Source organism: Streptomyces sp. McG3, from assembly GCF_018619185.1.
In the GTDB taxonomy this organism is placed as follows: Bacteria; Actinomycetota; Actinomycetes; order Streptomycetales; family Streptomycetaceae; genus Streptomyces.
On sequence record NZ_JAAXYC010000032.1, the window covers coordinates 1 to 43006 of the forward strand.

The following is a 43006-nucleotide window of genomic DNA, read 5'->3' on the forward strand; positions in this document are numbered from 1 at the left end:
AGATGGGTATAAGAGACAGGGGACAGGCGGGGCGCCGGCCTCGTGGGAGGAGCGGATGGACGCCACCCACGCGGCCGGGCTCGCGCTGCTGCTGGACGGTCTGGAGGCGGCGGCCGGAGCCCGGCCGGGCGGGGTCAGCCCGCGGTGCCGGGCCGCCTCCTCCCGCACCCGGGTCTCCTGGGCGGGGCGCGGACCGGGCGGCGGGGTCGCCGAGAGCAGCACGGCTCAGCCCTCCGTCCGGAAGCGGGACCTCGAACCGTCCGCCAGCTCCACGGTCAGCTCCGTGCCGTCCAGCCGCACCTCGCTCACCGCGGGGCCCGCCGACGCCGCCTGGTAGACCGAGGCGAAGACGACGTGCGCTCCATCGGCCGTGAAGTCGACCCGGGTACGGGTGCGCTGCGGGTCGTCCGCCGGACCGGGACCCGGCAGGGTGAGGGGGCGCACCGGCACTCCGGCGCTCTGGGTGTGCCAGCCGTGCAGCGTCTCGTCCCCGTACCAGTTGGTGCGCACCGGGCCCGCCGCCTGCACCTGCACGTCCAGTGCGGTGCCGGGCCGCAGTTGGGCGGTGACGCGGGGGTCCTCCCGGCCGGTGACCTCCACCGTCAGGAGGTCCACCAGATAGCACGGGCCGACGGCCACCCGGCGGACCGCCCGGACACCCTCGTACGCCTCCGTCACCTCGGCGGTCACCGAGACGGCGTCCGCCGCCGTCAGCGCACCGGCGCACTCGGCCTGCTCGGCGCCGTCCACCCGGAACGCGGGGTGGGCCGCCGTCGAGGTGTACAGGTCGCGGAACTCCGGGTGGGCGTACGGCACCTGGCCCGGGTCCGGCTGCCACGCGGTGGTGTCGCCGTACAGATACAGGGAGAGCTTGTCCCGGTGGCCGTGCGATCCGCCGTGCGGGCCGAAGTCCACCAGGGCGTGGATGCCCGCCGCCCGCAGCACCGCGTACCCGGTCGAGGGAAACACGGTGACCGGGGCGGCAGCGGCCCGACGGGGGAGCGGCGGCCCGGCGAACCAGCCGCCCAGCTCACGGTCGAGGGCGTCGTCCGCGTCGCCGAGCTCCGCACGGACCCGGTCCGCCACCGCGTCCAGCGCGTCCGACGGCACCGACTGCGAGGCCAGCGCGATCAGCTCCAGCCACTCGAGGCCGAGGACGTCGCGCCGGTAGGGGCCGTCGTGCAGGGCGGGCAGCACACCGCCCGGCGTCGCGACGGCCGCCAGCACGTCCGTCATTCCCGCCAGCACGCCCACCACGTCGGTCGGCAGGGCGGACGGGGCGGTGGAGCGCAGCGCCAGCAGCGCCGCCCGCAGCACGAAGCCGTGGTAGTAGGTACTGCCCTCCCACTCCCAGCCGTCGTCCGCGACGGCCACGCGCAGATGCGCGTACAGCCCGTGCTCGCCCTCCAGCCAGCACCCGGCGCCCTCCCAGGGCGTGGACCGGACGGCTGCCGCCGCCCGGCTCGCCGCGACGCCGGCCGCGTTCAGCCACGCCGTGTAGTTGGACGCCAGGTGCCCCTGCGCGGTCAGCACGTCCCGGGCCTCCAGCGCCGCTTCCTCCAGCGCCTCCAGCAGCGGCAGCACCGCCGCCAGGTCCCCGGTCTCCTTCTCCGCGAGGGTGATCACCGCGTGCCCGACGTTCACCGCCCAGATGGCGTCCGTCAGCGCCTGGTGGAAGAGCCGGCCGCGCAGCATCCAGGCCTGCGCCTCGCTGTGCCGGTCGGCGGCCAGCTCGGCGTACAGGCCCGCGTACTCGCCCAGCCGCTCCACCGCCTCCGCCCGCTCGCCCCGGTGCGCCAGCACCCGCAGATGACGGGCCCAGGCCTGGTGCGACAGGACCAGCCACGCGCCCCGCACCGCGTCGGTGTCCACCCGGCAGCCGTGCGCACACCGCGCACCGCCCTCGGGGAACACCCCGGCGAGGAGATCGCCGTGCTCCAGCTCCACCCCGTGCGCCGGGCAGACGTGACCGTGCCACCAGCCGCCGCGCTCCCGCGCGATCCGCCTCAACGCGGCCATACGCCACCGTCGATGTCCGTCGTGGTCGCCGTCAGGAAGCCCGAAGCGGGCGAGGCCAGATGGACCACGGCGGACGCCACGTCCTCGGGGGTGCCCGCCCGGCCGACCGGGATGCCCGCTTCCATGGCCTCCTGCGCCGCGGGCGCGGTGAAGGTGTCGTGGAACGCGGTGCCCTTGATGAAGCCCGGCGCGACCGCGTTGACCGTGATGCCGGTCCCGGCCAGCTCCTTGGCCAGGCCCTTGGTGAAGCCGCGGATCCCGGCCTTCGCGGCCGCGTACGCCACCGAGCCGGGGCCACCGCCGTTGTGCGCGGCGAGCGAGGACATGGTGATGACGCGTCCGGCCGGGGACCGCGTCAGATGCGGCAGCGCCGCCCGCACCGTGCGGAACGTCGAGGACAGGTTGGTGGAGATCACCCGGTCGAAGTGTTCGTCGCTCATCTCGGCGATGGTCGAGCGGCCGACGAGGTGACCGGCGTTGCAGACCAGGATGTCGAGTCCGCCGAGAAAGCCGGCCGCCTCCTCGACCAGCCGGTCCACGTCCGCGGTGACGGTCGCGTCGGCGGCGAACGCCTTGGAGCGCCTGCCCAGCGCCTCGATCGCCGAGACCGTGTCGGCCGCCCGGTCGGCGGAGGAGTGGTAATGCACGGCGACGTCGGCGCCGGCCTCGGCCAGCGCGAGCGCGATGGCGCGGCCGATGCCGTGCCCCGCCCCCGTCACCAGCGCGCGGGAGCCCTGCAGATCAGCAGACATGGGTGAAGCCCTTTCGGTTTCCGGCCGCCGGGGGCCGGATTCGGTGCCCGGCCACGCGGGGCCGGGGGCCGGTCACTTGAGACCGGCGGTGGCGAAGCCCTGCACGAAGTAGCGCTGGCCGATGAGGAAGAGAAGGACCATGGGAAGGGTGGCGAGCGTGGTGCCGGCCATCAGGAAGTGCCACTGGGTGCCGTTCTCCGTCTTGAAGACGGAGAGCCCGACCTGGATGACCCGCAGACTGTCCGTCCGGGTCACCAGCAACGGCCACAGGAAGTTGTTCCAGGACGACTCGAAGGTCAGCAGCGCCACGGTGGTGAGGGCCGGCTTGACCTGCGGCGTCATGATCCGGGCGTAGATGCGGAACTCGCCGAGGCCGTCGAGGCGGGCCGCCTCCTCCAGCTCCACCGGCAGATCCAGGTAGAACTGGCGGAAGAGGAAGACCGCGAACGGCGTCACCGCACCCGGGATGATCAGGGCCCACCAGGTGTCGAGCCAGCCGCTCCCGCCCTGACCGAGGATGTCGTTCCCGCCGGCCAGCGGCATGAAGCGGACGATCAGGAACTCCGGCAGCACCTTCGTGTACGTCGGGATCATCAGCGCCGCGATGAACAGGTAGAAGATCACGTCGCTGCCGCGGAACCTGATCCGCGCCAGCGCGTACCCGGCCATGGAGGCGACCAGGACGTTCAGCACGGTGTGACTGATCGCGATGATGAAGCTGTTGCGGGCGTACGTGGCGAACGGGGCCGCCCGGAACGCGTCGACGTAGTTGCTGAACTGCCAGCTGCTGGGCAGGAGTCCGGCGTCCTGGGAGGCGATCTCCACCGGCGACTTGAGTGAGGTGATCACCATCCAGACGAACGGCACCACCATCAGCAGGGAGATCACCGACAGCGTGATGTAGAGCGCGATCCGGCCCGGGGACACCGGCCGCCGGGCGCCGCGCCCCCGCGGCTTCGCGGTGCTCACGTCCACCGGCTTCCGCGTATCAACTGTGGCCACGGGTGCCTCCCATGATCCGCCGGTTGACCAGGGTGAAGCCCATCAGCAGCACGAACAGCACCAGGGACTGGGCGCAGGCGTATCCGACGCGGAACTCCCGGAAGGCGGACTTGTAGATCTCGTAGGTCATCATCGTCGTGCTGTTGGCGGGGCCGCCGTCGGTGAGGATGTAGATCTGGTCGAAGGACTGGAACGCGCTGATCATCGACGTGATGAGCACGAAGAAGGTGGCGGGCTTCAGCAGCGGCAGCGTGATGGAGAAGAACTGCCGGACCTTCGACGCGCCGTCCACCGACGCCGCCTCGTACAGCTCCCTGGGGAGGGACTGGAGCGCGGCGAGATAGATGAGCATCTTCATGCCGATGCCCTGCCAGATGCCGACCAGGATCACCGAGGGCATCGCCCACGTCGTCGAGGAGAGCCAGGCCGGGCCGTCGATGCCGAGGAACGACAGCAGCGCGTTGAGCAGGCCGTTGCCCGGGTTGTAGATCCACAGCCAGACCAGGGCGATGGCGACCGTGGCCGTGACCTGCGGCAGGAAGACCGCGGTGCGGAAGACGCCACGGGCCTTGAGGCCGGTGTGCAGGGCCATGGCCAGCAGCAGGCCCAGCAGCATGCCGAACGGCACGGTGAAGAAGGTGTAGACGACGGTGTTGACGATGGACTTGCGGAAGACCGCGTCGTCCAGCATGTCCCGGAAGTTGTCAAGCCCCACGAACTGCGGCGCGGTCAGCACGTCGTACTTCGTGAACGCCAGGACCACCGCGGCCAGTACCGGCAGGCCGATCCACAGCGAGGCGTGCAGCAGCGCGGGCGCCACCATGAGCATGCCCGCCCGGCGCCGTCGGCGTCCGGGGCCCGTGGGGGTCCGGCGGGTGCGCCGGGTCGGCGCCGATTCAGGAGGTGCGGGCGGCCGCACGGGCCGCGCCTTCAATACGGATGTCGCTCCCACAGTGACGGGTCCTCACATCCGGCCGATGGCGGCCTCGGCGAGCCGGCCGAGCTCCGCGATGGCGTCCTTCGCCGACTGGTCGCCCACGATCGCGGGCTCCAGCGTCGGCACGATCTTCTCGCGGATCTCCATCCAGGCGGCGGTGCCGCCCTCGGACGCCGCGTGCTCAAGGTTCTTCAGGGAGAGGTCGACGAACTGGTTCTCCTTGACGTAGGCGGTGTCGCTGAGATCCCGCAGCCCGGGCACCGAACCGCGCTGCTGCGCCGCGCCGAGGATCGATTCGGGGGTGGCCAGCCACTCCACGAGCGCACGGGCCGCGGCCGGGTGCCGGGAGCTCGCCGACTGGCTGACGAGCGTGCCGCCCTGGAGCATCGCGGGCCTGCGGTTGGCCAGGACGAACGAGCCGAGCTTGTCCTGCTCGATCAGCTCCGGGCTCTGCTCCTTGACCTGGACCCACAGAGCGCTGGTCGTCATCATCATCGAGCCCTGGCCGGTCTGCACGTTCGACGGTGCTCCGACGTCGGTCTTGCGCGCGTAGTCGGCCGAACCGTCGGCCACCAGGTCCTTGAAGAACTGGAGGGCCTCCACCCCGCGGGCGTCGGTGAACAGCGGCTTCCTGCCGTCCGCGCTGAACAACTGGCCGCCGTTGGCGAAGAGGAAGGTCTCCCAGCACTGGCGCAGATTGATGGAGAAGGGGTCGAACCCGACCCGCCCCTTCGTCGTCAACTGCTTCGCGACAGCGCGCAGTTCGGACCAGTTGGCGGGCGTCTTGCGGATGCCCGCCTCGGCGAAGTGGTCCTTGCGGTAGACCACGATGCGGGTGTCGAGCACCACGGGCAGGGCGTACAGCTTGCCGTCGTGGCGCGAGGGCTCCAGCACCCGCTTCTCGTAGTCGTGGGTCTTCGCCAGCTTCTCGGGCAGCTCCGCGATCGCCCCCTTGGCGGCGAACGGCGGGATCCAACCGACCCCCATCATCAGCACGTCGGGCAGCAGGCCGCCCGCGAGTCCGGTGGTGATCTTCTCGTTGAGCTGGTCGTACGTGGTGTAGTCCACGTTCACCTTGACGTCCGGATACTTCTTCCGGAACCCGCCGAGGATGTCGCCCTCCAGGAGGGTCTTGCCCTTCGCGCCCTCGTAGATCGGGGTGAGGAGGGTGATCTCGCCCTCGGCGGGTCCGTCGGCGGAGCCGGCCGCGGAGGTGCCGGTGCCGGTGCCGCAGCCCGTGAGCGCGGCGGCGGTGCCCGCACCGATGGCGGCGAGCAGCGACCGTCTGTTGAGTTCCATGAGGCACCCCTTTTGAGGCGGAGTTTGTGGATCGATCCAGTGAGGTAGTCCCGGCCATGGCTGGGAAGTGCTGGTAAATCGATGCACTGAGACTAGGAATGCCGCCGGAGTGGCGTCAACAGCTGATGCACAACAATTTTTCGAGCAAGTTAACGGGTGTATCGGTAGAGAGACTTCAGTAAATCGATACACTAGGGTCGTCAGGGAGTTTCGAACCGGAGGTGGCATGAGCGGGGTAACGATCCATCAGGTCGCGGCGGCTGCGGGTGTTTCCGCGAGTACGGTCTCCAACGTCCTCAACGGGCGCACCGACCGTATGCAGGCGGCCACCCTGGCCCGTGTCGAGCAGACCATCGAGCGGCTGAGCTACCGGCCCAACCGTGCGGCGCGGATGCTGCGCACGGGCCGGATCAAGGTGATCGGTCTGATCGTGCCCTCCGTGGCGAACCCGTTCTGGGGGTCGCTCGCGCGGGAGCTGGAGGCCATCGCGCTCGCCGAGGGGTACCACGTGCTGCTCTGCAACAGCGAGCGCGATCCCGCACGGGAGCTCAAGTACGGCGAGGAGCTGTTGGCTGACGGGGTCAGCGGAGTGGTGCTCTGCTCCTCGCTGCCCTCTCTCGAACACGTCGAGCCGCTGCTCAGCCGGGGTCTGAAGATGGTCGCCTTCGACCGCACGGCCCAGGCGGGCGACCCGCCGTCGCTGGCGAGCATCAGCGTGGACAACGCCATGGGGGCGGAGCTGGCCACCCGCCATCTCCTCGAACTCGGCCACCGAAGACTCGCCTTCGTCTCCGGTTCGGTCAACAGCGTCAACCGCCGCGAGCGGCTGCGGGGATTCCGTGCCGCGCTGGAGGAGGCCGGGCTCGACCCGGCCGACGCCACGGTCTGGCCCGGGGCGGACACCAGCGAGTTCGGTGACAAGGACGCGGCCGAACTGGGCCGCAACGCCGCCCGCGAACTGCTCTCCGGGCCCCGCCCGCCGACCGCGTTCGTCGCGATCAACGACATGTGCGCGATCGGGATCTGCCGGGGCGCCAAGGACGCCGGACGCACCGCCGGGCGCGATGTGTCGGTGGTCGGGTTCGACGACATCCTGCTCGCCGATCTCTTCGAACCGCCGCTCACCACCGTCCGCCAGCCGCTGCCGGAGATGGCTGCGGAGACCTTCCAGCAACTGCGCGCCCGGATCGAGTCGGCGCCCTCGGCCGGCCGCTCCCTGCTGATCCGGCCGCGGCTGGTGGTCCGTGAGTCGACCGCGCCGGTGCCCGCGCCCGCGTCCCTGCCCGCGCAGGCGGACGCAGTGACGTGAGGGGGCGACCGCCCCGGCGGTGCGAGGGGCGTCGGCCGCCGACGCCCCTCCCCGTTCGGGCGCGGGCTCAGTCCGCCGAGGGCACCCAGCCCGTCGCCTCGATCCGGACGGCGTCCCGGGGCCGCTCCGCGTCGAAGACCGTGCGGAGGCCGTCGCGGACCCGCAGCCCGTCCACGTACGCGCCGCGTCCCACGTACAGCCGGTCGGTCGCGTAGCGCCAGCGCAGGCGTACGTCCCGGCCGCGCCACTCCGTCAGGTCCGCCTCCAGCCGGTGCCAGACGCGCCCCGACCAGCCGGTCACCGAGCCCGCCGGGTGCGGCTGCGGGTCCGGGCGGTGGCCGGGGCCCGGCGCGAGGGTGGTGAACGGCACCGGCTGCCAGTCCTGCCCCGTCGACGCTTCCAGGAAGAGCCCGTCGGACGTCGGTTCGGTGTCCCACCACAGCGCGCACTCCAGGCGGGCCCGTGCGGAGTCCAGACGCAGGGCGGGCAGGGTGAGGGTGGCGGTGGACGCGCTCGCCATCCCGGAGAACCACGCCGTACGCCCCCGCTCGGGCCGGACCGGAACGGCCCGCGCCAGCTGGTTGGCGGCCGCCACCCGGGGCGCACTGCCCGAGCGCCAGCTCCGCACCGGGTGGACGGAGTTGCCCAGCACGATGAGGAAGGTGTCGGTCGACGGGTCGAGCACCAGGCTGGTCCCGGTGAATCCGGTGTGCCCCGCACTGCGAGGGGTCGCCATCGCGCCCATGTACCAGTGCTGGTAGAGCTCGAAGCCCAGGCCGTGCTCGTCGCCCGGGAACGCGGTGTTGAAGTCGGTGAACAGCAGGTCGACCGACTCCTCGGACAGGATGCGGGAGCGGCCGTACACCCCGCCGTTGAGGAGCGTCCGGGCGAGGATCGCGAGGTCCCAGGCGCAGGAGAACACCCCGGCGTGGCCCGCCACCCCGCCGAAGCCGAAGGCGTTCTCGTCGTGCACCTCGCCCCAGACCAGCCCGCGATCGAGACCGGACCAGGGCGGCCGGGCGTCCTCGGTCGCCGCGATCTTCGGCTTCCAGGAGGCGGGCGGGTTGTAGCGGGTGCGGTGCATCCCGAGCGGGGCGGTGATCTCGTCGCGGAGCAGGGCGTCCAGCGGGCGGCCGGTGATCCTCTCCAGGATCAGCTGCAGCGAGATCAGATTGAGGTCGGAGTAGAGGTAGGCGCTGCCCGGGGTGCTCGCCGGGACCTCCTCCCACAGCATCCGGAGCTTCCCCTCCCGGGTCGGCTCCTCGTAGAGCGGGATCCACGAACGGAAGCCCGAGGTGTGCGTCAGCAGATGACGGACCGTGATGTCCTGCTTGCCGCCGCCCGCGAAGTCCGGGAGGTAGGAGGCGACCGCCGCCTCCAGCTCCAGCGCCCCGCGCTCGATCTGCTGGACCGCCAGGAGCGAGGTGAACAGCTTGGAGATCGAGGCCAGGTCGAAGACGGTGTCCTCGGCCATCGCGATCTGCTGGTCCGCCGGGAACTCCACCCCGGTGTCGGTCTTCTCGTCGTACGCGGCATAGCGCACCGCCTTGCCGATCGGCCGGTGCAGCGCCACCGTCCCGCCCCGCCCGGCGAGCAGGACCGCGCCCGCGTACCAGGGGTGCGCGGGGGAGTCGTCGAGGTAGGCCTCGGCGTCCCGGACGAGCTGGTCCAGCGGCCCCTGGAACAGCCCGGCGCGCGCGGCGCTCCCGCGCCGCAGCGTGGGCCGGTGTGCCCCTGACTCCATGCCCGCTCCCGTGTCCGCCGCTCCGTCCGCGGTCCCCGCTTGCGGCCCGCCCCGGCCGGCCGCGCCCGCGAGCGGAATCGGCGTCAGCGCGAGGGCACCGCCCAGCGCCAGTATCCCGCCGCCCAGCCGCCGCCGGGCGATGCCACGTCCGGCGGCGCGGGAGCCGGTGGCCAGGCCCCCGGCCGGACGTGGGCCGGTCGTGGATCCGTGGCCCCCGGCCGGCTCCGGGCCTCCTCGCGCGTCCCGGCCGTCCGCCGCCCGTCCGTCGTCCCGCATGTCCCCGGTCATCCGCAACTCCTTCCCGCGCCCGGCGTCCGGTCACCGGGCCGTGCCCGCCGTGCCGGAGCCCGCGCGAAAGTAACTTCCGAAATATCGCCGAGCAGTGAAAGTTCCTGCCGCCGCAGAGATTACTGTCACCCTCGCGCTCCCGGGCGCGTCCCGGCCCCCAAAGAATCTGACGCTGCATCAGAAAAAGCCTTCCCTCGGCCGCCCCGCTGCGGCATCCTGCCGCCCATGGAGACGGAACTGAGCCGCCAACTGGGAATCGAGCACGCCATCTTCGGCTTCACGCCGTTCCCCGAGGTCGCAGCGGCCATCACCAGAGCCGGAGGCTTCGGTGTGCTCGGGGCGGTGCGCTACACCGCTCCCGAGGACCTCGCGCGCGACCTGGACCGCCTGCACGGCCTCGCCGACGGCAAGCCCTACGGCCTCGACGTCGTCATGCCGGCCAAGAAGGTCGAGGGTGTCACCGAGGCGGACGTCGAGGCGATGATCCCGGCCGGGCACCGCGGATTCGTGCAGGAGCTCCTGGCCCGCCACGGCGTGCCCGAACTGGCCGAGGGGGAGGTGTCCGGCTGGCGCATCACCGGCTGGATGGAGGAGGTCGCCCGGAACCAGCTCGACGTGGCCTTCGACTACCCGATCAAACTTCTCGCCAACGCCCTCGGCTCCCCGCCCGCCGACGTCATCGAACGGGCCCACGACCACGGGGTCCTCGTCGCCGCCCTGGCCGGGAGCGCCCGGCACGCCCGGCGGCACGCGGAGGCGGGCATCGACGTCGTCGTCGCCCAGGGGTACGAAGCCGGCGGCCACACCGGTGAGATCGGCTCCATGGTGCTGGTCCCCGAAGTCGTCGAGGCCGTCGCCCCGCTTCCCGTGCTCGCCGCCGGAGGCATCGGCAGCGGCGAACAGGCCGCCGCCGGGATCGCCCTCGGCGCGCAGGGCGTCTGGCTCGGCTCCCTCTGGCTCACCACCGAGGAGGCCGACCTGCACTCCCCGGCCCTGACCGCCAAGCTGCTCGCCGCGGGCTCCGGCGACACCGTCCGCTCCCGCGCCCTCACCGGGAAACCCGCGCGCCAGCTCCGTACCGAGTGGACCGACGCCTGGGACGACCCGGCGGGGCCCGGCACCCTGCCCATGCCGCTCCAGGGGCTGCTGGTCGCCGAGGCCGTCTCCCGGATCCAGAAGTACGAGGTCGGCGAGCTGCTCGGCACACCCGTCGGGCAGATCGTCGGCCGGATGACCGGCGAACGCAGCGTCCGGGCCGTCGTCGACGACCTGACCCGCGGCTTCGAACGGGCCGTCACCCGCATGAACCGCATCGCCGGAAGGAGTGCCACGTGAACCAGCCGCCCAACGGCTTCTGGGCCCAGGCCGCCGCCGACCCCGACCGCACTGTCCTGATCGCCCCCGGCGGCGAGGAGTGGAGCGCGGGCCGGCTCCACGCCGACGTCAACCGCATGGTCCACGGACTGCGCGCGGCCGGGCTGCGCGAGGGCGACGCCTTCGCCGTCGTGCTGCCCAACGGCGTCGAACTCCTCACCGCCCACCTCGCCGCCTCGCAGGCCGGCTTCTACCTCGTCCCGGTCAACCACCACCTCGTCGGCCCCGAGATCGCCTGGATCGTCGCCGACTCGGGGGCCCGTGTCCTGATCGCCCACGAACGCTTCGCGGCCACCGCGACGGCCGCCGCCGACGAGGCGGAACTGCCCGCGACCCACCGCTACGGCGTCGGCACGGTCCCCGGCTGCCGCCCCTACGCCGAACTCCTCGAAGGCCACCCGGCCACCCCGCCCGAGGGCCGCACCCTCGGCTGGGTCATGAACTACACCTCGGGCACCACGGGCCGCCCGCGCGGCATCCGGCGCCCCCTGCCCGGCAAACTCCCCGAGGAGACCTACCTCGGCGGGTTCCTGGGCATCTTCGGCATCCGCCCGTTCGACGACAACGTCCACCTGGTCTGCTCACCGCTGTACCACACCGCCGTGCTCCAGTTCGCGGGCGCGGCACTCCACATCGGCCACCCGCTGGTCCTGATGGACGGCTGGTCCCCGGAGGAGATGCTGCGCCTCATCGACGCCCACCGGTGCACCCACACCCACATGGTCCCCACCCAGTTCCACCGTCTGCTCGCGCTCCCCGACGAGGTGAGGGCCCACTACGACGTCTCCTCCATGCGGCACGCCATCCACGGGGCGGCCCCCTGCCCCGACCACGTCAAACGCGCCATGATCGACTGGTGGGGGAGCTGTGTCGAGGAGTACTACGCGGCCAGCGAGGGCGGGGGAGCGTTCGCCACCGCCGAGGACTGGCTGAAGAAGCCGGGCACCGTCGGCAAGGCCTGGCCGATCAGCGAGCTGGCCGTCTTCGACGACGACGGCAACCGGCTCCCGGCGGGCCAACTGGGCACCGTCTACATGAAGATGAGCACCGGCGGCTTCAGCTACCACAAGGACGAGACGAAGACCCGGACGAACCGCATCGGCGACTTCTTCACCGTCGGCGACCTCGGCGTGCTCGACGCGGACGGCTACCTCTTCCTCCGCGACCGCAAGATCGACATGATCATCGCTGGCGGGGTCAACATCTACCCCGCCGAGATCGAGTCGGCCCTGCTCACCCACCCCGCCGTCGCGGACGCCGCCGCCTTCGGCATCCCCCACGCCGACCGGGGCGAGGAGGTCAAGGCCGTCGTCGAACCGGCCGAGGGCCACGAGCCGTCGGACGCGCTCGCCGCCGCGATCCTCGCCCACTGCGAGGAGCGGCTCGCCGGGTACAAACGGCCCCGGAGCCTCGACTTCATCGCCGCCATGCCCCGCGACCCCAACGGCAAGCTCTACAAACGGCGGCTGCGCGAACCGTACTGGGAGGGCTTCGAACGCCCGCTGTAGCGGCGACCGCGTCCGGGAGGGGCGGACCGCGCCCCTCCCGGACCGGGCCGAGGGCTTTCCCGGACCGGCCCACAGCCCTCCCGGGCGTGACCCGCAGCCCTCCCGGCTCTCGCCTACCGCCGCTCGTGCACCCGCACCACCCGCAGAGCCGGCGAGCGTGCGATGTCCTTCTCGCAGAACCGGGACGTCACCCAGCGCTCACCCGCGTACAGCCGGGTCTGGTCGCTGTGGTGCGGTGACTTCACGTTCTCCGACTGGGAGTACGTCAGCAGCGTCCGGGCCACCGGGCAGCGGCTGTCGTCCCAGCCGACCGCCTGGATGTAGCTGGAGCCTGCCGACACCTCCGGGTAGCCGCCGGCCGCCGCGTTCCACACCGGCTCGGTCTTGTTCCAGATGCCCAGCGACTCCGTCCCGCCGCCGATCGGGAACCGCTTGCCGTTCCGCACGACGAACTGGTGCTCGCCCAGCGGCGCGTCCAGCGCGATGCCCGCCGCCCGCAGCTCCGCCACCGCGTCCGCCAGTGCCCGGCCCACGCCGGGTGCGGCCGTGTTCAGGCCGCGCGGGGTGCGCACCGGGTCGGCCGGGTCGAACGGCGTCCTCCACAGCTCGGCGGCGGGTACCGACGACGCCTTCCGCCAGAACCGGTCGAAGAGCAGCGCGCCCCTGCTGTCGCTGTCCACGGTCCGGTCCCAGCGCCGCACCACCCCGCAGGCCGCCGACACGTCGACCGGCGTCCCGTCGGTGCCCACGGCCGTGCCGCCCGGCAGGGCCGCACACCACTTCGCCGTCCCGGAGGCGGCCAGATCCCCGGCGGGCGCACGGTTGGCGAACTGCTGCCGCTGGAGGTCCCCGACCCGGAGCCTGCCCCGGTCCGCCATCGACGCGACGTCCTCGACCGCGCCGCGCGTCCGCAACGACCGGGGCGTCGCGATCGTGCCGAAGACCCGCTCGTACCCGGCCAGCGGCCGGTCCGCGTTCGTCAGCCACGCGCTGTCGTTGGAGTTCTCCACGTACGGCTGGTTCTTCAGTACAGGCATCCGGCCCGGGCCGAAGATCCCCGGCCGCACCGCGTCCGGGTCGCTTCCCAGCGCGCAGTCCGCCCTCGACCCGTCCAGCACCGCGAGGCCGGACGCGGGGTAGGTGGCCCGGCCCAGCGGGGTCGAGCAGCGCTCCGCCAGCTCGTCCGTGATCCTCGGCAGCACCTGCGACTGGGCGAAGAACGAGTGCCCCGCCCGGTCCGCGGCGATCGTGTTCACCCACGGCATGCCCTGCGACCGGTGCAGCGCACGCTCGACGTCACCCGTGGAGCGGGCCTTGCCGAAGCCCAGACCGGTGTCCGCCATCCGCAGATTCGTCGCGTTCGGGTCGTTCAGCGCGTACGCCGTGCTCGCCGTCCACGGCAACGGCAGCCCCGCGCCCATCGAGGTGACCACCGGCCCGTAGCGGGTCCACCACTGGGTGCGGGTCACGTCGGCCCCGCCCTTCACCGGGACGCTCACTGTCCGCTTCGTCATCCGCTCCCGCTCGCCGTCCACCAGATAGGCGGTCGGGTCGGCCGGATCGAGGGTGAGCTGATGCAGGTTCAGCGTGACGCCCGTGGCGACCGTATGGCTCCACGCCACATCGGCGTTGTGCCCGATCGAGATCGTCGTCGAGCCCAGCAAGGACGCACCCGACACGTTCAGCTCGCCGGGGATCGTCTGCTGCGCCTGCCAGAAGCGGCGCCCGCCCTGCCACGGGTAGTGCGGGTTGCCGAGCAGCAGCCCGCGCCCGTTCACCGTGGTGGAGCCGCCGAAGGCCACCGCGTTGGACCCCATGTCCGCGTTCTGCGTCGACAGCAGCCGCTCCGCCGCCGTCGCCGCCTCCTCGGGCGTGACCCCGGCCGCCGGGGGAGCGGCGGTCGGCGGCCGGGCGGCCGTGATGCCGTCGATCCCGCGCCCCTGGCCGCCGAGCACCGCCAGCGCGTAGCCGCGCGCCGCCACGTCCAGCGCCGTCACCGGGCGCACCCAGGACGCGCCCCGGCAGGCCGGGTCGGTGATCCGGTTCTGCGCGATCCACGCGTTGTACCCGGCGGCGAACCCGCGCATCGTCTCCTTGACGTCCCGGCTCGGACCGGCGGGCGCGGGCTCCTTGAGCAGCTTCTCCACCGTGCCGGAGTCCCGGACGCCCCGGAAGTACAGGTCGCTGGAGAGGTTCGTCGCCGCCGAGGAGAGGGAGTAGTCCGTGGCGGCGTCCGGGCCGAAGAACCTCGACCGCTCCCCGCGCACCGTGAGGAAGCCGTCCGCCAGCGTGCACACCTGGTCGGCGGCCTGCGCCCAGCCGGTGCCGAACCCCAGCCGCGCGTAGTCCTTCGCCACGATGTGCGGAATGCCGTACTCCGTGTACCGGATGACGGCGGAGAGACCGCCCCCGGACGGGTGCCGCGACCCGGGGGCCCCGGACGCGGCGGCCGGCGGCAGCGAGGCCGACACGGTGAACAGGGCGAGACCGGCGACCCCGAGCAGTCTCAGACGGTTGCGTAACGTCAAGGTGTTCCTCCCAGCGGTACGGGTGGCACGGCGGCCGGTCCGGACCGTCCGAACGGCCAAGCGCCACTCAGCCAGGGAGCCCCGGGAGCTGTCAACCGTCTGGTCGGTATCCAGCCTCTTGACCCCCGGGGGCCGGGCCGCACAGGATCACGCCATGACAGGTGTACGCAGCAGCACAGTCGACGGCGTCCTCACCCGCAGCGCCCGGCGCAGCCCCGACCGGACCGCCGTGCGGTACGCGGGCCGGGCCTGGACCTACCGCTCCCTGGACGCCGCCGTCTCCACGGCCGCCGCCGTCCTCACCGAGGAGCACGGACTCGCCCCCGGCGACCGGGTGGCCGCATACGCGCACAACTCCGACGCCTATCTGATCGGCTTCCTCGCCTGCGCACGGGCCGGGTTCGTCCACGTACCGGTCAACCAGAACCTCACCGGTGACGACCTGGCCTACCTCCTCGACCAGTCCGGCTCCTCCCTCGTCCTGACCGACCCGGACCTCGCCGCGCGGCTCCCCGCCGGACTCCCGGTGCGCGCGCTGCGCGACGACCCCGGCTCGCTGCTCGACGCCCTGGAGGCGGAACGGGCGTTCACCCCCCTGCTCCCGCCCGCCTCCGACGATCTGGTGCAGCTGCTGTACACCTCCGGGACCACCGCGCTGCCCAAGGGCGCGATGATGACGCACGGGGCCCTGGTCCACGAGTACGTCAGCGCGATCACCGCGCTCGGCCTCGCCGCGGACGACCGGCCCGTGCACTCCCTGCCGCTCTACCACTCCGCCCAGATGCATGTGTTCCTGCTGCCGTATCTGGCGGTCGGCGCGGAGAACACCATCCTGGACGCCCCGGACGCCGCCACGATCTTCGACCTCGTGGAAGCGGGGGAGGCCGACAGCCTGTTCGCTCCGCCCACGGTCTGGATCGGCCTCGCCAACCACCCGGAGTTCGCCGGCCGCGACCTCTCCGGTCTGCGCAAGGCGTTCTACGGGGCCTCGATCATGCCCGTGCCCGTCCTGGAGCGACTGCGCGCACGCCTCCCGCACCTGGCCTTCTTCAACTGCTTCGGTCAGAGCGAGATCGGCCCCCTGGCCACCGTGCTGGGCCCCGACGAGCACGAGGGCCGGATGGAGTCCTGCGGCCGGCCCGTCCTCTTCGTGGAGGCGCGGGTCGTCGACGAGAAGGGCGAGGACGTCCCCGACGGCACCGCCGGCGAGGTCGTCTACCGCTCGCCCCAACTGTGCTCCGGCTACTGGGACAAGCCCGAGGAGACGGCGGACGCCTTCCGCGACGGCTGGTTCCACTCGGGCGACCTCGCGGTCCGCGACGCCGAGGGCTTCCTCACCGTCGTCGACCGGGTCAAGGACGTCATCAACTCCGGCGGCGTCCTGGTCGCCTCCCGTCAGGTCGAGGACGCGCTCTACACCCACCCCGCCGTCGCCGAGACCGCCGTCATCGGCCTCCCCGACGACCGCTGGATCGAGGCCGTCACCGCCGTCGTCGTCCTGCGCGGCGAGGCGGACGAGAGCGAACTCGTCGCCCACGCACGCGAGAAGCTCCCCGCCTTCAAAGCGCCCAAGCGGGTCGTGTTCGTGGCGGCGCTCCCGCGCAACGCCAGCGGAAAGATCCTCAAGCGGCAACTGAGGGACGAGCTGGCCTGAGCCCGGTCGCCTGTTCGGTGCGCAGCGCCGTGGCGGTCCGGGTCCGGGCGGCCCGGCCGGCGGGAAGCAGCGCACCGAGGACGCCGATGAGCAGGCCGCCCCGTGCCAACGGGAGCAATTCGGCGGCCCTGTACACGGCGACGACGGAACCGGGAAGACGCGGCCCCACGCTGTCGCCCATCGCGGGAAGGACCCAGCCGTGCAGGCCCACGCCGAGAGGCACACCCAGGCCGGCTGAACAGCGCCGGCCCTTCGCCCCGCCCCGCCACTACAGCCGCCCCGCCTCCACGATCCGCCGCAGGAACCGCTGCGTGCGCTCCTGGCGCGGCGCGCCGAACACCTCCTCGGGCGTGCCGCGTTCCAGCACCACCCCGGCGTCCAGGAAGCACACCTGGTCGGCGACCTCGCGCGCGAACGCCATCTCGTGGGTGGCGATGACCATCGTCATGCCGTCCTCCTTCACCTCCCGTACGAGACCCAGCACCTCGCCCACCAGTTCCGGGTCCAGGGCGGCCGTGACCTCGTCCAGGAGGAGCAGCCGGGGGCGTACCGCCAGCGCCCGGACGATCGCGGCCCGCTGCTGCTGACCGCCGCTGAGCCGGTCCGGGTACTCGTCCGCCTTCGCCCCGAGCCCCAGCCGTTCCAGCAGCTCCCGGGCCTCCGCCTCGGCCCGGGGCCGGGTCAGCCCGTGGACGCGGCGAGGGGCCAGGGTGATGTTCTGCAGGACGGTCAGATGCGGGAAGAGGTTGTACGCCTGGAACACCACGCCGATCCGGCGGCGCACCGCGTCCGCGTCGGCCCGGGGATCGGTGATCTCCTCGCCCTCCAGCCAGATCGCCCCGTCGTCGATCTCCTCCAGGAGATTGGCGCAGCGCAGCAGGGTCGACTTCCCGGACCCCGAAGCGCCGATCAGGGCGGTCACCGTGTGTGGGGCGACCTCCAGATCGACGTCCCGCAGCACCGGCGACGCCCCGAACGACTTGCGGACCGCCTCCATCCGCAGTACCGGAGAGGCTGATTCCGGCGCCGGTGGCACGCTCATACGATCCCTCCCTGGGCCCGCCGCCGGTCCATCCGGGCCGTCACCCAGTCGGTGAGCCGGGTCATCGGGATGGTCAGCGCCACGAAGACCAGACCCGCGACGACGTACGGGGTGTAGTTGAAGTCCTTGCTCGCGATGATCTGCGCCGCGTACACGGCGTCCACCGCCCCGGCGATCGAGACGAGCCCGGTGTCCTTCTGGAGCGACACCAGGTCGTTCAGCAGCGGCGGCACCACCCGGCGCACCGCCTGCGGCAGCACCACGAAGCGCAGCGCCTGCCCGCCGCTCAGCCCCAGCGATCGCGCCGCCGCCCGCTGCGAGGGGTGCACGGACTCGATGCCGGCCCGGAAGACCTCGGCGACGTACGCCGAGTACGTCAGTACCAGCGCACCGCCGCCCAGCAGCACCGGATCGTTGGTCACCCCCTCCAGCCGCAGGGCGGGCACCCCGAACACCACCATCAGCAGGCAGATGATGAGCGGCAGCCCCCGGAAGAAGTCCGTGTACGCGGTGGCCAGGGCCCGCACCGGGAAGAACACCGGCCCGCGCAGGGTGCGCGCCACCGCCAGCAGCAGGCCGAACACCAGGACGGCCGCACCGCACACGGCCAGCAGCCGGAGGTTCAGCCACAGCCCCTCCATGACCTGCGGGAAGGCGACGCGCGCGTAATGGGCGCTGAAGAACGTCTCCTTGGTACGGGTCCAGCCGGGCGAGCCGGTGATCAGCAGGAACAACACCGCGCCCGTCACCAGGGTGCTGGCCGCGGCGATCGCGGTGGCCCGCCGGGTGCGGGCCCGCCGGTACCGCTCGCGGGCGATCCGGCGCTCGGAGGGGACGTAGCCGTCCTCGCGGACGGCCGGCGTCTTGTACAGGGTCACTTGAGCACCGGCGCGTCGACGGCCTCGGAAAGCCACTTCTTCTCCAGGGCGGCGAGCGTGCCGTCGTCCCGCAGGGCGTCCACCGCACCGCTGACACAGGAGGTGAGCGTGCTCTCCCGGTCCAGGACCAGACCGAACCGCTCGGAGTCACCGGCGGGCGCGGCGAACTGGCCCACCACCTCGGCCTCCGGCACCTCGGCCCCGGTGATGTAGAAGGCGGTCGGCAGGTCCACGACGATGGCGTCCACCTGTCCGGTCTTCAGCGCCGATTTGGCGAAGTCGTTGCGCTGGTAGACGGCGGGCTTCTCGCTCGGCTTCACCAGGTCGGTGATGAAGTCGAGGCTGGTGGTGCCCACCTGCGCGCCGAGCTTCACGTCCTTGAGGTCGGCCACCCGCGTCGCCTTCGCGGCCTTCGACGACTTCAGCGCGACGACGGCCTGGCGCACGTCGTAGTAGCCGGAGGAGAAGGCGACGGCCTTCTTCCGCTCCTCACTGATGGAGACCTGGTTGATGTCGAAGTCGAACTTCTTCGCGCCGGGCGCGAAGGCGCTGTTGAACGGTGTGTGCTGCCACACCACCGCGTCGCGGTCGTAACCGAGCTCCTTCGCCACGGCGTACGCCACCGCCGACTCGAAGCCCTTCCCGTTGGACGGCTCGTCGTCGGAGAACCAGGGGGCGTACGCGGGCTTGTCGGTGCCCACGGTCAGCTTGCCGGACACCTGGGTGGCGAGCTTGCCGGGAGCGCAGGACGCCGACGTGCCGGCGGCCCTGTCCGGTGCCTTCTCCTCCGCTTGCGGGGCACAGCCCGTGAGGGCGGCCGAGAGGGCGACGGCGGAGCAGAGGGCGGTGACCAGGGACCGGTTGGCGAGATGTATAGCGGGAGACTGACAGTGCCCGGCCCTCCCTGTCGAGACTTCCCGGCAGCTGTCCGCATCGTGGGAACGGGTGTTGCGATGGTGTGAACACGCCGGTCAACGGTGCCGTCTCAGCCCGTGCCGGGCTCCCGCAGATCCACGATCCGCCGGATCTTGCCCACCGAGCGTTCCAGCGACTCCGGATCCACGATCTCGACGCTCACCGACACCCCGACGCCGTCCTTCACCGCCGCCGCGATGGCCAGGGCGGCCTTCTCCCGGTCGGCCGCCGTGGCGTCCGCCCGCGCCTCCGCCCGGACGGTGAGCGCGTCGAGCCGCCCCTGCCGGGTCAGCCGCAGCTGGAAGTGCGGGGCGACGGCCGGCGTACGCAGCACGATCTCCTCGATCTGGGTGGGGAAGAGGTTCACCCCGCGCAGGATCACCATGTCGTCGCTGCGGCCGGTGACCTTCTCCATCCGGCGGAACGTCCGCGCCGTCCCCGGCAGCAGCCGCGTCAGATCCCGGGTGCGGTAACGGATCACCGGCATCGCCTCCTTGGTCAGCGAGGTGAAGACCAGCTCCCCCTCCTCGCCGTCGGGCAGCACCTCACCGGTGAACGGGTCCACGACCTCGGGATAGAAGTGGTCCTCCCAGATGTGCAGCCCGTCCTTCGTCTCCACGCACTCCTGCGCGACCCCCGGGCCCATCACCTCGGAGAGCCCGTATATGTCGACCGCGTCGATGGCGAACCGTTCCTCGATCTCCCGGCGCATCCCCTCGGTCCACGGCTCCGCGCCGAAGATCCCGACCTTGAGCGACGTGGAGCGCGGATCGACGCCCTGCCGCTCGAACTCGTCCAGCAGCGTCAGCATGTACGAGGGCGTGATCATGATGATCTCGGGCCGGAAGTCCTGGATCAGCCGGACCTGGCGTGCGGTCATGCCCCCGGACGCCGGGATCACCGTGCAACCGAGCCGTTCGGCCCCGTAGTGCGCCCCGAGCCCGCCGGTGAACAGCCCGTATCCGTAGGCCACATGAACCTTGTGGCCGGGCCGCCCGCCCGCCGCCCGGATCGAACGGGCCACCACGTCCGCCCAGGTGTCCAGGTCCCGTTCGGTGTACCCGACGACCGTCGGACGCCCCGTCGTGCCGCTGGAGGCGTGGATCCTGCGCACCTCGTGCTCCGGCACCGCGAACATCCCGAAGGGGTAGTTGTCCCGCAGATCCGCCTTCACGGTGAACGGGAAGCGGGCCAGATCGGCGAGTGACCGGCAGTCCTCGGGCCGCAGCCCCGCGCTGTCGAAGGCGTTCCGGTAGAAGGGGACGTTGTCGTACGCGTGGCGCAGCGTGGACCGGAGCCGCTCCAGTTGCAGGGCCTCCAGTTCGCCACGGCCGAGCCGTTCCGCCGCGTCCAGCATGGCCGTCATCCGGGCCCTTCCCTCCGAAACAGGCGGCCAACACGTGACGAACGGGCCGCAAGGGGGCGACCGATCATTCGGTCGATCTTCCTGGGAGCAGTAATTCAGGCGGCCGGGGGTGCTGGCAAGAGGTACGCGGGGTTCGCGGCCGATCAGCCCGCGGCGAAGTCCGGTGCGCCCGCTCACGGCTTCCTGTTTGGATGGGAGCATGCCGATCTTCTCCGCGCACGACACGACCCCGCTCGCCTGTCACCTGGTGGGGGAGGGGGAGCCGCTGATCTGCCTGCCCGGCGGGCCGATGCGGGCGAGCGCCTATCTCGGTGACCTCGGAGGGCTCGCCGCCCGGCGGCAGCTCGTGTCGCTGGACCTCCGCGGCACCGGCGACTCCGGTGTGCCCGAGGACCCCTCGACGTACCGCTGCGACCGCCTCGTGGACGATGTGGAGGCGCTGCGCGAACACCTGGGCCTCGACCGGATCGACGTACTGGCGCATTCCGCCGGGGCCGACCTGGCCCTGCTGTACGCGGCCCGCCACCCGGACCGGCTGCGCACCCTGACCCTCGTCACGCCCAGCACCCGGGCCGTGGGCATCGAGATCAGCGACCAGGACCTGCGCGAGGCCGCCGAGTTGCGGCGCGACGAGCCCTGGTACCCCGAGGCCAGGGCCGCCCAGGAGGCGCTGCTCGCCGGCGGACCGTTCGCCGAGCTGTGGCCCGCCGTCCGGCCCCTCACCTACGGCCGCTGGGACGCGGCTGCCCGCGCCCACGCCGAAGCCTCCGCCGGGCAGACCAACGCGGAGGCACGCGGCCACTACGCCGGAGAAGGGGGCCCCGACCCCGCCGCCACCGCCGGGGCCCTGCGCGCACTGGCCGTGCCGGTCCTCGTCCTCGCCGGGGAGTACGACGGCCATCCGAGCCCGGACCGGGCCACGGAGCTCGCCGCGCTCTTCCCGGGCGCCGAGTTCGTCGTCCAGCGGGGCGCCGGGCACTTCCCGTGGCTGGACGACCCGGGAGCCTTCGCCCGTACGGTGGAGGCCTTCCTCGACCCCGACATCCGTACGGTGCAGGCGGGCGGGGTCCGGCTGGCGTACCGGGTGTGGGGCGAGGAGCCGTCCCCGCCCGTCGTCCTGCTGCACGGCCGGGCGGGCTCCAGCGGGACCTGGACGCGGATCGCGGAGGACCTGGCCGCCGACCACCGCGTGTACGCCCCCGATTTCCGGGGCCACGGGCTGAGCGACTGGCCCGGCCGCTACTCCTTCGAGATGTTCCGCGACGACCTGCACGCCTTCCTGGAGGCCCGCAACCTGGCCGGCGCGACCGTCGTCGGGCACTCCATGGGCGGGGTGGCCGCCTACCTCCTGGCCCAGCGGGAACCGGGCCTGATCGGCCGGCTCGTCATCGAGGACGCGCCGCCCCTCCACCCGCTCGACCCGCCCCGGCCGCCCTCCGTCCGCCCGGAGGGCGCGCTCGACTTCGACTGGCCCGTCGTCCCCGACACCGACGCCCAGCTGGGCGACCCGGACCCGGCCGTCCGTAGGCGGTTCCCGGACATCACCGCGCCCACCCTCGTCATCGGCGGCGGCCCCACCAGCCACATCGACCAGGGGCATCTCGCACAACTGGTCCGGGCGATACCGGACGCCGAGCTGGTCACCATCGACGCCGGGCACCTGATCCACACGGAACGGCCGGAGGAGTTCCTCGCGGCGATCCGGTCGTTCGGGCTCGCCTGATCCGGCCGGATGCGGCCAAGTCCACCGGCGGCGGGAGTTGTTGCGCGGCTTCCGATGAATGATCCTGAGAAGCACGGCGGTAGGGGGACGAGGCCGCGCGGAACGAAAGAAGGGACGGCGCGTGCTCACCGAAGCGGAATTCCGGACCGATGCCCTTCAGCCGAGCGACCGGTTCGCCTGCTGGCAGCAGTACATGAACAACGTCATCGCGCCCATGGAGATCACCAGTTCCCACGCCGACGACTTCTGGGCCGACCACCGGCTCCTGCGCATAGAGGACACCCTCCTGTGGCCCGCCCGCCTGCACGCGTCCCGCTTCCGGCGCACGCCCCGGCTGATCCGGCAGTCGGACCCGGGACTGCTCCACATGACGCTGGTGCTGCCCGGCAGCGGGACCATGCACGTCGAACAGGGCGGGGTGCGCAGCGACGTCGCAGCGCACGACCTCTACTTCCTCGACACGTCCAGACCCAGCGGCGTCAGGACCGACGACGAGCCGATCGTGGGGGTGGGCGTGGACATCCCCCGGTCGCTGCTGCCCCTTCCGATGAACACGTCCCTGGACGAGGTGCTGGGCCGGTGCCTGTCCGGCCGTCACGGCTTCGGCGCGCTGCTCACCCAGTTCGTCACCCATCTGGTGGACCGGGCGGACGACTACGGTCCCGCCGACGTGGCCCGGCTGCACCGGGTCCTGCTCGACCTGGCGGCCGGACTGCTCGCCGGCGAGCTCGACCGGGAGACGGTCCTGTCGCCGGAGTCCCGCACCCGCAACCTCGTCCTGGCCATCCGCTCCTTCATCGGCAGCAATTTCCACGACCCCCGGCTCACCCCGGGGGCCGTCGCCGCCGCGCACTACATCTCCACCCGGCAGCTGCACCGGCTGTTCCACCGGGAGGGCACCACGGTGGCCGACCTCATCCGGAGCCGCCGCCTCGAACGGGCCCTCCTGGACCTCGCCGACCCCCGCCTCGTCGACACCCCGGTGCACACGATCGCCGCGCGTTGCGGCTTCGGCGCCCCCGCCCACTTCAGCCGGGTGTTCAGGGCCGCCCAGGGCATGTCCCCCCGTGACTACCGCGAGGCCAGGCTTCGGGAGCGAACAGACCCGGTGCGCTGAACGGCCGGGAGTACCGGGGCGAGTTCCTCCTCTCCTCTGCTCACCGCGGACGCGGTCCGACCACGTGACAGGTCAGGACGCGGCCGTCGCCGGTGCCCAGGAGGAGGCGGCCGGGGCCGGTGACGGTCAGGTCGGTGGGAATGACGGGGACCCCGCGAACGTGGACGTGTCCTCGGGCGCTGAGCGTGCCGGTCGTCGCGTCCAGGGCCAGCAGCTCACCGTTGCTCAGGGCCACGAGGACGGTGCGGGTGGAAGGGTCGCTGTTCCGGACCGAGCGGGCAAGGGCTTGAGGGGGCGGACACAGGAGCGGCAACCGGGCGCCGGAGGGGCCGGCCCCGGCCCGGCGCGGACCGGAGCTGTGGCGGACTGTGCCCTGAGTCCGGTCGGTGCGGACGGATGGAGTCCGTGAGAGGTGCGAAGACCTCGGCGGCCTCGGGCAGTGTGGGGTCGGGCGCACGGCGCACCCCCGTGGCGACGGGCGCCCGACACTCACCAGTCTGCGGATCACCACCCGCTCTGTCCTTGACGATCGGCGACCGGGCGTTGACCATCAGCGCCCGGGCCGCTTCCCGCGGAGGCCCCCTCGCAGTGCCCGCACCTCGCAGCGCCCGCCGTCCGCAGTCCCGAGCGATCCCGGCAGTGGCCCGTCAGGGCCGGTCGGCCCCCGCCGCCACCGCTTTCGCCCAGCGGTAGTCCGCCTTGCCGCTGGGCGAACGCTGGATCCGGTCGGCGAGCACCAGCGCGCGGGGGATCTTGTAGCCGGCGAGCCGGGTCCGGCAGTGCGCCTGTAGCTCGTCCAAGGTCAACGCGCTTGCTTCCTTCCGCAGTTGGACCACGGCGGCGACCCGGTTGCCCCAGCGTTCGTCGGGTACGCCCGCGACGAGCGCGTCGTACACGTCCGGATGGGACTTGAGCGCCTGCTCGACCTCCTCCGGATACACCTTCTCGCCCCCGGTGTTGATGCACTGGGAGCCCCGGCCGAGCACGGTGACGATGCCGTCCGCGTCCACGGTCGCCATGTCGCCCAGCAGCACCCACCGCTCCTCGCCCCTGCGGAAGAAGGTGGCGGCGGTCTTGGCCGGGTCGTTGTAGTAGCCGAGCGGGACATGCCCGCGCTGGGCGATGCGGCCCGGCTCGCCCGGGACCACCGGCTCGTAGGTCACCGGATCGACCACGGCCGTACGGGCGTTGACCTGCACCCGGAACCCCTTCTCCGGTCCCGAGTCGGCGGTGGCCGTGCCGTTGAAACCGGACTCGGAGGAGCCGAAGTTGTTCAGCAGCATCACGGTCGGCACGAGCGCCTGGAACTCCGCCCGCACCGAGTCCGACATGATCGCCCCGGAGCTGGACACGGAGAACAGCGACGAGCAGTCCGTCCCGCGCAACGACCCCTTCAGGCAGTCGATCAGCGGGCGCAGCATCGCGTCGCCGACCAGCGAGACACTGGTGACCCTCTCCTTCTCGATCGTCCGCAGCACCTCGGCGGGCACGAACTTGCGGTGCACGACGACGCGTTGTCCGAAGTTGAAGCCGATGAAAGCGGTCAGCGTCGAGGTCCCGTGCATCAGTGGCGGGGTGGGGAAGAAGGTGATCCCGTCACCGCCCGCGGCGACCCGCTCCGCCAGCTCCTGCGGCGCCTTCACCGGCTCGCCGGTCGGGGCGCCGCCGCCCAGGCCGGAGAAGAACAGGTCCTCCTGACGCCACATCACGCCCTTCGGCATCCCGGTCGTGCCGCCGGTGTAGATGATGAACTGGTCGTCGGCGGAGCGGGGTGCGAAGCCGCGCCCGGCCGCGCCCGACGCCTCCGCCTCGGCGAACGGCACGACCGGCACGGCCGGTGGCGCGGCGGGGTCGGGCCCCACCCGGATCAGGTGGCGCAGGCCCGGGGCCTGCGGGGCGGCCGCCGTGACCCGCTCGTCGAACTCGCCGTCGAAGACCAGCGCCGCCAGGTCAGCATCCCGGTAGAGGTAAACCAACTCCTCCTCGACATAACGGTAGTTGACGTTCACCGGAACGATCCGTGCCTTGAGGGCTCCCAGCACCGTCTGGAGGTATTCGACCCCGTTGTAGAGGTGCAGCCCCAGATGCTCGCCCGGCCTGACCCCCGCGTCGATCAGGTGGTGGGCGATCCGGTTGGCGGCGGCGTCCAGCTCCGCGTACGTGAGCCGCCGCTCCGCACCCGTACCGGGGTGGTCGACGTACAGGAGCGCCTCGCGGTCGGGCACCGCGTCGACGACCGATTCGAACAGGTCGGCAAGGTTGTACTCCACCGTTCCTCCTGACCCCGGGTGACTGGCGACTCGGCCGTCATTAGAGCGCCGGGCGGCACAACTGGGAAGGGGTGGCGTCGAAACAATCTGACGAGCTGTCAGAAATCTATTGAACTGCGTCCCCTCCTCCTGCAACCTGTTCCAGTCTGGAGAACAGGAGTCGGTCATGGGCGGTACGGAACACCTCACCGTGCGGCGCGAAGGCGCCACGCTGGTGCTCACCTTGAACAGACCACAGGCCAGGAACGCGCTCTCGTTGCCGATGCTCGTCGGCCTGTACGACGGCTGGCTCGCGGCCGACGCGGACGACACGGTCCGCTCCGTCGTCCTGACCGGAGCGGGCGGCGCGTTCTGCGCCGGGATGGACCTCAAGGCGCTCGCGGGCGGCGGAATGGAGGGGGAGGAGTACCGGGACCGGATGACGGCCGACCCGGACCTCCACTGGAAGGCGATGCTGCGCCACCACCGCCCGCGCAAACCGGTGATCGCCGCCGTGGAGGGCCCCTGTGTCGCGGGCGGCACCGAGATCCTCCAGGGCACCGACATCCGCGTCGCCGGAGCGGGAGCCACCTTCGGGCTCTTCGAGGTCCGCCGCGGCCTCTTCCCGATCGGCGGCTCCACGGTCCGGCTGCCCCGTCAGATCCCCCGCACCCACGCCCTCGAAATGCTCCTCACCGGCCGCGCGTACACCGCCGACGAGGCCGCCGCCATCGGGCTCATCGGCAGGGTCGTGCCCGACGGAACAGCCCTGGAGGAGGCCCTCGCCGTCGCCGAACGGGTCAACGCCTGCGGGCCGCTCGCCGTCGAGGCCGTCAAGGCCTCGGTCTACGAGGGCGCGGAGCTGACCGAGACCGAGGCGCTGGCCGCCGAACTCAAGCGCGGCTGGCCCGTGTTCGCCACCGAGGACGCCAAGGAAGGCGCACGCGCGTTCGCCGAGAAGCGCCCGCCCGTCTACCGACGTGCCTGAGCGCACGGCACTCGGCTTCCCGCCCCAGGCCCTCTCACCAAGGAGGCAGTAGCCATGTCCGACGTCCTCAGCGCCCCGCTGGTGGTCGAATTCCCCTTCACCCGCTCGCTCGGGCCCGTCCAGAGCGCCTTCCTCACCGGACTGCGCGAACGCACCGTCCTCGGTGTCCGCACGGAGGGCGGCACGGTGCTCGTGCCGCCCGTGGAGTACGACCCCGTCACCGCGAACGAGATCGGCGACCTCGTCGAGGTCGCCCCCACCGGCACCGTCACCACCTGGGCCTGGAACCCGGACCCACGCCGTGACCAGCCCCTCGGCACGCCCTTCGCCTGGGTGCTCGTCCGCCTCGACGGGGCCGGCACCGCGCTCCTGCACGCACTCGACGCGCCGGGCCCGGACGCCGTGCGCACCGGCATGCGCGTCCGCATCCGCTGGGCCGCGACGCGCACCGGAGCCATCACCGACATCGCCTGCTTCGAACCGTACGACGGCGAGCCCGGCAGCCCCGAACCCGCGCCGCACACAGGGGAGTTCACCGACCCCGTCACCGGCATCGTCACCCCGGCCCGCCTCGACTACGTCCACACACCGGGCCGCGCCCAGAGCGCCTACCTCACCGCCCTCGAAGGCCACCGCACCGTGGGCGAACGCTGCCCCGCCTGCCGCAAGGTCTACGTCCCGCCACGCGGAGCCTGCCCCACCTGTGGGGTCGCCACCGCCGAACAGGTCGAGGTGGGCCCGCGCGGCACGGTCACCACCTTCTGCATCGTCAACATCAAGGCCAAGAATCTCGACATCGAAGTCCCGTACGTCTACGCCCACATCGCCCTCGACGGCGCCGACCTGGCCCTGCACGGGCGCATCGCCGGAATCCCGTACGACCAGGTGCGCATGGGGCTGCGCGTCGAACCCGTCTGGGTGGAGGGCGCCCGCCACCCGGACCACTACCGGCCCACCGGGGAGCCCGACGCCGACTACGACACGTACAAGGAGCTGGTGTAGATGCGGGACGTGGCCATCGTCGCCTTCGCCCAGACCGCACACCGGCGGCGCACCGACGAACTCTCCGAGGTCGACCTGCTGATGCCCGTCCTCCACGAGGTGCTCGGCGCGACCGGCCTCAAGGCGAACGAGATCGGGTTCACCTGCTCCGGCTCCGCCGACTACCTCGCCGGGCGGGCCTTCTCCTTCACCATGGCGCTCGACGGCGTCGGCGCGCATCCGCCCATCTCCGAGTCCCACGTCGAGATGGACGGGGCCTGGGCCCTGTACGAGGCGTGGGTGAAGATCCAGACCGGCGAGGCGGACACCGCGCTCGTCTACTCCTACGGCAAGTCATCGCCCGGCCGGGTCCGCGACGTCCTCACCCGCCAGCTCGACCCCTACTACCTCGCCCCGCTCTGGCCCGACTCGGTCGCGCTCGCCGCCCTCCAGGCGCAGGCCCTCATCGACGCGGGCGCCACCGACGAAGGAGCCCTCGCCGAGGTCGCCGCCCGCAACCGCACCGCAGCCGCCGGCAACCCGAACGCCCAGCTCACCGGCGACGTCCCCGCGGGCGACTACCTGGTGCACCCGCTGCGCACCGGCGACTGCCCGCCCATCGGCGACGGGGCCGCCGCCGTGGTCCTCGCCGCCGGGGACACCGCCCGCGCCCTGTGCGCGCGGCCCGCCTGGATCCGGGGCATCGACCACCGCATCGAGGCGCACGGCCTCGGCGTCCGCGACCTGACCGACAGCCCCTCCGCGCGACTCGCCGCCCAGCACGCCGGAGCCTTCGAACGGCCCGTCGACACAGCCGAGTTGCACGCCCCTTTCACCTCGCAGGAGGTCGTCCTGCGCAAGGCCCTCGGGCTCGGCGACGACGTCCGCGTGAACCCCTCCGGCGGTGCGCTCGCCGCCAACCCCGTGATGGCCGCCGGGCTGATCCGGCTCGGCGAGGCCGCCGCCCGCATCCACCGGGGCGAGTCCGACCGGGCGCTCGCGCACGCCACCTCCGGCCCCTGCCTGCAACAGAACCTGGTCGCCGTCCTGGAAGGGGAGAGCGCTCATGCGTAAGGAGCCCGTCGCCGTCGTCGGCATCGGCCAGACCAAACACGTCGCCGCCCGGCACGACGTGTCCATCGCCGGACTGGTCCGCGAGGCCGCCGTCCGGGCGCTGGAGGACGCCGGACTGACCTGGAGCGACATCGACGCCGTCGTGATCGGCAAGGCCCCCGACTTCTTCGAGGGCGTCATGATGCCGGAGCTCTACCTCGCCGACGCCCTCGGTGCCGTGGGCAAGCCCATGCTCCGCGTCCACACGGCGGGCTCGGTCGGCGGCTCCACCGCGCTGGTCGCCGCCAACCTCGTCGCCGCCCGCGTACACCGCACCGTCCTCACCCTCGCCTTCGAGAAGCAGTCCGAGTCCAACGCCATGTGGGGCCTCTCCCTGCCCGTCCCCTTCCAGCAGCCACTGCTGGCCGGGGCGGGCGGCTTCTTCGCCCCGCACGTGCGCGCGTACATGCGGCGTACCGGAGCACCCGACGAGGTCGGATCGCTCGTCGCGTACAAGGACCGGCGCAACGCGCTGAAGAACCCCTACGCGCACCTCCACGACCACGACATCACCCTGGAGAAGGTCCGGGCGGCCCCCATGCTCTGGGATCCGATCCGCTACTCCGAGACCTGTCCCTCCTCCGACGGGGCCTGCGCCATGATCCTCACCGACCGCGACGGCGCGGCCCGCTCGCCCCACCCGCCCGCCTGGGTGCACGGCGGGGCCATGCGCAGCGAACCGACCCTGTTCGCGGGCAAGGACTTCGTCTCCCCGCAGGCCGGCAAGGACTGTGCCGCCGACGTCTACCGGCAGGCCCGCATCACCGACCCGCGCCGGGAGATCGACGCCGTCGAGATGTACGTACCGTTCTCCTGGTACGAGCCGATGTGGCTGGAGAACCTCGGCTTCGCCGAGGAGGGCGAGGGCTGGAAGCTCACCGAGGCGGGCGTCACCGAACTCGACGGCGACCTTCCGGTCAACCCTTCGGGCGGTGTCCTGTCCACCAATCCCATCGGCGCGTCCGGCATGATCCGCTTCGCCGAGGCGGCCCTCCAGGTGCGGGGGAGAGCCGGGGAGCACCAGATCGACGGGGCCACCAGGGCGCTCGGCCACGCCTATGGCGGAGGGGCCCAGTTCTTCGCCATGTGGCTCGTCGGAGCGGAGCCCCCGCCCGGCTGAGGGAGAGCGGTGGGCCCGGTCCCGCGCGGCCCGGGCCCGGCTCCGCAACGTGAGCCGGGACACGTAACATGGCAGCATGTCCTTCCTCCGCCGCCGTAGCGCCGCAACACCCGCGGGCCCGGACTTCGACGTCCTGGCCATGGACCCCGGGGACTGGCCCGGCAACCTCGGCGCCGGTCTGCTCCCCGCCCCCGACGGCAGCTGCCAGGGCGTCTTCCTCCGTTACGACCTGTACGGCGGCCGGGGCCCGGCGATGATCATCGGCAATCTCCCGGAAGGCTCGCCCGCCCGTGAGACCGAGGAGGGCCAGGTCCCCTTCGAGGTGGCCCAGCTGCTCCTCGCCCTGGAGAACGACGAGCCGATCGAGGTCGTCAGCTCCGAGGACGTCCCCGTCATGCAGGGCGACAACCTGCTGATCGTCCGCCGCGTCAAGCTCTCCGAGAGCCGTATCGCCTGCGTCCAGTTCGACCGCAGCGACGGTGTCCTCGTGACCATCGCCAGCTGGGACCGGCCGATCACCGACGATCTCTACACCCTGCTCAAGCCCCTGCCCGCAGAGTTGTTCCAGCAGGGCTGAAACGTCCCTGCGCAAGGCCGCCCGGATTGGTCCGGGCGGCCTTTTCCGTTGTCCGGGCGGGTATCCGGCCCTACCCCGCGCCCGGGTGACCGGCGGTCCGAGCGGTAGGGCTAAGGTAGAAAGCGAAACGACTGTTCAAGTTGTAGCGATCGTTCAAGTTGATGGATCGTTCACCGCGAAGGGTCGTCCCTACGCCTGCCTTCCGGAGGTCCGCGCATGACCAACCCCTATGGCGTCCTGTTCCGGACGCCCGGATCGAGGGCCTTCACCGCCGCCGGGTTCGTCGCCCGCATGCCCCTGTCCATGGCGGGCATCGGCATCATCGCGATGGTGTCCCAGATGCGCGGTGACTACGGTCTCGCCGGAGCCGTCTCCGCCACCTTCACCCTGTCCATGGCCCTGTGCGGTCCGCGGATCTCCCGGGCGGTCGACCGCCGGGGCCAGAGCCGGGTGCTGCCGCCCGTCGCCGGACTGAGCGTGATCGCGCTCGGCGCGCTGCTGCTCTGCGCCCGGTACGACGCACCCGCCTGGACCCTTTTCGGCTGCGCGGCGGTAGCCGGCGCGATGCCCAACATGGCGGCGATGGTGCGTGCCCGCTGGACCCACGCCCTCAAGGGCTCCGGCCGGCTGCACACCGCCTACTCGCTCGAATCGGTCGTCGACGAACTCACCTTCGTCGTGGGTCCCGCACTCTCGGTGGCCCTGTGCACCGCACTGTTCCCCGAGGCGGGGCCGCTGGTCGCCGGGGTACTGCTGATACTCGGCGTCCTCATGTTCGTCCCGCAGAAGCGCACCGAGCCGCCGGTGGTCCGGCCCGCCGACGGCCACCCGCGAAGCGGCTCGGCGATCCGCGGCGGAGCACTCCGCCTGCTGGCCCTCACACTCGCGGCCGGCGGCGCCATCGTCGGCACCGTCGACGTCGTGAGCGTCTCGTTCGCCGAACAGCAGGGCTCACCCGCCGGCGCGGGAATCGTCCTCTCGGTCTACGCGGCCGGATCCGCCGTCGCCGGGCTGGTCTTCGGGACGCTCAAGCTCACCACGCCGTTGCCGCGGCTGCTCGTCATCGGCACCGCCGGGACGGCGCTCACGACCCTTCCCCTGCTGCTCGTCGGGGACATCGTCTCGCTGTCCGCTGCCGTCTTCCTCCCGGGCCTCTTCTTCGCGCCTACCATGATCGTGGTGATGGGGCTGGTGGAGAGGACGGTGCCGCCCGCCGCACTCACCGAGGGCATGACCTGGGCCATCACCGGACTCAGCGTGGGCGTCGCGTCCGGCGCCGCGGTGTCGGGAGCGATCGTCGACCGCTTCGGTCCCGGCGGCGGCTTCGCCGTCGCCGTCGCCGCGGGCGTGGCCGCCCTGCTGACGGCGGTGTGCGCCCGGCGTCCGCTGGAGCGCGGTCTCCGGGAGCGTACGGACCGCGAATCCGGGGAACCGGCCGAGGCTCCCGGAAGGCCCGCGCACTGACCGGGGGCCCGTGCCCCCGCACACCCGCCGTCCCATCCGCCACGACGCCCGGAGGCACCGTGCACGCACCGCAGACCGACGGACGCCTGCTCAAAGGCGAGCGACGGAAGGAGGAACTGATCGAGGCCACGCTCCAGGTGGTCGCCCGGGAAGGAGTCGCGGGCGTCAGTCACCGGGCGGTCGCGCGCGAGGCGGGCCTGCCCGCCACCGCCGCGGCCTACCACTTCACGAGCATCGACGACCTGCTCACCGGCGCGCTCACCCGCTGCATGGAGCAGGACGCGGACCGCATGCTCCGGCTGGCCGAGGAGACCGACGGCGGCCCCGAGGGCATCACCGCGCTCGCGGAGCTCCTGGCACAGGTCGTCAAGGGCCCCGGACGGCTGCTCGCGGAGTACGAGCTGTACCTGCTCGCGGCCCGCCGCCCGGAGCTCCGCGGCCCCACCCGGCACTGGCTGGAGGCCATCGCCGCGTACGGCCGCCGCTACACCGACGACCCGGTCCGGGTACAGGTGCTCAAGGGCGTCATCGACGGCCTGCTGCTCCAGGGGCTGCTGACCGACACCCCTCCGACAGCGGCGGAGTTCGAGGCGGTGCTCCGGCACGTCCTGCTCTGAGCCCCCGCCCCGTACGTTTCCGCCACCGGTCGCGGCCCGCCGTCCGTTCCTCCGTACGGCGGGCCGCGTCCCGGAGAACTACACCGGGCTGCCCGCGAGTTGGGCCATCATCCGGGTCACCTGCGCTGCCGAGGTGCCCAGACCCGTGGGGCCGCTCAGATGCCAGGGGGTGTCGTTGCCCCGTCGCAGGTCCTCCTCACGGTAGCGGCGGCAGCCCCGGTGCCAGATCAGGATCCCCGCGATCCAGTGCTCGAGCTCCCGCACATAGCCCTCCAGGATCTCCCGGGCCTCGGCGTCGAGGCCGAAGTCGTCGTACAGCAGCGGGAGTTCGACCTCGGCGACATGCAGGAACTGCCGCAGCCGCGAGTTCATCAGGTCGTGCACGATCGCCACGCCCGTCGGATAGTCCACGCCGAAGAAGTTCTGCACGACCAGGACGCCGTTGTGCACCTCGCCCTCGTACTCGATCTCCTTCTGGTACGAGAACAGATCGTTCATCAGGCACGCGTAGTCCGCCGCCGCGTTCTCCAGGGAACGCATCGGACCACTGCGGTAGACCTCGGCAGGAACCTTCCTGCCGTGCCCGAGCCGGCACAGGCTCATCGTCAGGTCCGAACCGAACGTCGCCCGCCGCATCTCGATGTAGTCCACCGGATCGGGGATACGGTTCTGCGCCTGGTTCGCCAGCTCCCACAGCCAGCTCTCGGTCATCGACTCGATCGCCGTCCGGAAGGTGCGCCGCCCGCTCAGGTCCATCGGGGCGGCCGTCCTGTGCCACAGGTCGCCCAGACTCCGCTCCAGGGCGTTCACCGGCTCCGGCGTCCCCCCGCCGTCCAGCGGCATGAACAGCGACAGCCGCTCGTTGGCCAGCCGTGCTCCCGCCAGGTCCCGGGCCCGCCCGTGCACGACCGGGAACCAGTCGTCGCCGTACGTACCCCAGGCCAGCCACCCCGAGGACAGGTCCAGTTCGTCCGGGGTCGCGTCCGGATCCAGCCCCGCCGCGCACAGCGGCAGGTCGATCGCGACGATCCGCCGCTCGTCCCAGATGTGCGAGCCCGGCACGCCCGGCTGGGCCTCCAGGATGCCCATCCGCCGCGCCCAGTCGACGATCCGGACCCGGGCCCCCTCCAGGTGCGGGCTCAGCGTCGTTCCGAACGGCAGGTCGAAATCCGGCAGCAGGGAGGGGCCCACGTGCTGGTACGGCACATGGCTCTGGCTGCGGGCCCGCGCGGTCTCCGAGCGGAGCGTGAACCTGATGGAGGCGGCGGACATGCCGAAGCCGGCCACGGCCTCGCCCGCGCCGCCGCCGTTCATGTAGCGGCTGGAGCGCATGTGCCACTCGTGGCCGCCGGACTGCCAGTCCTGGAGTCCCTTGACGTACGCCAGCACGGCCGTGGTCTGCGCCGGGTCCAGGCCCTTCTCGGCGCAGAGCGGGCCGAGTTCGGTCAGTGCGGTGTTCTCGAACTGCTGGAGCCGTGAGGTCAGCAGGTCGTTGACCGCCTCGGCGGCCTCCTGCGTGGAGCAGCCGAGGAACTTCTCCAGCACCAGCACGCCGTTGCTGTTCTCCCCCTCGTCCTCCACCTCGCGCTGGTAGGAGAAGAGGTCGTTGCGCAGGTGCACCCCGTCGGAGAACGCGTCCCGCAGCACCCGCAGCGGGCGGGCGTCGGCGACCGCGGCGGGCACCTCGGCGTTGGCCGCGTACTCCACCAGACCCGCCGACCAGGGCGCGCCGCCCACTTTGCGGCGCATCTCGATGTACTCGACGGGGTTCGCGATGCGGCCCTCGTGGATGTTGGCGAGCTCCCACAGGGACTCGTTGAGGAGGTTCTCCGTCGCTTCCGCGAACCGGGCCCGCCAGGCGTCCGACATCGAGGGGACCGTGCGCGCCCACAGATCGGCGAGCCCCGCCTCGACGGGGTTCTCGGGCTCCGGAGTCGGGGCGCCGCGCTCCATCGGCATGAAGGCGGGCAGGCGGTCCAGATACCGCTTGCCGCCCTCCCGGTCGGGCGTGCGCTTGAACAGTTCCAGGAAGTGGTCGTCGAAGAAGAAGACCCACACGTACCAGTCGGTGACCAGCGAGAGCGCCTCGGCCGAGCAGTCGGGGTGGGTGTAGGCGCACAGGAGGGCGTAGTCGTGCGCCTCCAGGTCCTTCTCCTCCCAGATGCCGGATCCCTCCAGCATCCCCATGGAGCGGGCCCACGCCCGGGTGTGCGTGCGTGCCGCCTCCACATGAGGGTTGAGCCGCGCCGGATACGGAACATAGAAGTCCGGCAGTGAGAAGGGCTGTGCCATGTGCGTCAGGCCTTTCCAGAAGCCTCCACGCGGGGAAACGCGCGGACCGGTGGTGTCCGCGCAGCACTACCCTTCGGCCATACGGAGCACGCACGACGGCGAATAGTCACATGATCGCAGCGTCTGTGCGTGCTCGGAAGGCGGTCGTTCGTCAGTCGGTCGTTCGGGAGCCGGTCGCTCAGTAGGCGGAGTCGACGTTGTCGATCGAGCCGTACCGGTCCGCGGCGTAGTTGGCGGCGGCGGTGATGTTGGCGACCGGGTCGGTGAGCTTCTTCGGGGTGCCCTTGACGTGGTAGGTGTCGAAGGTGGGCTGGATCACCTGGAGGAGGCCCTTGGAGGGAATGCCGTTCTGCGCGTTGATGTCCCAGTCGTTCACGGCGTTCGGGTTGCCGCTGGACTCGCGCATGATGTTGCGGTGCAGCCCCTCGTAGGAGCCGGGGATGTTCTTCTTCTCCATGATGTCGAGCGACTCGCGGATCCAGCCGTCGAGGTTGTTCGCGAACTTCTTGGGCGCGGGGGCCTTGCGCTCGGTGGAGCGGTTGGCGGCCTGCTTCTCGGAGCGCGCCTCTGCGGCGTCCTTCTCCGCGGTCGCCTTGCGGGCGGCAGCGGCCTTCTTCGCGGCGGCTTCCTTGGCGGCGGTCTCCTGAGCGGCCTTCTTGGCCGCCGCGTCCTTCGCCGTGGGGATGCCCGCGGCGGCGACCGGCTCCACGGAGATGGAGGACCGGGTCGCCGTGGTCTGCGCCTCGCTCGGGCCGCCGGTGGCGGCTATGGCGCTGACGGAACCGGCCGCGACGAGCACGGCGGTGGCGATCTTGTGCGAGCGGGTGATGCGCAGGGTGGAGATGCGGGGCATGCGTGAGCTCTTCCTATGGGGGACGGGCTTCGCGGCCTTCGCGCCGCGTCGGCAGGAACCGGGATGTCCGGGCCGCGGCCGCCGGTGGGCGATCGACGCTGGCTCGTACTCGGTGCTTGCCGGGATCCATGGTTAGCGGGCACCGACATAGGAAGCAATGACCGCCTTTACTACTCTTCATCGTGAGATGCCAATTTATGAGCCATATGGGCGGTTCGTTACGCCGGACGAGAGGTATCGCGCCTACTACCGGAGGTCGTAGGTGACGTGGGTCTCGTGGCGGGCCTCACCCGCGGGGGACCCCGGGGCGGCACAGGGTCAACGCCCGGTCACGGGGAGATACGGCCCGGAAGGGCTCTCGTCGCCGCACGGGCCTCGGGCGGCTTCGGCCCAGGAGCGTCGGCGTCAGCTCGGCCGGGCGGTGGCGGACAGGCCCCGGAACGCACGACAGCGCGCCGCGGGACCGGTGTGTCGGCACCGGTCCCGCAGCGCGCTTCTTCTTCACAGTGGTCTGATCACTGTGGTTCTCGGCAAGGCGGGCCGTATCCCCGCTTCGTCGTCCGGTCTCAGCGTGTGCCGACCGCGGCCCGCACCGCCCGCCGCGCCATGGCGCAGTCGTCGTGCAGCCTCCGCAGCAGCAGCCGCTGCTCCTCGCCCGAGGAGAGCGCGCCGGGCCGGTCGGCCCCCGCACCCGCCGCGGGCGCCTCGCGCATGGTGCGCTGGACCGCCGTCTCGTAGTTGCGGATCTCGCGGGTCAGCACCAGCATCAGGTTCACCAGGAACGCGTCCCGCGCGGCCGGTCCCCTGGCCTGGGCCAGCTGGCTGATCTGGCGTCGCGCCACCGGGGCGTCGCCCAGCACCGCCCACAGCGTCGCCAGGTCGTACCCCGGGAGATACCAGCCGGCGTGCTCCCAGTCGACGAGCACCGGCCCGGTCGGCGACAGCAGGATGTTGGAGAGCAGGGCGTCCCCGTGGCAGAACTGCCCCATGCCCTGCTTGCCGCCCGCGTGGGCCAGACCGTGCAGCAGCTTCTGCAGGTCGCCGAGGTCACGGTCGGTGAACAGACCGAGCTCGTGGTAGCGCGCGATCCGCGACGCGTAGTCGAGCGGCGCCTCGAACAGTCCGGGCGGCGGCCGCCAGGCGTTCACCCGGGCGATCGCCCCGAGCGCGGCCCGGATGTCGGCCCTCGGCGGCGCCTCCGCCGGATGCCGGGTGAGGGCGGCGACCCGGCCGGGCATCCGCTCGATCACCAGCGTGCAGTTCTCCGGATCCGCCGCGATCAGCCGGGGCACCCGAACCGGGGGGCGGTGCCGGACGAACGCGCGGTATGCCGCTATTTCGTGCCGGAACCGCTCGGTCCACGCCGGCGAGTGGTCCAGTAAACACTTCGCGACGGCGGTGGCCCGTCCGGTCGTTCCGACGATCAGGACCGAACGGCCGCTGCGGCGCAGCACCTGGACCGGGTTGAACTCGGGGCAGATGCGCTGCACGGAGGCGATGGCCATCCTTACCTGCGCGCCCTGGGGCCCGGACAGGTCGATCCTTCCGCTGAGCGGTCCGGCGCCCGGTCCCGCGGCCCGTCGGGCCCGGCCCGGACCCTGAGCCGGTGCGCCGGCGTGAGGAGCGAGATAGGGCCCGCCGCCCGCGCCCATCGGGCGGAGCGGACGGGGCGGGGCGGACACGGAGGACGATGCTGTGTACATGGGCGAGACAGATCCCTTCGTGCGCCGACAAGGTACGTGCGCCAACCCGGCCGACGGCCGTTCGGCACCCTGGGGAGTACCTAGGGCTGCCGGGCGGGGTGGCGCTTTCCTACCTGACACCGGAGCGCGGGTGGCAGACCATCTGGCGGACCCTGGCGAACCCTGGCGAATAGTCACAGCGCATCTGACAGGGGGTTAGTGTCAAGTCAGCCGAGAACCTGGGGGCTTGAAGTGACCGGAGAACCCAACACCCGCCTTTCTGACCTGTTCGGCCTGGCCGGCTGGTCCAAGGGCGAACTCGCGAGAATGGTGAACCGGCAGGCGGCGGCCATGGGCCACCCGCAGCTGGCCACCGACACCTCGCGTGTCAGGCGCTGGATCGACATGGGGGAGTCCCCCCGTGATCCCGTGCCCGAAGTGCTGGCGGCCCTGTTCACCGAGCGGCTCGGCCGTGTCGTGACCATCGAGGACCTCGGGTTCGGCCGACGCGGGCGTGTGGGGAAGCGGCGTGACTCCGGGACGGAACACCATCCCGATCAATTGCCGTGGGCGCCCGAACGGACGGCAGCGGTCCTCACCGAATTCACGGGAATGGACCTCATGCTCAACCGTCGCGGCTTGGTGGGTGCGGGCGCCGCGCTCGCCGCCGGCTCAACCATCGCCGGCCCCATGTACGACTGGCTGCACACCGACCCCGCTCCGGCGGCCGATGCGCCACGGACCAACGATCCCCTGCACGCCGATCCCGCCGGTTTCGACCGGTACGAGGCCGCACCGGTCGGCTCCGAGGAGATCGAGGCCCTGGAGCATTCGGTCGAGGTGTTCCGTGCCTGGGACGCGTCCCGGGGCGGCGGACTCCAGCGCAAGGCGGTCGTGGGCCAGCTCAACGAGGTGGGCGGCATGCTCGCCTACCGCCACCCCGACCATCTCCAGCGCCGCCTGTGGGGCGTCGCCGCCAACCTCGCCGTCCTGGCGGGCTGGATGTCCCACGACGTCGGCCTCGAACCCACCGCCCAGAAGTACTTCGTCATCGCCGCCCACGCGGCCCGCGAGGGCGGCGACCGGCCGCGTGCCGGAGAAGCGCTCTCCCGGGCGGCACGCCAGATGGTGCACCTGGGCCGCCCCGACGACGCGCTCGACCTGATGAAGCTCGCCAAGTCCGGCTCCGGCGACGAGACCCTGCCCCGTACGCAGGCGATGCTGCGCACCATCGAGGCCTGGGCACAGGCGTCGATGGGCCACGGGCAGGCCATGCGGCGCACCCTCGGTGAGGCCGAGGAGCTCTTCATCTCGGACAAGAGCGACGTCCCGCAGCCCAGTTGGATGCAGATGTTCGACGAGGCCGATATGCACGGGATGCAGGCGCTCGCCTTCCGTACCCTGGCCGAGCACGACCGGGGGGCCGCGGTCATCGCCCAGCGTCATGCCAAGCAGGCGCTGGAGCTGCGGGTCAACGGGCGCCAGAGGTCGAAGATCTTCGACTACATCTCGCTGGCCTCGGCCTGCTTCATCGCCAACGACCCCGAACAGGCCGATCGTTACGCCCGGCTCGCGCTGGTGTCGATGGGGGAGACCTCCTCGCACCGCACCTGGGACCGGCTCCGCGAGATGTACCGGCTCACCGGGCAGTTCGCCGGATACACGGGGATCCAGGATCTGCGTGAGGAGATCGAGCTCTCGATGCCGCCGAGCCAGAAGAAGGCCAAGGGCACGCAGATCTGACCCGGCGGCGCCACTCCGCGCTCCGTCCCGCCCTGATACGTCCGCGCTTCCTCATGCCCCGATGCGGGCGACCAGCACGCACGCGTCGTCCAGGCGCTCGGTCCCGCCGAACTCCTCGACGACGCTCCGTACGCACTCCTGTGCCGTACGGGCGTCCGCGAACCGGGGGGCGAGGGCGAGCAACGCCTCCGGGCCCGCACCCCGGTCAGCGCGTCGCGTCAGGCCGTCGGTGTGCAGTACGAGCACGTCACCGGGGTGCAGCCGGACCTCGTCCTGCTCGAAGACGACGTTGGACGCGGCACCGAGCAGCATGCCGTCCGGCGGGGGCAGGAGCCGTCCCGAACCGTGGCGGAAGAGCAGCGGTGCGGGGTGTCCGGCCTGCGCCCAGGACAGAACGGAGGAGTCGGGGTCGAAGCGGCAGCACAGGGCGCTGCCCAGCGCGGGCTGTATCGACGTTTCGAGCACCTGGTTGAGGTGCCCCATCAGCGCGCCCGGCTCGATGCCGGCGACGGCCATGCCGCGCAGCGCTCCCAGCATCATCGCCATCGCGGAGGTGGCGGGGATGCCGTGCCCGGTGAGGTCGCCGACGGTGAGGAGGGTGCGCCCGTCCGGCAGTTCCATGGCGTCGTACCAGTCGCCGCCGATGAGGTCGCTCGCCTCGGAAGGGAGGTAGTGCGCGGCGATGTCCAGGGCGCCGGAGCCCCGCGTCGGGAGCCGCAGCGATCCCCGCCACGGAGGGAGGACGGCTTCCTGGAGCTCCACGGCCATGCGGTGCTCGGCGCGCTCGATGTGCTCCTCGCGCCGCACCGACGCGCGGTTTCTGCTCACGGCCTGCTCGCTGCGCCGCAGTTCGCTGACGTCCCGCAGGACCGCCCACATGGAGGCGGTGCAGCCCTCGGCGTCCAGGACCGGTTCGCCCGTCATGTGGAGGGTGCGCGTGCGGCCGTCGGGCCGCACGATGCGGAACTCCCCGTCCATCGGCCGGCCGTCGACGAGGCAGCCCGTCACCATGGCGGTCAGCACCGGCTGGTCCTCGGGCAGCAGTACGGACGGCAGGTCGTCGAGGGAGAGCGGGGCGGACCCGGGCGGCCTGCCGAAGATCTCGTACAGCTCCTCGGACCAGCAGGACTCGTCGGTGAGGAGGTTCCACTCGGCGCTGCCCACCCGGTTCAGCAGGGAACCGGCACCCGGGTCTCCCGGGACCGCGACCGCCCTGGGGGTGTCGGCGGAGCAGCGGGCCGGCAGACCCGTCCGGAGCTGGCCCAGGTGCTCGTCGAGGTCGTCCAGGTGCTGCACGGCGAGCTCGCACAAGGCGCGCTGCCAGCGCAGCTGGGGGTCGTCCTCGTCGAACACGACGGCGTCCCGCCGTACGGCGTCCACGTCCCCGCGCAGCCGGCGCGTCCGGTGGATCAGGGCGTCGACGGCGTCATGCGCGGGAAGCTGTGGTGCGGGGCGGTCCGCGGAGAGGGGGGACGGCATCTCGTACTCCGATACAGGCGCGGCCTAGCCGGTTCTGAAGGGTGGATCGCTACCGACTGTCGCACAGGCCGCGGCGGCCCGTAAGAGCTTTGGCAACACTCGACAGGGTCTTGCTTCTGGCATATGCCAGCGGCTCTCCTGGATGATGACCATCCGAACAGGCTTGCGTCTGAAGCGAGTTGACCGTGAGGTCCGAGGTGTGACCGAGATGTGCGCCGGGTGGAGGTCGCCCTGGTGCGGGAACCGGCCGGCTCTCCGTGTCGGTGTCGCGGGCGTCTATCCGGTCAAGCCGACCGGTCGCCCCTCGCGCCGGCGTCTCCAGATCTCACGGGCAGGCATTCGTCGAGCAGGTCGACGACATCGCGCCAGGCTCGCCGTGCGTGCCGCGGGTGGTAGCCGACGCCGGGGACCGTGGGGTGGTCGACCGGTGGGTGGTGGAAGGCGTGCAAGGCGCCGCCGTAGACGGTGAGGCGCCAGTCGACGCCCGCGGCCTGCATCTCGGCGGTGAAGGCGTTCCGTTGCGCGGGCGGCATGATCGGGTCTTCCGACCCGACCCCGGCCCACACCGGGCAGCGAATGTTCGCCGACTCGCCCGGTCGGCCCGTGGTGGTCGCGTTGACTGTCCCGATCGCGCGCAGGGGGACACCGTCGCGCCCGAGTTCCAGCCCGACGGCGCCCCCGGTGCCGTAGCCGACGGCGGCGATCCGGTCGGGGTCGGTCCGCGGTTCGGTGCGCAACACGTCGAGCGCCCCATGGCCGATGCCCCGCATCCGGTCGGGATCGGTGAGCAGCGGCAGGCAACGGGCCAGCATCTCCTCGGGGTCACCCAGATAGCGCCCGCCGTGAAGATCGAAGGCCAGCGCTACATATCCCCGTTCGGCGAGTGCGTCGGCCCGGCGGCGCTCGACGTCGCTGAGCCCCATGCCCTCCGGTCCGAGCAGCACCGCGGGCCGGCGGTCGACACCGGCCGGGAGTGCGAGGTGTCCGATCATCGTCAAACCGTCGGCCGGATACTCGACCGTACGCGTCGTCACTGTGGTCATGAGGCGGGACTGTAGTGATCGTCGAGCCCGGTCGGGCCGGTGTTCTGCCACGGGCAGAGCGGTGCGGGTATCCCGCTGGAACGGGGTGCGCGGCGGGCCGGGAATGCCGAACGGGCGGCCCGCGTTACCTCACCAGAACGAAAACGAATCCCATTCCCGGTACGGGAGTGGGGTCGGCAGAAGTATCGGAGGCGCCCATGGCGCGCAGCGAGACCAGGCCGGTCGTCACCCTCCGGTCCACCGTCGGAACGGGCCGGAGTTACGCGACGCGCAAGAACCGCCGTACCAACCCCGACCGGCTGGAGCTACGCAAGTTCGACTCCGCCGCCGGCCGGCACGTCCTGTTCCGCGAGGTCCGCTGACCGTCCGGAACAAGTCCGTCCCCCTGTACGTCACCGTTGTCCGCGGTGAGGAAGGAACGCATCCATGAAGTCCCGTATCCACCCCGTGTCCCGTCCGGTGGTCTTCCGTGACCGCGCGGCCGACGTCGCCTTCCTGACCCGCTCCACCGCCGACTCCGGCGAGCGCGTGGCATGGGAGGACGGCAACACCTACCCCGTCATCGACGTGGAGACCTCGTCGGCGAGTCATCCGTTCTACACCGGCGGCCGCCAGGTGCTCGACACGGCGGGCCGCGTCGAACAGTTCCGGCGCCGCTACGGCACCGGCGAGACGTCCACGAGCTGACGGAGCCGGACCCGACCTGGGGGAAACCCGGAGATCCGTGCCGTGGATCACATCCGTGGCGGCGGATTCCCGGGAACGGCCCAGGATGGTTTATCGTTCATCTATACGTGGGAGTGAGGGGGGGCTGCGTCCCCGGGCCTCACCTGTAGCCCATGGGGAACATCGCACCGCCGAAGCCCCGTGGAGCGCTCCGCCGAGAGGCGACCGCCCTTCACACCCGCACTCAAGCCGCCCCGGCTGGATTCCCCCGATCCGGCCGGGGCTTCCCCTTGCCCGGCCGCGGTCGGTCGCCCCGGCACGGGACCGTCTCCAGCACCAGAGCACCCGAGGCCATCACCACCGCGCCCAACGCGGCACCCGGACTCCACCACCGCTCGGCCAGCGCCGCGAGTGTCGCCCCGGCCACCACCGCGGCCAGCCGCCCCAGCACCCAGCCGTCCGCGCCGCGCAGCTCCCGCGACGCCGCGCGACCCGCGAGCGAGGTCAGCGTCCCGGTGAAATAGTTCGTCGGCGTCACCCGTACGCGGCCCTGGACTCCCATCGCGACCGCCACCAGGGCCAGCACCCCGAGCCGGTCACCGTACGACGTGACCAGCTCCAGCCCCCACAGCGCGGCCGCCGCCGCCAGCAGGATCACCTCCGCCCCCAGCAGCACCCCCGGCC

At 71.9% G+C, this 43006-nt stretch carries 34 protein-coding genes and 2 pseudogenes; 16 read left to right on the plus strand and 20 right to left on the minus strand.

Going from position 1 to position 43006, the window contains the following annotated elements:
• The 6 genes and pseudogenes from HET64_RS08120 to HET64_RS08145 all read right to left on the minus strand — a co-directional run.
• Positions 1–222: pseudogene (locus tag HET64_RS08120) on the minus strand (hypothetical protein); the annotation flags it as partial.
• A 3-nt stretch (positions 223–225) separates the two neighbouring features.
• A complete protein-coding gene (locus HET64_RS39630; protein ID WP_285801843.1) occupies positions 226–2019 on the minus strand; it encodes a heparinase II/III family protein in 1794 nt (597 codons plus the stop codon).
• Positions 2007–2771: an SDR family NAD(P)-dependent oxidoreductase gene (locus HET64_RS08130; RefSeq protein ID WP_215103378.1), complete on the minus strand. Its 765-nt coding sequence runs from the start codon at positions 2769–2771 to the stop codon at positions 2007–2009. The genes HET64_RS39630 and HET64_RS08130 overlap by 13 nt, the downstream gene beginning before the upstream one ends.
• Positions 2772–2843: 72 nt before the next feature.
• The gene (locus HET64_RS08135) at positions 2844–3773 is read right to left on the minus strand and encodes a carbohydrate ABC transporter permease (protein ID WP_215103379.1); all 930 of its coding nucleotides are present in this window, start codon (positions 3771–3773) and stop codon (positions 2844–2846) included.
• On the minus strand, positions 3760–4602 hold the full coding sequence (locus HET64_RS08140; RefSeq protein ID WP_215103380.1) for a carbohydrate ABC transporter permease: 843 nt from the start codon (positions 4600–4602) through the stop codon (positions 3760–3762). The genes HET64_RS08135 and HET64_RS08140 overlap by 14 nt, the downstream gene beginning before the upstream one ends.
• 135 nt (positions 4603–4737) lie before the next feature.
• Positions 4738–6009, minus strand: a complete 1272-nt coding sequence (locus HET64_RS08145; protein ID WP_215103381.1) for an ABC transporter substrate-binding protein — start codon at positions 6007–6009, stop codon at positions 4738–4740.
• 226 nt (positions 6010–6235) lie between these two features.
• Between HET64_RS08145 and HET64_RS08150 the strand changes: the two genes are divergently transcribed.
• On the plus strand, positions 6236–7318 hold the full coding sequence (locus HET64_RS08150; RefSeq protein ID WP_215103382.1) for a LacI family DNA-binding transcriptional regulator: 1083 nt from the start codon (positions 6236–6238) through the stop codon (positions 7316–7318).
• Positions 7319–7385: 67 nt separating this feature from the next.
• Here HET64_RS08150 and HET64_RS08155 read toward each other — a convergent pair whose 3' ends face one another.
• The gene (locus HET64_RS08155; protein ID WP_215103383.1) at positions 7386–9350 is read right to left on the minus strand and encodes a serine hydrolase domain-containing protein; all 1965 of its coding nucleotides are present in this window, start codon (positions 9348–9350) and stop codon (positions 7386–7388) included.
• Between the two features lie 225 nt (positions 9351–9575).
• Here HET64_RS08155 and HET64_RS08160 point away from each other — a divergent pair, with 225 nt between their 5' ends.
• Together HET64_RS08160 and HET64_RS08165 are read left to right on the plus strand one after the other, a co-directional pair.
• The gene (locus HET64_RS08160; RefSeq protein WP_215103384.1) at positions 9576–10685 is read left to right on the plus strand and encodes a nitronate monooxygenase family protein; all 1110 of its coding nucleotides are present in this window, start codon (positions 9576–9578) and stop codon (positions 10683–10685) included.
• Positions 10682–12232, plus strand: a complete 1551-nt coding sequence (locus tag HET64_RS08165) for an acyl-CoA synthetase (RefSeq protein ID WP_215103385.1) — start codon at positions 10682–10684, stop codon at positions 12230–12232. Before HET64_RS08160 ends, HET64_RS08165 begins: the two co-directional genes overlap by 4 nt.
• Positions 12233–12345: 113 nt before the next feature.
• Here the strand turns inward: HET64_RS08165 and HET64_RS08170 are convergent, their stop codons facing one another.
• Positions 12346–14760 (minus strand): acylase, encoded by a 2415-nt coding sequence (locus tag HET64_RS08170; RefSeq protein ID WP_215103386.1) that lies wholly within the window; start codon positions 14758–14760, stop codon positions 12346–12348.
• A gap of 154 nt (positions 14761–14914) precedes the next feature.
• On the opposite strand from HET64_RS08170, the gene HET64_RS08175 reads away from it, so the two are divergent.
• The gene (locus HET64_RS08175) at positions 14915–16414 is read left to right on the plus strand and encodes an acyl-CoA synthetase (protein ID WP_215103387.1); all 1500 of its coding nucleotides are present in this window, start codon (positions 14915–14917) and stop codon (positions 16412–16414) included.
• A 268-nt stretch (positions 16415–16682) separates the two neighbouring features.
• Here the strand turns inward: HET64_RS08175 and HET64_RS08180 are convergent, their stop codons facing one another.
• The 4 genes from HET64_RS08180 to paaK all read right to left on the minus strand — a co-directional run bounded on the left by HET64_RS08180 (position 16683) and on the right by paaK (position 20615).
• Positions 16683–17456: an amino acid ABC transporter ATP-binding protein gene (locus HET64_RS08180; protein WP_215103388.1), complete on the minus strand. Its 774-nt coding sequence runs from the start codon at positions 17454–17456 to the stop codon at positions 16683–16685.
• On the minus strand, positions 17453–18334 hold the full coding sequence (locus HET64_RS08185) for an amino acid ABC transporter permease (protein WP_215103389.1): 882 nt from the start codon (positions 18332–18334) through the stop codon (positions 17453–17455). The genes HET64_RS08180 and HET64_RS08185 overlap by 4 nt, the downstream gene beginning before the upstream one ends.
• Positions 18331–19209, minus strand: a complete 879-nt coding sequence (locus HET64_RS08190) for an ABC transporter substrate-binding protein (RefSeq protein WP_215103410.1) — start codon at positions 19207–19209, stop codon at positions 18331–18333. The genes HET64_RS08185 and HET64_RS08190 overlap by 4 nt, the downstream gene beginning before the upstream one ends.
• A gap of 110 nt (positions 19210–19319) precedes the next feature.
• Positions 19320–20615, minus strand: a complete 1296-nt coding sequence (gene paaK, locus HET64_RS08195; RefSeq protein WP_215103390.1) for a phenylacetate--CoA ligase PaaK — start codon at positions 20613–20615, stop codon at positions 19320–19322.
• A gap of 199 nt (positions 20616–20814) precedes the next feature.
• Here paaK and HET64_RS08200 point away from each other — a divergent pair, with 199 nt between their 5' ends.
• Both HET64_RS08200 and HET64_RS08205 read left to right on the plus strand, forming a co-directional pair.
• Entirely contained in the window at positions 20815–22338 is a 1524-nt protein-coding gene (locus HET64_RS08200; protein ID WP_215103391.1) for an alpha/beta fold hydrolase, read from the plus strand.
• A 121-nt stretch (positions 22339–22459) separates the two neighbouring features.
• Positions 22460–23455, plus strand: a complete 996-nt coding sequence (locus HET64_RS08205) for a helix-turn-helix domain-containing protein (RefSeq protein WP_215103392.1) — start codon at positions 22460–22462, stop codon at positions 23453–23455.
• 40 nt (positions 23456–23495) lie between these two features.
• On the opposite strand, the gene HET64_RS08210 is transcribed toward HET64_RS08205, so the two are convergent.
• Both HET64_RS08210 and HET64_RS08215 read right to left on the minus strand, forming a co-directional pair.
• Entirely contained in the window at positions 23496–23690 is a 195-nt protein-coding gene (locus tag HET64_RS08210) for a hypothetical protein (RefSeq protein ID WP_215103393.1), read from the minus strand.
• Positions 23691–24102: 412 nt separating this feature from the next.
• Positions 24103–25725: an acyl-CoA synthetase gene (locus tag HET64_RS08215; RefSeq protein ID WP_215103394.1), complete on the minus strand. Its 1623-nt coding sequence runs from the start codon at positions 25723–25725 to the stop codon at positions 24103–24105.
• 166 nt (positions 25726–25891) lie between these two features.
• On the opposite strand from HET64_RS08215, the gene HET64_RS08220 reads away from it, so the two are divergent.
• The 7 genes from HET64_RS08220 to HET64_RS08250 all read left to right on the plus strand — a co-directional run bounded on the left by HET64_RS08220 (position 25892) and on the right by HET64_RS08250 (position 32564).
• Entirely contained in the window at positions 25892–26692 is an 801-nt protein-coding gene (locus HET64_RS08220) for a crotonase/enoyl-CoA hydratase family protein (protein WP_215103395.1), read from the plus strand.
• A gap of 54 nt (positions 26693–26746) precedes the next feature.
• Positions 26747–27694 carry a Zn-ribbon domain-containing OB-fold protein gene (locus tag HET64_RS08225; protein ID WP_215103396.1) on the plus strand — a complete coding sequence of 316 codons (948 nt, stop codon included), beginning with the start codon at positions 26747–26749 and terminating at the stop codon, positions 27692–27694.
• Positions 27695–28747 (plus strand): thiolase domain-containing protein, encoded by a 1053-nt coding sequence (locus tag HET64_RS08230; protein ID WP_215103397.1) that lies wholly within the window; start codon positions 27695–27697, stop codon positions 28745–28747.
• Complete coding sequence (locus HET64_RS08235; protein ID WP_215103398.1) at positions 28740–29906, plus strand: thiolase domain-containing protein; 1167 nt, start codon at positions 28740–28742, stop codon at positions 29904–29906. Before HET64_RS08230 ends, HET64_RS08235 begins: the two co-directional genes overlap by 8 nt.
• A 76-nt stretch (positions 29907–29982) precedes the next feature.
• Complete coding sequence (locus tag HET64_RS08240) at positions 29983–30483, plus strand: hypothetical protein (RefSeq protein WP_003971159.1); 501 nt, start codon at positions 29983–29985, stop codon at positions 30481–30483.
• 216 nt (positions 30484–30699) lie between these two features.
• Entirely contained in the window at positions 30700–31947 is a 1248-nt protein-coding gene (locus HET64_RS08245) for an MFS transporter (protein ID WP_215103399.1), read from the plus strand.
• Positions 31948–32006: 59 nt separating this feature from the next.
• Complete coding sequence (locus HET64_RS08250) at positions 32007–32564, plus strand: TetR/AcrR family transcriptional regulator (protein ID WP_215103400.1); 558 nt, start codon at positions 32007–32009, stop codon at positions 32562–32564.
• Between the two features lie 78 nt (positions 32565–32642).
• Here the strand turns inward: HET64_RS08250 and HET64_RS08255 are convergent, their stop codons facing one another.
• From HET64_RS08255 to HET64_RS08265, 3 genes are all read right to left on the minus strand, one after another.
• Positions 32643–34856, minus strand: coding sequence for a germacradienol/geosmin synthase (locus HET64_RS08255; protein ID WP_215103401.1), 2214 nt, complete (start codon positions 34854–34856; stop codon positions 32643–32645).
• Between the two features lie 178 nt (positions 34857–35034).
• Positions 35035–35709: a transglycosylase SLT domain-containing protein gene (locus HET64_RS08260; protein WP_215103402.1), complete on the minus strand. Its 675-nt coding sequence runs from the start codon at positions 35707–35709 to the stop codon at positions 35035–35037.
• Between the two features lie 566 nt (positions 35710–36275).
• Entirely contained in the window at positions 36276–37412 is a 1137-nt protein-coding gene (locus tag HET64_RS08265) for an aminoglycoside phosphotransferase family protein (protein ID WP_215103403.1), read from the minus strand.
• A 231-nt stretch (positions 37413–37643) separates the two neighbouring features.
• Between HET64_RS08265 and HET64_RS08270 the strand changes: the two genes are divergently transcribed.
• Positions 37644–39134 carry a hypothetical protein gene (locus HET64_RS08270; protein WP_215103404.1) on the plus strand — a complete coding sequence of 497 codons (1491 nt, stop codon included), beginning with the start codon at positions 37644–37646 and terminating at the stop codon, positions 39132–39134.
• Positions 39135–39185: 51 nt separating this feature from the next.
• Here HET64_RS08270 and HET64_RS08275 read toward each other — a convergent pair whose 3' ends face one another.
• Positions 39186–40613 carry a PP2C family protein-serine/threonine phosphatase gene (locus HET64_RS08275; protein ID WP_215103405.1) on the minus strand — a complete coding sequence of 476 codons (1428 nt, stop codon included), beginning with the start codon at positions 40611–40613 and terminating at the stop codon, positions 39186–39188.
• A gap of 284 nt (positions 40614–40897) precedes the next feature.
• Positions 40898–41656 carry a dienelactone hydrolase family protein gene (locus tag HET64_RS08280; RefSeq protein WP_215103406.1) on the minus strand — a complete coding sequence of 253 codons (759 nt, stop codon included), beginning with the start codon at positions 41654–41656 and terminating at the stop codon, positions 40898–40900.
• Between the two features lie 197 nt (positions 41657–41853).
• Between HET64_RS08280 and rpmG the strand changes: the two genes are divergently transcribed.
• The gene (gene rpmG / locus HET64_RS08285; protein ID WP_215103407.1) at positions 41854–42018 is read left to right on the plus strand and encodes a 50S ribosomal protein L33; all 165 of its coding nucleotides are present in this window, start codon (positions 41854–41856) and stop codon (positions 42016–42018) included.
• A 64-nt stretch (positions 42019–42082) separates the two neighbouring features.
• Positions 42083–42343 (plus strand): type B 50S ribosomal protein L31, encoded by a 261-nt coding sequence (locus HET64_RS08290; RefSeq protein ID WP_215103408.1) that lies wholly within the window; start codon positions 42083–42085, stop codon positions 42341–42343.
• A gap of 223 nt (positions 42344–42566) precedes the next feature.
• On the opposite strand, the pseudogene HET64_RS08295 reads toward HET64_RS08290, so the two are convergent.
• Positions 42567–43006: pseudogene (locus HET64_RS08295) on the minus strand (DUF1275 family protein); the annotation flags it as partial.

Bases quoted from the DNA above. Each gene is read 5' to 3' on its own strand.
- HET64_RS08230 (WP_215103397.1), top strand. From the start codon at position 27,695: ATGCGGGACGTGGCCATCGTCGCCTTCGCCCAGACCGCACACCGGCGG.
- HET64_RS08225 (WP_215103396.1), top strand. From the start codon at position 26,747: ATGTCCGACGTCCTCAGCGCCCCGCTGGTGGTCGAATTCCCCTTCACC.
- HET64_RS08255 (WP_215103401.1), bottom strand. From the start codon at position 34,856: ATGGCACAGCCCTTCTCACTGCCGGACTTCTATGTTCCGTATCCGGCG.
- HET64_RS39630 (WP_285801843.1), bottom strand. From the start codon at position 2,019: ATGGCCGCGTTGAGGCGGATCGCGCGGGAGCGCGGCGGCTGGTGGCAC.
- HET64_RS08280 (WP_215103406.1), bottom strand. From the start codon at position 41,656: ATGACCACAGTGACGACGCGTACGGTCGAGTATCCGGCCGACGGTTTG.
- HET64_RS08265 (WP_215103403.1), bottom strand. From the start codon at position 37,412: ATGTACACAGCATCGTCCTCCGTGTCCGCCCCGCCCCGTCCGCTCCGC.
- HET64_RS08160 (WP_215103384.1), top strand. From the start codon at position 9,576: ATGGAGACGGAACTGAGCCGCCAACTGGGAATCGAGCACGCCATCTTC.
- HET64_RS08240 (WP_003971159.1), top strand. From the start codon at position 29,983: ATGTCCTTCCTCCGCCGCCGTAGCGCCGCAACACCCGCGGGCCCGGAC.
- HET64_RS08175 (WP_215103387.1), top strand. From the start codon at position 14,915: ATGACAGGTGTACGCAGCAGCACAGTCGACGGCGTCCTCACCCGCAGC.
- HET64_RS08180 (WP_215103388.1), bottom strand. From the start codon at position 17,456: ATGAGCGTGCCACCGGCGCCGGAATCAGCCTCTCCGGTACTGCGGATG.
- HET64_RS08150 (WP_215103382.1), top strand. From the start codon at position 6,236: ATGAGCGGGGTAACGATCCATCAGGTCGCGGCGGCTGCGGGTGTTTCC.
- HET64_RS08130 (WP_215103378.1), bottom strand. From the start codon at position 2,771: ATGTCTGCTGATCTGCAGGGCTCCCGCGCGCTGGTGACGGGGGCGGGG.
- rpmG (WP_215103407.1), top strand. From the start codon at position 41,854: ATGGCGCGCAGCGAGACCAGGCCGGTCGTCACCCTCCGGTCCACCGTC.
- HET64_RS08260 (WP_215103402.1), bottom strand. From the start codon at position 35,709: ATGCCCCGCATCTCCACCCTGCGCATCACCCGCTCGCACAAGATCGCC.
- HET64_RS08145 (WP_215103381.1), bottom strand. From the start codon at position 6,009: ATGGAACTCAACAGACGGTCGCTGCTCGCCGCCATCGGTGCGGGCACC.
- HET64_RS08245 (WP_215103399.1), top strand. From the start codon at position 30,700: ATGACCAACCCCTATGGCGTCCTGTTCCGGACGCCCGGATCGAGGGCC.
- HET64_RS08200 (WP_215103391.1), top strand. From the start codon at position 20,815: ATGCCGATCTTCTCCGCGCACGACACGACCCCGCTCGCCTGTCACCTG.
- HET64_RS08220 (WP_215103395.1), top strand. From the start codon at position 25,892: ATGGGCGGTACGGAACACCTCACCGTGCGGCGCGAAGGCGCCACGCTG.
- HET64_RS08155 (WP_215103383.1), bottom strand. From the start codon at position 9,350: ATGACCGGGGACATGCGGGACGACGGACGGGCGGCGGACGGCCGGGAC.
- HET64_RS08275 (WP_215103405.1), bottom strand. From the start codon at position 40,613: ATGCCGTCCCCCCTCTCCGCGGACCGCCCCGCACCACAGCTTCCCGCG.
- HET64_RS08140 (WP_215103380.1), bottom strand. From the start codon at position 4,602: ATGCTCATGGTGGCGCCCGCGCTGCTGCACGCCTCGCTGTGGATCGGC.
- paaK (WP_215103390.1), bottom strand. From the start codon at position 20,615: ATGACGGCCATGCTGGACGCGGCGGAACGGCTCGGCCGTGGCGAACTG.
- HET64_RS08235 (WP_215103398.1), top strand. From the start codon at position 28,740: ATGCGTAAGGAGCCCGTCGCCGTCGTCGGCATCGGCCAGACCAAACAC.
- HET64_RS08290 (WP_215103408.1), top strand. From the start codon at position 42,083: ATGAAGTCCCGTATCCACCCCGTGTCCCGTCCGGTGGTCTTCCGTGAC.